The 57671-nt window shown below is 43.5% G+C and carries 55 protein-coding genes (2 of these 55 cut by a window edge); 15 read left to right on the top strand and 40 right to left on the bottom strand.

Features of this window, described 5'->3' with window-relative positions; genetic code table 11:
- The 27 genes from ACM0P2_RS05375 to ACM0P2_RS05245 all read right to left on the bottom strand — a co-directional run.
- A protein-coding gene (locus ACM0P2_RS05375; RefSeq protein WP_419227394.1) for a protein-glutamate methylesterase/protein-glutamine glutaminase crosses the window boundary here: on the bottom strand, positions 1-734 show its 5' portion. It extends 397 nt beyond the left edge of the window; the window shows 734 of its 1131 coding nt (coding positions 1-734); it begins with the start codon at positions 732-734; its stop codon lies beyond the left edge, outside the window.
- Positions 735-762: 28 nt separating this feature from the next.
- Positions 763-3009, bottom strand: coding sequence for a chemotaxis protein CheW (locus ACM0P2_RS05370; protein ID WP_419227393.1), 2247 nt, complete (start codon positions 3007-3009; stop codon positions 763-765).
- Between the two features lie 12 nt (positions 3010-3021).
- Entirely contained in the window at positions 3022-3777 is a 756-nt protein-coding gene (locus ACM0P2_RS05365; RefSeq protein WP_159119442.1) for a protein phosphatase CheZ, read from the bottom strand.
- A 34-nt stretch (positions 3778-3811) separates the two neighbouring features.
- Positions 3812-4195, bottom strand: coding sequence for a chemotaxis response regulator CheY (cheY, locus tag ACM0P2_RS05360; RefSeq protein WP_025254383.1), 384 nt, complete (start codon positions 4193-4195; stop codon positions 3812-3814).
- Between the two features lie 36 nt (positions 4196-4231).
- Positions 4232-4963 carry an RNA polymerase sigma factor FliA gene (locus ACM0P2_RS05355; RefSeq protein WP_105930188.1) on the bottom strand — a complete coding sequence of 244 codons (732 nt, stop codon included), beginning with the start codon at positions 4961-4963 and terminating at the stop codon, positions 4232-4234.
- Positions 4960-5826: a MinD/ParA family protein gene (locus ACM0P2_RS05350; RefSeq protein ID WP_105930189.1), complete on the bottom strand. Its 867-nt coding sequence runs from the start codon at positions 5824-5826 to the stop codon at positions 4960-4962. Before ACM0P2_RS05350 ends, ACM0P2_RS05355 begins: the two co-directional genes overlap by 4 nt.
- A gap of 5 nt (positions 5827-5831) precedes the next feature.
- Positions 5832-7262 (bottom strand): flagellar biosynthesis protein FlhF, encoded by a 1431-nt coding sequence (flhF, locus tag ACM0P2_RS05345; protein WP_419227392.1) that lies wholly within the window; start codon positions 7260-7262, stop codon positions 5832-5834.
- 29 nt (positions 7263-7291) lie between these two features.
- Positions 7292-9391, bottom strand: coding sequence for a flagellar biosynthesis protein FlhA (gene flhA / locus ACM0P2_RS05340; protein ID WP_105930191.1), 2100 nt, complete (start codon positions 9389-9391; stop codon positions 7292-7294).
- 151 nt (positions 9392-9542) lie between these two features.
- Complete coding sequence (flhB, locus tag ACM0P2_RS05335) at positions 9543-10667, bottom strand: flagellar biosynthesis protein FlhB (protein ID WP_159119440.1); 1125 nt, start codon at positions 10665-10667, stop codon at positions 9543-9545.
- A 6-nt stretch (positions 10668-10673) separates the two neighbouring features.
- A complete protein-coding gene (gene fliR / locus ACM0P2_RS05330) occupies positions 10674-11453 on the bottom strand; it encodes a flagellar biosynthetic protein FliR (protein WP_105930193.1) in 780 nt (259 codons plus the stop codon).
- Between the two features lie 12 nt (positions 11454-11465).
- Entirely contained in the window at positions 11466-11735 is a 270-nt protein-coding gene (fliQ, locus tag ACM0P2_RS05325; RefSeq protein WP_105930194.1) for a flagellar biosynthesis protein FliQ, read from the bottom strand.
- Between the two features lie 8 nt (positions 11736-11743).
- Complete coding sequence (gene fliP, locus ACM0P2_RS05320) at positions 11744-12499, bottom strand: flagellar type III secretion system pore protein FliP (protein WP_105930195.1); 756 nt, start codon at positions 12497-12499, stop codon at positions 11744-11746.
- Complete coding sequence (fliO, locus tag ACM0P2_RS05315; protein WP_105930196.1) at positions 12492-12944, bottom strand: flagellar biosynthetic protein FliO; 453 nt, start codon at positions 12942-12944, stop codon at positions 12492-12494. Before fliO ends, fliP begins: the two co-directional genes overlap by 8 nt.
- A gap of 28 nt (positions 12945-12972) precedes the next feature.
- Positions 12973-13380 carry a flagellar motor switch protein FliN gene (gene fliN, locus ACM0P2_RS05310; protein WP_014948639.1) on the bottom strand — a complete coding sequence of 136 codons (408 nt, stop codon included), beginning with the start codon at positions 13378-13380 and terminating at the stop codon, positions 12973-12975.
- A gap of 17 nt (positions 13381-13397) precedes the next feature.
- Positions 13398-14456, bottom strand: coding sequence for a flagellar motor switch protein FliM (gene fliM, locus ACM0P2_RS05305; protein WP_159119439.1), 1059 nt, complete (start codon positions 14454-14456; stop codon positions 13398-13400).
- Between the two features lie 27 nt (positions 14457-14483).
- Positions 14484-15020, bottom strand: a complete 537-nt coding sequence (gene fliL, locus ACM0P2_RS05300) for a flagellar basal body-associated protein FliL (RefSeq protein WP_105930198.1) — start codon at positions 15018-15020, stop codon at positions 14484-14486.
- 286 nt (positions 15021-15306) lie between these two features.
- Positions 15307-17601: a flagellar hook-length control protein FliK gene (locus ACM0P2_RS05295; protein WP_419227391.1), complete on the bottom strand. Its 2295-nt coding sequence runs from the start codon at positions 17599-17601 to the stop codon at positions 15307-15309.
- A 347-nt stretch (positions 17602-17948) separates the two neighbouring features.
- The gene (gene fliJ / locus ACM0P2_RS05290) at positions 17949-18395 is read right to left on the bottom strand and encodes a flagellar export protein FliJ (protein ID WP_105930269.1); all 447 of its coding nucleotides are present in this window, start codon (positions 18393-18395) and stop codon (positions 17949-17951) included.
- 72 nt (positions 18396-18467) lie between these two features.
- Positions 18468-19802 (bottom strand): flagellar protein export ATPase FliI, encoded by a 1335-nt coding sequence (gene fliI / locus ACM0P2_RS05285; RefSeq protein WP_105930200.1) that lies wholly within the window; start codon positions 19800-19802, stop codon positions 18468-18470.
- The gene (gene fliH / locus ACM0P2_RS05280; protein WP_159119437.1) at positions 19795-20577 is read right to left on the bottom strand and encodes a flagellar assembly protein FliH; all 783 of its coding nucleotides are present in this window, start codon (positions 20575-20577) and stop codon (positions 19795-19797) included. Before fliH ends, fliI begins: the two co-directional genes overlap by 8 nt.
- Before the next feature lie 53 nt (positions 20578-20630).
- Positions 20631-21671 carry a flagellar motor switch protein FliG gene (fliG, locus tag ACM0P2_RS05275; RefSeq protein ID WP_105930202.1) on the bottom strand — a complete coding sequence of 347 codons (1041 nt, stop codon included), beginning with the start codon at positions 21669-21671 and terminating at the stop codon, positions 20631-20633.
- Positions 21672-21683: 12 nt separating this feature from the next.
- On the bottom strand, positions 21684-23378 hold the full coding sequence (fliF, locus tag ACM0P2_RS05270) for a flagellar basal-body MS-ring/collar protein FliF (RefSeq protein WP_159119436.1): 1695 nt from the start codon (positions 23376-23378) through the stop codon (positions 21684-21686).
- Positions 23379-23390: 12 nt separating this feature from the next.
- Positions 23391-23729, bottom strand: a complete 339-nt coding sequence (gene fliE, locus ACM0P2_RS05265) for a flagellar hook-basal body complex protein FliE (protein ID WP_159119435.1) — start codon at positions 23727-23729, stop codon at positions 23391-23393.
- A 244-nt stretch (positions 23730-23973) separates the two neighbouring features.
- Positions 23974-25311, bottom strand: coding sequence for a sigma-54-dependent transcriptional regulator (locus ACM0P2_RS05260; protein WP_159119434.1), 1338 nt, complete (start codon positions 25309-25311; stop codon positions 23974-23976).
- 16 nt (positions 25312-25327) lie between these two features.
- Positions 25328-26470 (bottom strand): sensor histidine kinase, encoded by a 1143-nt coding sequence (locus tag ACM0P2_RS05255; RefSeq protein WP_159119433.1) that lies wholly within the window; start codon positions 26468-26470, stop codon positions 25328-25330.
- Between the two features lie 134 nt (positions 26471-26604).
- Complete coding sequence (locus tag ACM0P2_RS05250) at positions 26605-28068, bottom strand: sigma-54 dependent transcriptional regulator (protein WP_159119432.1); 1464 nt, start codon at positions 28066-28068, stop codon at positions 26605-26607.
- Between the two features lie 163 nt (positions 28069-28231).
- Positions 28232-29026 carry a flagellin gene (locus ACM0P2_RS05245; protein ID WP_105930208.1) on the bottom strand — a complete coding sequence of 265 codons (795 nt, stop codon included), beginning with the start codon at positions 29024-29026 and terminating at the stop codon, positions 28232-28234.
- A gap of 174 nt (positions 29027-29200) precedes the next feature.
- Here ACM0P2_RS05245 and ACM0P2_RS05240 point away from each other — a divergent pair, with 174 nt between their 5' ends.
- From ACM0P2_RS05240 to pseC, 9 genes are all read left to right on the top strand, one after another.
- Positions 29201-29656 carry an adenylyltransferase/cytidyltransferase family protein gene (locus ACM0P2_RS05240; protein WP_105930209.1) on the top strand — a complete coding sequence of 152 codons (456 nt, stop codon included), beginning with the start codon at positions 29201-29203 and terminating at the stop codon, positions 29654-29656.
- A gap of 46 nt (positions 29657-29702) precedes the next feature.
- Positions 29703-30407 (top strand): pseudaminic acid cytidylyltransferase, encoded by a 705-nt coding sequence (gene pseF / locus ACM0P2_RS05235; protein WP_105930210.1) that lies wholly within the window; start codon positions 29703-29705, stop codon positions 30405-30407.
- Positions 30408-30457: 50 nt separating this feature from the next.
- Positions 30458-31486 carry a UDP-2,4-diacetamido-2,4,6-trideoxy-beta-L-altropyranose hydrolase gene (gene pseG / locus ACM0P2_RS05230; RefSeq protein WP_236547141.1) on the top strand — a complete coding sequence of 343 codons (1029 nt, stop codon included), beginning with the start codon at positions 30458-30460 and terminating at the stop codon, positions 31484-31486.
- Between the two features lie 2 nt (positions 31487-31488).
- Complete coding sequence (gene pseI / locus ACM0P2_RS05225; RefSeq protein ID WP_159119431.1) at positions 31489-32538, top strand: pseudaminic acid synthase; 1050 nt, start codon at positions 31489-31491, stop codon at positions 32536-32538.
- 1 nt (position 32539) lies between these two features.
- The gene (locus tag ACM0P2_RS05220) at positions 32540-33448 is read left to right on the top strand and encodes a LicD family protein (protein WP_159119430.1); all 909 of its coding nucleotides are present in this window, start codon (positions 32540-32542) and stop codon (positions 33446-33448) included.
- A 27-nt stretch (positions 33449-33475) separates the two neighbouring features.
- Entirely contained in the window at positions 33476-34426 is a 951-nt protein-coding gene (locus ACM0P2_RS05215; RefSeq protein WP_159119429.1) for an ATP-grasp domain-containing protein, read from the top strand.
- Positions 34423-35079, top strand: a complete 657-nt coding sequence (locus ACM0P2_RS05210) for an HAD family hydrolase (protein ID WP_159119428.1) — start codon at positions 34423-34425, stop codon at positions 35077-35079. Before ACM0P2_RS05215 ends, ACM0P2_RS05210 begins: the two co-directional genes overlap by 4 nt.
- A gap of 210 nt (positions 35080-35289) precedes the next feature.
- Positions 35290-36288 (top strand): UDP-N-acetylglucosamine 4,6-dehydratase (inverting), encoded by a 999-nt coding sequence (gene pseB / locus ACM0P2_RS05205; protein ID WP_159119427.1) that lies wholly within the window; start codon positions 35290-35292, stop codon positions 36286-36288.
- Positions 36288-37448: a UDP-4-amino-4,6-dideoxy-N-acetyl-beta-L-altrosamine transaminase gene (gene pseC / locus ACM0P2_RS05200; protein WP_419227390.1), complete on the top strand. Its 1161-nt coding sequence runs from the start codon at positions 36288-36290 to the stop codon at positions 37446-37448. The genes pseB and pseC overlap by 1 nt, the downstream gene beginning before the upstream one ends.
- Before the next feature lie 68 nt (positions 37449-37516).
- Here pseC and ACM0P2_RS05195 read toward each other — a convergent pair whose 3' ends face one another.
- Positions 37517-38461: a class I SAM-dependent methyltransferase gene (locus ACM0P2_RS05195; RefSeq protein ID WP_159119425.1), complete on the bottom strand. Its 945-nt coding sequence runs from the start codon at positions 38459-38461 to the stop codon at positions 37517-37519.
- An 8-nt stretch (positions 38462-38469) separates the two neighbouring features.
- A complete protein-coding gene (locus tag ACM0P2_RS05190; RefSeq protein WP_173359444.1) occupies positions 38470-39555 on the bottom strand; it encodes a glycosyltransferase family 8 protein in 1086 nt (361 codons plus the stop codon).
- A gap of 304 nt (positions 39556-39859) precedes the next feature.
- Here ACM0P2_RS05190 and ACM0P2_RS05185 point away from each other — a divergent pair, with 304 nt between their 5' ends.
- Genes ACM0P2_RS05185 through ACM0P2_RS05160 form a run of 6 tightly spaced genes read left to right on the top strand, consistent with a single transcriptional unit; the run spans position 39860 to position 45342 of the window.
- The gene (locus ACM0P2_RS05185; protein WP_159119423.1) at positions 39860-40342 is read left to right on the top strand and encodes a hypothetical protein; all 483 of its coding nucleotides are present in this window, start codon (positions 39860-39862) and stop codon (positions 40340-40342) included.
- Positions 40332-41099 carry a hypothetical protein gene (locus tag ACM0P2_RS05180; protein ID WP_159119422.1) on the top strand — a complete coding sequence of 256 codons (768 nt, stop codon included), beginning with the start codon at positions 40332-40334 and terminating at the stop codon, positions 41097-41099. The genes ACM0P2_RS05185 and ACM0P2_RS05180 overlap by 11 nt, the downstream gene beginning before the upstream one ends.
- On the top strand, positions 41092-41631 hold the full coding sequence (locus ACM0P2_RS05175; RefSeq protein WP_159119421.1) for an adenylyl-sulfate kinase: 540 nt from the start codon (positions 41092-41094) through the stop codon (positions 41629-41631). The genes ACM0P2_RS05180 and ACM0P2_RS05175 overlap by 8 nt, the downstream gene beginning before the upstream one ends.
- Complete coding sequence (locus tag ACM0P2_RS05170; protein ID WP_159119420.1) at positions 41628-43985, top strand: PEP-utilizing enzyme; 2358 nt, start codon at positions 41628-41630, stop codon at positions 43983-43985. The genes ACM0P2_RS05175 and ACM0P2_RS05170 overlap by 4 nt, the downstream gene beginning before the upstream one ends.
- Positions 43982-44581, top strand: a complete 600-nt coding sequence (locus ACM0P2_RS05165) for a gamma-glutamyl-gamma-aminobutyrate hydrolase family protein (RefSeq protein ID WP_159119419.1) — start codon at positions 43982-43984, stop codon at positions 44579-44581. The genes ACM0P2_RS05170 and ACM0P2_RS05165 overlap by 4 nt, the downstream gene beginning before the upstream one ends.
- Positions 44578-45342, top strand: coding sequence for an NTP transferase domain-containing protein (locus ACM0P2_RS05160; protein WP_159119418.1), 765 nt, complete (start codon positions 44578-44580; stop codon positions 45340-45342). The genes ACM0P2_RS05165 and ACM0P2_RS05160 overlap by 4 nt, the downstream gene beginning before the upstream one ends.
- A 134-nt stretch (positions 45343-45476) precedes the next feature.
- Here ACM0P2_RS05160 and ACM0P2_RS05155 read toward each other — a convergent pair whose 3' ends face one another.
- From ACM0P2_RS05155 to ACM0P2_RS05105, 11 genes are all read right to left on the bottom strand, one after another.
- Positions 45477-46244 carry a cephalosporin hydroxylase family protein gene (locus tag ACM0P2_RS05155; protein WP_159119417.1) on the bottom strand — a complete coding sequence of 256 codons (768 nt, stop codon included), beginning with the start codon at positions 46242-46244 and terminating at the stop codon, positions 45477-45479.
- A gap of 1 nt (position 46245) precedes the next feature.
- Complete coding sequence (locus ACM0P2_RS05150) at positions 46246-47151, bottom strand: NAD-dependent epimerase/dehydratase family protein (protein ID WP_159119416.1); 906 nt, start codon at positions 47149-47151, stop codon at positions 46246-46248.
- Positions 47148-48371 carry a class I SAM-dependent methyltransferase gene (locus tag ACM0P2_RS05145; protein ID WP_159119415.1) on the bottom strand — a complete coding sequence of 408 codons (1224 nt, stop codon included), beginning with the start codon at positions 48369-48371 and terminating at the stop codon, positions 47148-47150. The genes ACM0P2_RS05150 and ACM0P2_RS05145 overlap by 4 nt, the downstream gene beginning before the upstream one ends.
- Complete coding sequence (locus ACM0P2_RS05140) at positions 48368-48925, bottom strand: dTDP-4-dehydrorhamnose 3,5-epimerase family protein (protein WP_159119490.1); 558 nt, start codon at positions 48923-48925, stop codon at positions 48368-48370. Before ACM0P2_RS05140 ends, ACM0P2_RS05145 begins: the two co-directional genes overlap by 4 nt.
- The gene (gene rfbG / locus ACM0P2_RS05135; protein ID WP_159119414.1) at positions 48916-49986 is read right to left on the bottom strand and encodes a CDP-glucose 4,6-dehydratase; all 1071 of its coding nucleotides are present in this window, start codon (positions 49984-49986) and stop codon (positions 48916-48918) included. Before rfbG ends, ACM0P2_RS05140 begins: the two co-directional genes overlap by 10 nt.
- A gap of 5 nt (positions 49987-49991) precedes the next feature.
- On the bottom strand, positions 49992-50759 hold the full coding sequence (rfbF, locus tag ACM0P2_RS05130) for a glucose-1-phosphate cytidylyltransferase (protein ID WP_159119413.1): 768 nt from the start codon (positions 50757-50759) through the stop codon (positions 49992-49994).
- A 98-nt stretch (positions 50760-50857) separates the two neighbouring features.
- A complete protein-coding gene (locus ACM0P2_RS05125) occupies positions 50858-52804 on the bottom strand; it encodes a nucleoside-diphosphate sugar epimerase/dehydratase (protein ID WP_419227389.1) in 1947 nt (648 codons plus the stop codon).
- A complete protein-coding gene (locus ACM0P2_RS05120; RefSeq protein WP_419227388.1) occupies positions 52801-54087 on the bottom strand; it encodes a glycosyltransferase family 2 protein in 1287 nt (428 codons plus the stop codon). The genes ACM0P2_RS05125 and ACM0P2_RS05120 overlap by 4 nt, the downstream gene beginning before the upstream one ends.
- Positions 54088-54095: 8 nt before the next feature.
- On the bottom strand, positions 54096-55664 hold the full coding sequence (locus ACM0P2_RS05115; protein WP_173359443.1) for a glycosyltransferase family 2 protein: 1569 nt from the start codon (positions 55662-55664) through the stop codon (positions 54096-54098).
- Between the two features lie 9 nt (positions 55665-55673).
- Complete coding sequence (locus tag ACM0P2_RS05110; protein WP_159119409.1) at positions 55674-56858, bottom strand: glycosyltransferase family 2 protein; 1185 nt, start codon at positions 56856-56858, stop codon at positions 55674-55676.
- Positions 56855-57671, bottom strand: partial view of a 6-hydroxymethylpterin diphosphokinase MptE-like protein gene (locus ACM0P2_RS05105; RefSeq protein ID WP_159119408.1) — the 3' portion only. The gene runs 2717 nt beyond the window's last position; only the last 817 of its 3534 coding nucleotides appear in the window; its start codon lies beyond the right edge, outside the window; the stop codon is at positions 56855-56857. The genes ACM0P2_RS05110 and ACM0P2_RS05105 overlap by 4 nt, the downstream gene beginning before the upstream one ends.

The following is a 57671-nucleotide window of genomic DNA, read 5'->3' as shown; positions in this document are numbered from 1 at the left end:
TCTTTCACGCTTATGTTGCAGTTTGAATTTAACCGTTGCGCAAACGCGGTGGTAAACGTACCAGGCATATGCTGGACAAGCAAAATAGGGTACGGAAAGTCTGCAGGTAAAGGCGCAAGCACTTTTTGAAGAGCAACAGGCCCGCCAGTAGATGCACCAATCGCTAAACATTTATAGCGTTTCCCCGTTGCCCTGACCGACGATACGGTGGGTTGCTTTGTAGCGTCCTTATGCCCGGACAATAATCCAGAGGTTTTAAAGAAAGCCTGTTTGGGCGCATTATCTGGGAACTGTCTTGTTTCCGTTGCTCTAAATAACGGACGCCTAAGACCAACGCCCCTGCGCGCTATCAACCTAACTTTGGTGCACAATAAATGAGATGCTTCTTTTCTATCTTGCGCAATATCTTCAAATTTCTTTGGCAAGAAATCGAGCGCCCCTGCTTCAAGGGCATCAAGCGTGGCTTGGGCGCCGTGATAGGTTAATGATGAAAACATAAGGATCGGCGTAGGCTTTTTATCCATGATAGCCTTCACCGCAGAAATGCCGTCCATTACCGGCATCTCCACATCCATAGTTATTACATCTGGTTTAAGCGCTTCTGCTTTTTCTAGTGCATCACGACCATTTCGCGCTTCCCCGACTACTTCAAGTTCTTTATCGCTGTCGAGTATTTCTCTTACCCGACGACGATAAAATGTCGAGTCGTCCACCACAAGGACTTTAAAGACCATGGATTACTATTCCTATTAATTCATCGCCTTACTTAATGGGTTTACGCGCATACCGTTTTAGAAGGCTCGGAACATCTAAAATAAGTGCAATTCCACCGTCTGAAGTTATGGTTGCTCCAGCCATGCCAGGTGTCCCCTGTAGCAAGGCATCAAGCGGCTTTATAACCACCTCTTCTTGACCTATTAGCGCGTCTACTACGAATCCAACTTGCTGTGTACCTATTTGTACAACAACCACGTGACCTTTATCTCTTTCAATATTTTTAGGGCCACGAATCAGCCATTCGCCGAGGAAGAACAACGGAATTGCTTTTGAACGAACTATCATTGTTAGCTGGCCATCGACCGTGTTGGTCTTCTTGATGTCCATGTTTATTATTTCGTTCACCGCGCCTAATGGTAACGCAAAGGTCTGTTTTCCTACAACAATCATTAGAGTAGGAAGGATAGCTAACGTTAAAGGGACTTTGATATCAAGTCGGGTACCTTTACCTAGCTGTGAATCGATATTGACCGTACCGTTGAGCTGGTTAATTTTAGTTTTAACCACGTCCATGCCCACACCTCGACCAGAAATATCGCTAATTTCTGTCTTGGTAGAAAAGCCCGGAGCAAAAATCAAGTTGAACGCTTCAACATCAGACATACGCGCTGCCGCATCAGCATCTAACACGCCACGACTAATGGCTATCTCCTTGAGCTTCTCGGGGTCCATGCCCTTGCCGTCGTCTTCAATGGTAAGAAGGATATGATCACCTTCTTGAGACGCTGACAGTTGGACGGTTCCCATTCTTGGCTTGCCCGCTGCCGCGCGATCATCAGGCATTTCAATGCCATGATCTACCGAGTTTCTAACCAAATGCACTAATGGATCGGCCAGTGCTTCAACCAGGTTTTTGTCTAAATCTGTTTCTTCACCAACAAGCTCAAGCGTAATTTCTTTCTTTAAGCTTCTTGCGAGATCTCGAACAACGCGAGGGAAGCGACCAAATACCTTTTTAATTGGCTGCATCCGCGTTTTCATTACCGCACCCTGTAGGTCGCCAGTAACTACATCAAGATTAGCAATCGCTTTAGACATGCTTTCATCGTTGCTATTAATACCAAGGCTAAGCAAACGATTTCGCACCAGAACAAGCTCACCCACCATGTTCATTATCTGATCAAGGCGTTTAGTATCAACCCGCACGGTTGTTTCGGCTTGAGGTGCAGAGGCAGCCGCTTTCTTATCATCCTTTTTAGGTGGAGCACTTGCTGCTTTTGCTGGCGCGCTGGGGGTAGATGGCGCTGGAGCACTTGGTGCAGGAGTTGGTTTTGGCGCTGCCTCTTTGGCTTTTTGAACAGCTTCAGTCGCTGCCTTGTCGACAGGTGGCTCTACCTGCTTAGGCGCTTCACCTAACTTGGTTGGTCCTTGACCTGAACCATGTAATTGGTCAAGAAGGGCTTCAAATTCGTCATCGGTAATTTCTTCGTCACCGCCTGTGCTTGAAGATGCTGGCGCTGCAGGCGCTTTAGTCTCTACAGCTGGCGCTTCGTTGGCGCTGAATTGACCTTTGCCATGTAAATCGTCTAACAGCGCTTCAAATTCTTCGTCGGTAATATCGTCGCTATCACTTATCGCAGAGGTTGTTGAAGCGGCCGGCTTTGACTCAGATGCAGAAGGCGCTTCAGTTGTAGCTGATGATGAGCGACCCGGTGCCGAAGAACCGTGAAGTTCATCGAGCAGCGCTTCGAACTCATCTTCAGTGATTTCGTCAATACCGCCACCGTTATCGCTTTTACTCTCTGCCTCTGCTGTAGGTTCTTCTATTACTAGCTCTGGCTCATCCGCAGCGGTTTCTTGTACAGGGGCGCTTAAAGAGTCGAATATGTTTTCGTCTGGCGTTTCAGGACGACTCAATTTATGCAGTGTATCAACTAACTGCGCGTCTGCAGGTTGCAGTGGCTCCTGAGCCTTCACTCGTTCAAACATTTCTACAACCACATCGGTGGCCTGCAGAATAATATCCATGAGTTCAGGGGTTAAAGTTCTTTGCCCGTTTCGCATCACATCGAATACGTTCTCTGCACCGTGGCAAATTTCGACGAGTTCTGTGAGAGAAAGGAAACCAGCGCCTCCTTTTACTGTATGGTACCCTCGGAATATTGCGTTCAGTAAATCCGCGTCTTCCGGGTTGTTTTCAAGATCAACGAGCTGTTCTTGTAATTGTTCAAGAATCTCTCCAGCTTCAACCAGAAAGTCCTGTAATATATCCTCGTCAACATCAAACGACATGCGCCCGCTCCCCTAAAAACCTAAGCTAGACAAAAGATCATCTACGTCATCTTGGCCTGAAACGACATCATCTCGTTTTTCGGCGTCAATAATTGGGCCTTCTGCCTCTACACCATCTATCTTATCGGCCTTAACACGAGATGGTTTAGTATGTTCTTCTCCATCGCGCTCGCCAAACATGGTAAGCATGTTGACTAAGCTGTCCTCCACCTCTTTTACAAGGTCAATAACGCGACGAATAACTTGCCCCGTCAAGTCCTGATAACCTTGGGCCATCAGCACTTCAGTAAGCAGTTGTGTTAGTTTAGCTGACTGAAGCGAACCTTCTTCTAATAATTCGTCTAAGTCTGCACACAACGCTTTGAATTCACCAAGCTCAATTTGGCGATTCATTAACTTTTTCCATTCTGGCATTACCTTATCGATGCGCATTGAAAGCATTTCTGCTATTGGCATGCTCGCTTCAACGGCATCCATAGTAGTATTAGCAGCTTTCTCAGTTTCTTCAATAACGTAAGTCAGGCGGGACTGAGCATCCGGAATATCGTCGGTTGCTAAGTTTTTAATGCGATCATCAATCTGAAAGTTATTTAACGCGTCATGAAGTTGACGCGTTAATTTTCCTACTTCAGCAAACAACTCAACGTTTTCTTTCATTGATGCTGCTTCAAGTAGGGCATTGGCTGAAGCGTTATCACCTTCTTCAAGATAAGTAACGAGTTGCTTGGCTTCTTCCAACGAAATTGGAACGTTTATATTCGTTGCCATCCAGTAAACCTCATTTATCTGGTGAGCGTCTGGATCAACCTAAACGTTCGAAAATTTTGTCTAATTTTTCTTTTAGCGTTGCTGCTGTAAAGGGTTTTACTACGTACCCGTTCACACCGGCTTGCGCTGCAGCAACGATTTGTTCTTTTTTAGCTTCAGCAGTAACCATAAGAACAGGTAAATGTTTAAGCTTGTCATCTGCTCGAATTGCGCGAAGCAAATCGATACCTTGCATGCCGGGCATGTTCCAGTCAGTAACAACGAAGTCAAAATCACCTTGCTGCAACATTGGCAGTGCAGTGCTTCCGTCATCCGCTTCTTGGATGTTGGCAAAACCTAAGTCTTTAAGAAGGTTTTTGATGATACGTCTCATGGTAGAAAAATCATCAACCACAAGAATTTTCATACTTTTGTCCAAAATAGCCTCCAATGAGGGGTTAATTGTTATTAATTTCTATTCTTCGTCAGCCTGCCACGACTTCATTCGTGATTTGAGTTTTAACATGGCCTGACTGTGAATTTGACTGACTCTTGACTCACTTACATCAAGAACCTCACCAATTTCTCGTAAATTCAATTCTTCATCATAGTACAAAGAAAGCACAATCGCTTCCCGTTCAGGTAGCGTTGTAATCGCTTGGGCAAGTGCTTTTTGAAAAGCGCCCTGCATCAAGTCTTCCAGCGGCGCATCACTGCCTCTACTCTGCTCAGTCGTGATTACGTCCTCCGACACACCCAAATCTTCTATTCCGACAAGTTTGCCGGCATTTACTTCATTGAGCATTTGGTGATAATCCTGCAAGCTTACGTTAAGCTTTTCAGCAATATCAGAATCTCTTGCATCCCTTCCGGTCTCACCTTCTACTTGGGATATAGCTTCCGAAATAGCACGTCCGTTACGATGGACTGAACGAGGGGTCCAGTCTCCTTTGCGTATTTCGTCTAGCATTGCACCGCGAATACGGATGCCTGCAAAGGTTTCAAAGCTAGCTCCCTTAGAGCCATCAAAATTTCGTGCAGCTTCCAAAAGCCCAATCATGCCTGATTGGATAAGGTCATCAACAAGAACACTTGCAGGCAACCTAGCCATCAAGTGATGCGCTATACGCTTAACCAATGGCGCATGTCTTTCGACTAACTGCGACTTATCGGTTTGTTGTTGATAAGCGGCTGCCTTGCTGTTCAACGCTGATTTCCTACTGCTTTTTCTGCAACAAGTTGTTCAATAAAAAATTCAAGATGTCCGCCTGGCTGAGCCGGGATGGGCCATGACAATGCTCTACTAGCAAGTTGTGTTATGGCCACTGCGGCTGGAGAGCCTGGATAGGCATCTACAATAGCCGTTTGTTTTCTTACGGCTTTACGAATATTTTCATCAAATGGAACCGTTGCCACTAATTCTAGTGCAACATCCAAAAAACGCCCTGTCACTTTACTTAATTTACTAAATAATTCTTGGCCTTCACGCACGTCGCGCACCATATTAGCCACTACCTTAAAACGAAAAACGCCATGTTCGCGATTTAAGATTTTTATTAGGGCGTAGGCATCGGTTAGTGAGGTAGGCTCGTCGCAAACCACGACCATGATATCTTGAGAAGCCTTCGAGAAGCTCAATACCATGTCTGAAATTCCAGCAGCAGTGTCGACAATCAGCACGTCTATCGGCGTTCTTAGCTCGCTAAAAGCGCGGATCAAACCTGCGTGTTGAGTTGGGGACAACTCTGCCATCGACTGCGTGCCAGAGGTGGCCGGCGCAATCTTGATCCCGTGCGGACCGGTGACGAGAACATCGTCAAGGGTACATTCACCTGAAAGCACATGAGATAAGTTTTTCTCTACGCGAAGTCCTAGCATAACATCAACGTTTGCCAGACCGAGGTCCGCGTCAAGTACCATGACTCGCTTACCCTGCTTCGCCATAGCGATAGCGGTATTGAGAGTAATATTTGTTTTACCAACGCCACCTTTGCCTCCGGTGACGGCGATAACCTTGATTAACCGTGATTGCTTCATTTTTCTTAAGCTACTCGCTTGATCGTCAATCATACTACTTATGCTGTTTTAATTGCGTTGTTACCACTAGTATGATTCAAACCGTACTTTTTATAAAGCTTTGCAGCAGCGGAAACTAAAGATTTCGCCTCTGCAATCTTAATGTCTTCTGGCACTTTCTGACCATCGGTGACATAGCTAACCGGTAGTTGGTACTCAACGGCAGCGCTCAATACCTCTCCCAAAGAGTAGCATTCATCTAACTTCGTGAAAATACAGCCACTTAATTCAATATCATCATACGCTTGGATGATTCTTTGAAGCGCTGGATATTGGGTATTGGCTTGCGCCACCAAATATTTTTTCACTTTAGGCATTTGACCGTTGTCAAATTGCTTAATTTGTTTAATTAATCGACTATCGCGCTGACTAAACCCTGCCGTATCGATTAATACTAGTCGCTTATGACGAAGTTGGAATAATAAATCGGCTAACTCTTCACTAGTCTGCGCTTTTCTTACCGTACAGCCAATAATTTTTCCGTATGTCGCTAGCTGCTCATAGGCAGCTATTCTATACGTATCTATGGTGATCATAGCGACTGACTCTGCACCATACTTTTGCGCATAACGGGCTGCCAATTTGGCAACTGTTGTTGTTTTACCTGTTCCGGTAGGACCAACCAACGCAACCGCACCTTGTGAACTAAGTATATCGTTCCCCGTCACATTTATGCGATTAGCCAATAGGTTAAGAAGATAAATCCACGCGTCACGTTCGTTATAGTGAGCTGGCGTGTAATTTATTAGCTGATTAGCGAGAGCATTGCTCAACCCCATATCAACTAAACGCGTGGTCAAGTACTGGTGAACTGGTTTTTGACGCTTATTTTTTGCTTCCATAAGGTCAGCAACTTGATATTGCAGAACGTCCCGTAGAGACGCAAGCTCTTCTTTTATTTGTGCAAGTTCTGCCGATTGTGTCATTGGCGCTTCGCCAATGCTTGAGGCTTGGTGGTCAGGAAAGGGTAAGTCATTAGCACGATGACCAGCACTCTGCTGACTTTCCACATCATCAATAAATGCATCAGAAAAATCCAAATGTGACGCTATCTCGTTGGCGTGCTTTGCATTAGCTGACATAGGTTGAGGGCGTTGCTGGATGTGGTTTTCAGCAACGTTAGATAATGTTCCTGGATTGGCTGTCGCAGCCGCAGCACCATGCTGTTTTTCTAATAAGGCTTTTAGGCTATCTGGACCGTCGTCGCCAATTATTTCACTCAAGCTTGGCGTAGCCTTTTGACCAGGCGCTTTTGAGGCAGCTTTAGGAACAGCGAGTTTTGCATCGGGCTCTTTATCATAAGCTGCAACAAGCTCTATACCATCAGCCACTTTGCGGTTTGACATGATAACGGCATCACTGCCTAACTCTGCTTTAACCTGGCTTAACGCCTCACGCATATCTTTGCCGAAGAAACGTCTAATTTTCATTGCAACCTCTCCAATCACCCAGCGTCAGATTATTGACCAACCGAACTGACTATTTTTATTTGTTTGTCATCAGGAACTTCTTGATAAGACAGTACATGAAGCCCAACAACCGAATATTTTAAGAAGCGAGAGAGTACCGGTCTCAGCATGCCAGATGTTAGAAGCACAGCAGGCTCACCTTCTAACTCTTGTTGCTGACTGGCTTGTTGCAGTGATTTTTGCAACTTATCTGCCAAGCCTGGTTCAATACCAGCACCGTCTTCGCCACCTGCTTGAAGTGACTGGTGCAACATCTGTTCCAACTCTGGCGCCAAGGTTATGACAGGTATTTCTTTCGCCCCTTGGGTTATCTCTTGAACAATAAGTCGTTTAAGTGCGATACGTACCGCAGATACAAGTACATCAGGGTCTTGACTGCGAGTACCATACTCACTTAGGGTTTGAACGATGGTTCGCATATCGCGAATAGGCACACCTTCAAATAGCAATGTTTGCAGCACTTTCACCACTGTACTAAGCGGAAGAATATCAGGTACCAAACCTTCAACAAGTTTAGGGTGCTGTTTGGCTAGCATATCAAGAAGCTGCTGGGCTTCCTCGTGCCCAAGTAACTGATAGGCGTTGTTGGTCAACAGCTGACTCAAGTGGGTTGCTACCACGGTCGCCGCATCCACAACCGTATAACCCAATGTCTGCGCATGCTCTCGTTTGTTTGGTTTAATCCATACTGCATCCAGGCCAAATGCTGGGTCCTTGGTTGCTCGTCCTTCTAGTTTACCGAAAACCTGTCCAGGATTAATGGCAAGCTCTTCGTCATGACTAATCACTGAATCACCAATAGTAACGCCTAGCATGGCAATGGTGTATGTATTGGGCTCTAGGTCTAAATTATCGCGAATATGAACGGGTGGAATAAGAAACCCAAGCTCTTGAGACAGCTTTTTACGCACCCCTTTAATACGCGTCAATAACTCACCACCTTGTGACTTATCAACGAGTGGAATAAGGCGATACCCTACTTCTAAACCAATAGTATCAACTTGTTGTACATCGTCCCAGCCCAACTCTTTCACTTCTGGCGCGACGGTTTCGCTCTTAGACACATTGTCGGGTACTGCAGGTGCAGCAGCCTTTTTCCGAGCTTGTACCGTTTGAAAATAAGCAAAGCCTGCAATCAAGAAAGAAAAACCAAGAAACGCTATGTGAGGCATTCCCGGAATGATCCCCATGACAAATAGCACGCCCGAAGCAATGTATAGCGCCTGATTATTTCCCAGCTGGCCGCGTATTTCTTTGCCCATTTCCTGAGATTCATTTTCACGAGTAACGATAATTGCGGTGGCAACTGAAAGCAGTAGTGAAGGAATTTGAGCGACCAGACCATCACCTATGGTCAAGATTGTGTAGATTTCTATTGCGTTTCCGAATGAAAGGCCATGCTGAATCATGCCAATAAATAGGCCGCCAACAATGTTGATTAGCATGATGAAAAGCCCGGCAACTGCGTCACCTTTCACAAACTTTGATGCACCGTCCATCGAGCCATAAAAGTCAGCTTCTGCAGTAATCTCTTCACGACGCTGGCGCGCTTGATCTTGGTCGATATAACCCGCATTCAAATCCGCATCAATTGCCATTTGCTTGCCTGGCATAGCGTCAAGAGTAAATCTTGCACTTACCTCAGAGATACGGCCAGCACCAGCGGTGACTACTTTAAAGTTGATAATAAGTAAAATAGCAAAAACAACGATACCTACGGCATAGTTGCCACCAATAACAACGGCGCCAAAGGCTTCAATTACTTTTCCCGCGGCATCTCCGCCCTCATGACCGTAAAGCAATACAACCCGCGTGGATGCCACGTTTAACGCAAGTCGAAGTACTGTTGCAATTAACAAAACAAGAGGGAAAATACCAAAATCAACAGGTTTTTGAGTGAGAACAGCAACCAATATGATGACGAGAGATAACGCAATATTAAAACTGAAAAGCACGTCCAGCAGGAAAGGCGGCATGGGTAAAATAACCATGCCCATGATTGCCAAAAGGACGATGGGCGCGCCTAGACCACTCGTAAAATTTTGCAGCTGATTTTTATCGAATCGCTGAAGATAACCGGATAACTGCATGGCTTGGTGTCTCTCTATCAGAAAATTGACGCTTTATATGAATCTGAAAGGGAGTTTTCAACTAACGTGCCAGCTTTATTACTAAACTGCTAATCGGCTAAAAATAGCGCTATCTTGATTATGGTAAGCTTTTTCCGGACGATGACTGTGATTATCGACGATATTCTGGCGGAATGGGCAAATCTCGCTTGAGCGGTTTAGGCCGCTTGCCTTTCCCTGCCCTATGCGCCTTCAATTGATACACATGAGCTAGCACCTGCGCTACCGCCATAAATAAAGCGTTGGGAATTTCATCGTCGACTTCTGTTGAATAGAAAATAGCGCGAGCTAGCATCGGAGAAGGGATTAAAGGTACATTATTTGCGGTAGCGATTTTTCTGATGTGCATTGCTAACTCATCTGCACCTTTAGCGACAACCACTGGCGCTCTTAAACCCTTTTCATCGTATTTAATAGCGACAGAAAAGTGAGTTGGGTTGGTAACAACCACGTCTGCTTGAGGCACTTCCTGCATCATTCGCTTGGTTGCAGCTTGATATTGCAGGCGACGAATACGCCCCTTAACCATAGGGTCGCCTTCTGCGTTCTTTCTTTCGTCTTTGACCTCTTGTTTGGTCATCTTCATTTCTTTGTTGTGCTTATACATTTGGTAAGGCACATCAATAAGTGCAATGGGGATCATTCCACACACTAAAATAAGAAAAGCCCACTTGAGCATGTCGAGCGCATGAAAGATATTGCCTGGATAGAGTTCCATATCAAGATGCAGCGCTTCATCTTCAAAGTACAACAACGCGCCAATTGCCATGCCGATAATAACGACAACCTTGGCAATAGATTTTAATAGTTCTACCAATCCATTGGTGCCGAACATGCGCTTGAACCCCTGAATCGGGCTCATTTTAGACCCTTTGGGTTTTGCTCCTTCCCATGTGAAATTGTAGCCGCCAAGGGCAATAGAACCATAAATTCCAGCTATCATTGCGACAACCATATATAGCAATACCGCAGGGCCTACCGCCGTAAAAGCCTCTCCCCATGCGCCAAACATATGGGTAATATCGTAGGTTTCGTCGCGAGAAAGAATAAACATTCGCTGAGTAAGTTTAAAAACAGATTCTGCAATCCAGCCACCGACGAATAGAAACATAACGGCGCTGACTATTAGCACCAGTGTCGTGGATAACTCCCGGGAACGAGCCAATTGCCCTTTTTTTCGGGCATCTTCGAGTTTTTTCCCCGTGGGGTCTTCTGTTTTTTCGCTTGAATCTGCCATTATTTCCTACGGACAAATATTCAATAATTCACACATAAACTGCTCAGCCCTAAACCATTGGGTTTCAAAGTGAGCAGTAAAGTTATCCAAGGTTATCCAAATAATGAGTAGACCCATTACTTGTGCTATGGAAAAACCAATACTGAAAATGTTTAATTGCGGCGCAGCTTTAGTCATTACACCGAAAGCCAAATTTACAATTAATAATGACACAATTGGCGCAAGTGACAGGGTGATAGCCGAGATAAACATCCAGCCTCCCCAGTGCGCGATATCGCGGAATTGTTCGCCCGTCCACCACGCTTCGCCTATTGGGAATGCCTCAAAACTCATTACGATCATTTGAATCATAGACAGGTGGCCGTCTAGCGTCCAGAACAAGAGCGTAGCAAGTATCAAATAAAACTGTCCCACCGCAGGTACGTTAATACCGTTGACTGGGTCGACAATAGACGCAAAGCCCAAACCGGTTTGCATCGCGATTATCTGCCCTGCCAGCACGAAGGTGTTAAGTACCATCATTGAAATAAAACCAATGGCTACACCTATCAGCAGTTGTTGGATAACAATTAAGAAGGTGCCCACATCCACCAAGTTTTCAATCGGTGACGGAGGAACGACGGGCATGATAATAAGCGTAAGCATGATGCCTAAAAGCGCCCTCACTTGGGGCGGAATAGACTTAGCACTCAATCCAATCATTGCCACGAATAACCCGCTAATCCGCATAAAGGGCAGCAGCATGTCAGCCAAAAATTGATTGATGGTGGCGAGTTCGACTTCCACTTTATTGACCTTCTATCCCACAACTTGCGGGATCATATCGACCATTCTAAAAGTGAAGTCCATGAGCTGTTGCACCAGCCAATTTCCTCCCCAGCTAAGGGCTAAAAGTGTAACAAGCAAACGAGGTAAGAAGCTCATTGTTTGTTCATTGATACTGGTTGCAGCCTGAAACACTGCTACCACTAGGCCAACAATCAAGCTTGGAACAATAACGGCGCATACCAAAACGATGACCATAAACATGGCTTCTCGCAGTATTTCTACAAAGACTTCTGGTGACATAAGGCCTCCTAGACGCCCATACCGAAACTGGTTGCCAGCGTACCGAAAATAAGATTCCAGCCGTCCACAAGCACGAAGAGCATAAGTTTAAATGGCAGGGACACAATCATCGGCGATAGCATCATCATACCCATGGCCATCAGGATAGAAGCAACAACCAAGTCGATAATTAGAAAGGGAATAAACAACATGAAACCAATCTGAAACGCGGTTTTAAGTTCGCTGGTCACAAAAGCTGGAATAAGGATAGTAAGCGGTACTTCGTCGGTATCAGCATACTTCCCTTCATCACCTGCAATGCGCACAAAGGTTTCCAGATCTTTCACTCGTGTCTGCGAGAGCATGAAAGCACGCATGGGTCCTTTGGCTTGTTCAAGTGCGTCTAAACTAGTGAGCTGTTCGTTGAGATAAGGCTGTAACGCGCGCTCATTAACCTCGTCAAATACTGGTGCCATAATAAACATGGAAAGAAACAGGCTAACCCCAATTAATATTTGGTTTGAAGGGGACTGTTGTAATCCAATTGCTTGGCGCAATATCGATAAAACCACGATGATACGAGTGAATGACGTCATCATCATGATAAATGCAGGAATTAGGCTTAGCGCTGTCATGATAAACAACGCTTGGAGTGTCATTGAATAATCTTGCGTACCGTCTTGATTAGTGGTGACGGTAACCGCTGAAATACCTTGTTGCGCAAACACTGGCTCTGCAAACGAGAGGAGTGATAGCGCAAGAACCAGCCAAGTTAGCTTACGCATCTTTTGTTCCTTCCTTCGTATCATTCTTTTCAATATTAGGGTTAAGTTTTCCCGCCATCGCCTCAACTAACTTTTGTTTGAACGCATCTGCGCCGTTTGGCTTCTCGCCACTTGTTCTGCCTAAGCCTTTAACAGGTATGTCCAGGTTTTTATCAAGCTTGCTCAAATGGGAAATGTTATGGCTGGTTATGCCGATAAGGTGCTGCTCATCGCCCACCTGTATCACCATTATTTTTTCTTTTGTACCTACAACCATACTAGCTGCCACTTTCATTTGATTGCTACCCATGGCAGTGACATTAAACCGACGCATAACATAAGCCAGCGCGAAAATAACACCAACAACAACTAACAAAGAAAGGAAAATTGACAGTACTGATGTGGGATTGGTAATGGATTGTGTCGACTGCGCGAGGGCTGGCTGACTAAACAAAAGGGGCAGCATTACGCAACCCCTTACTTTATAAGAAGTTTTATCTGAGCTTCTTGATTCTCTCAATTTGACTAATAACATCCGTTAATCGAATACCGAATTTGTCGTTGACCACTACTACTTCACCATGAGCAATCAACGTGCCATTAACTAATACATCTAGTGGCTCACCGGCAACACGATCCAGCTCCACCACAGAACCCTGGTTCAACTGTAGCAGATTTCGGATACTTATTTGACTACGACCGACTTCCATCGAAATAGTCACAGGAATATCGAGAATGGTATCTAACTTTTTCTTTTCTTCTTGCGTAATTGGCGCATCGTCAGTTAGCTCGTCAAGTTCGGCTACCTGCACATCTTCATTATCGCCAGCTTCTTGTTCCGCTTCAGATTCGGCTTGCTCAGCCATGGCCGCAGCCCAATCGTCCATACCGTCTTCACTCATGGGAACTCCCCTTTACCTTACAGGTCTTCTTCGAGTACTTGCAGTTCTGCGTCATTATCAATAATGCGCCCACCGCGGGTTAATAACTGTAGCTCAGACTTCACTGAAGTCGGTCTTGCAATCTTTTCTACTATTTTCAGCGCTAAATTGTCTCTGCTTCGACCTAACTTAGCCCTGAATGTGGGTAGATCTTCAATTAATACGGTGATGGTTTCTGGCATTTCCACAGGGATAATATCGCCAGGTTTAAACTCCATCACGTCGCGAAGAGGCACATCGACATCCAGCATATGGGTAGTGAGCGCCACCTTAACATCCATAATTTCGTCGCGAAGGGCTTTACTCCATCGCAAGTCCGTGTCTTCTTTGTCGCTTTGAACACCCGCATCAAGCAATTCGCGAATTGGCTCTAGCATTGAGTATGGCAACGATACATGGAAGTCTCCACCACCGCCGTCTAACTCAATGTGAAATGAGCTGATTACTACCACCTCAGTTGGACTCACAATGTTTGCCATTGCAGGGTTAACTTCTGAGTCTAGGTATTCAAACGACACGTCCATAACCGGCGCCCATGCCTCTTTATAATCTTCGAAGATTATTTTCAGCAGCATCTGAATAATTCGGCGCTCTGTCGGCGTAAATTCCCGACCTTCAATTTTCGCGTGATATCGACCATCACCGCCAAAGAAGTTGTCTACCAGAATGAATACCAACCGGGCTTCCATAGTGATAAGGCCAGTGCCCTTCAGGGGACGGAAACGCACCATGTTTAAGCTTGTTGGTACGAATAACGTATGAATATATTCGCCAAACTTAATCATTTGAATACCGTTAATCGATACTTCGGCAGAACGACGCATCATATTAAACAGGCTTACCCGCATGTGACGTGCAAAGCGCTCATTCACAATTTCAAGCGTAGGCATGCGCCCACGCACAATTCTGTCTTGCGAGGAGAAGTCGTACTCGAGCGTAGAAGCATCAGAGTCACCATCACTGACCTCATCCTCTTCTACATCATCTACCCCATGCAACAGGGCATCGATTTCATCTTGAGATAATAAATCACTCACGGTCTTCTACCTTACAAAGTCAATGCATTACTGCATGACAAAACCAGTAAACAATACGCGTTCGACAACGTCGTTACCCGTAATGTCTTTCAATGCTTTTTGCACTTCACTTACTGCCTGCTCGCGAAGCTCAATTTTCCCTGCTTCTGTGACCAGGTCATCCGCATTCGAAGTGCTAAAAGCCTGTAGCAACGTGCCCTCAATCAGGGGAATATGCGTTTTTGCCAGCTCTTCATTGTCAGAGCCACGCACTAAAAGCTGTACTTTTATTTGAACCAGTCTGTCTCTGCCAGAACCGGGAACGTTGAAAACGAAAGGTCGAGGCATGGCTACGTACAATGCGGTTCCCATCTCGGCATTTCCCGCAGCTGGCGCAGTTGCTGCTTGCGCGGCGGCCGCATCAGCTTCAGCTAACTGCTCTGCAGCGGGCTCATCACCACCTGCAAACAATAAGAAATAGGCAGCCGCCCCACCTCCAACAAGAACGACGGCGATGATGATAATCAGCATCATTTTGCCTTTCTTTTTACCGCCTTCTTCTACTTGTAACTCTTCATCAGCCATGTGCAACTCATCAGTAATTCTAGGAAAAAACGTATTATCAAGGTTCCGTCAAAAATGGCAATGCCATTCTGCGTGAATGCCTAGTCTATCGAGCTCTGTGCGCAAAATTTTGGATCACAAAGTTAAGTCAACGGCCCTTTATTCTCAAACAAGAATGCTTGGCACCGAAATCCATTTATCTCGATAAGTTCAAATAAACCCATCCACTGACGGTACAGTCAAACATAGCAGCACTGGTCTATTCTCACCATTCAACCTATTGCTAAAAATGCCGAGTTTTAGCTACTTAGGCATAAAAATCGATACCGCCTTTTGCTGCCCGAGTGACTGACTGCTCAATCACGCGCCCGTTCTCCATCTCATCTAACTCGTCATTACCGTTACGATTTCCGTCGCCACGGCCTTCATTCTCGTTACCTGCAAGTTGCTGGCCATTTTCGTTACCAGACGAATTATCTTTTCTCACTTGGGCATCCCCCAACTCTATGCCCTGTTCAGAGAGCATATCCCGTAGTTTAGGCATCGCCTCAGATAATGCCTCTTTTGCCTGCTGTGATTGGACGATAAAACTAACGCTCGCCGCGTCACCCGACACATTTACACGAACCTGCATACTGCCAAGTTCAGGTGGGTCTAAACGAATTTCAGCCATGGTATTTCTGGCATTAACCATCCAGCGAATTTTTTCATTTAACTGCTGCTGACCTTCAGGCTTATGAATATTGACGGCTTTATCAAAACCCTCAAACTGCTGCTGAGATTTTGACGCTTCGGCTCTAAGCTGGTTGTTCTCATGCATAACAGTGTCGGTTTGCCCAAGCATGCTGGCAAAAGCCTGTTGAGCACTTGCTTGGGTTTGGTTCATTAGATTAAGAAATTGAGTGGCTTGGCCATCAACTCGAGCCGTCATTGAAGCGATAACGTCGTTACTTACTGCAGCCTCTTTCGCTGCATCCGCTATGATAGCTGACAAATCAATACCAGGCTCTCTGCCTTGCTGCACTTGCTGCTGAAATTCGTTGATGCCAGCAATAATATTTGCTTTCACACTCTGTTGTTGTGAACCACTTGGCATGCCCGCCACTACGCGTTCAGCAAATGTTTCCGCTGCTTTCTGGGCGCTTTGTGGCGATAACTCACTTATAGCGGTTAGAAGGTCTTTTGGCACTGCCCCAACCAGTTCGTCATTGGCTGATTGCCCTTGGTCACTACTGGAGTTCGTTTTAAGACCTACGTCAGATGAAGTTGCATTATTAGCGTTCGTCACTTTAGCACTCACTTCTTCAGTTTTTACTGACACCGTTGCCGCTGTCAATTCAGCAAGTGATGCTTCTGCTTTTGCTTCTGAAGAAGCTTCGTCCAATGACAATTCCTGCATACTTTTAAGTTCATCAGAAAGCAGACTTAACACGAGGGATTCATCGGCTGAGTTTTTACCGCCGGTCAGCACTCGATCAAGCTTACTTGCGCCTTCCGCTTCCCCGCTACTATCTTGCACTCCATCGCCTGCGCTTTCTTTTTGCTGCATGAGCTGTGCAATTAACGCAGTAAGCCCCTTGTCGTCATCAGAGTTCATATCGGATTTAGCATTAGCGGAGGCATGTATAAGCGCATTATTAGCGTCTTCATTGCCACCACCTTGTCCGCCTTTGGCATCAGCCCCAAGTAAAAGCGATGTTAAAGCACTAAGCATTTGTTGTGCTTCGCTCGAAATAGACTCTAAGGTGATGTCACCTTCACTGCTGCCGTTATTAAGCTGAGATAGTAGATGTGCCATTATTGAAGGGGCGTCGCTGGCATTAACATCGTCGGGAAGTTTCCACAATTTGCCGCTTTCTTTCACAGAAAGGACGTTCACTGCCTCATCTACAACTGCGGAAATATCATTGTTGGCTTTAGGGTTCGATGCATCTGAAGATTGCTCGTTCTTGCCAAAACGATTTGCTACTGTTTCTACATAGGCAATCCAGTCTGGCTCTTCATTTTCATTTCCAGGCTTACCGTCTGGCGTACCTGGTGTGGTAATAACACCCGCTTCGGCGTCCTTTTTACCACCAGCTCCAATAACGAATTGTGCCTCGGTCACCGTTTTTTGCGCCGTGTTACCTTGCGCGTCATCGACTGCTAGGTTTACATCTCCCTCTTCATCAGTGGTTTGCTGTGTTTTGGCCGACTCTCTGTCTTCTGCAATCTCTTTTGAGCCTATTTCAACGCTTTTTTCTTTTGTATCCGCCGCTGAATCGGAAGGTATGTCCGTTTCATTCTTTTCAACGGGAAGATCAGTGTGACCTGCATCACGATCTTTATCGCTTTTCATCGTATTATTAGATGCTGGAGACGACGCATGGGTGTCGTTTGAGCAATTTGCTGCGCGAGATTGAGAACTCAAGGTCTCTTTGTCATTTAAAACAAAATCTGATTTGCTCGATTTTGCTTCTTCATAAAGTCGATTAAATGCTTGGTTATTTACACTGCTTACTTCTTGCTGGGTGCCAATACTTGTTCCAACGGCTTTAGCCGTACTAGAAGCAGAAAAGGGTAATGCGGCAATGTCTGTTTTTTGTGCGGCAACTTGTTGCATATTGTCCTACCGTCCTACATTTAAATCGTCTTTTACAAAGAAGACGTAACATGATGCGAGTAATGTGTTTGGCTTTATACAAACCATTTAAAACCTAGTTACTCGCAACCCCACTAATGCTTATTAAATAACAATCACTTAGTTCGATTCGGATACCCTATATGGCTATCGCTTGGCGTTAAATTCTATGCTCGCTCTCTATGAAATTCGTACTTTATTATGTGTGTACAATTTCAAAGAAACGCTGCTAAACCTTAATAACCACTGCACTGTAATTGCTGCGCATCGATATATTGTATGTTGGTTGTGCAAGGGTTGAGCCAAAGTGACCAAGGCTCTACCAATTATTAGAAAGGAGAGCGCTTAGCTCTGAAAAATCGTTGGGTAGCGAACTCGTCCATCATGGCCTGTTCGGCTTTGGCTTCTTTTTTCTGCTCTGCTATCTTCTTCTTATCTAACAGCAAAGTAACGGCTTTAACCTTTTGCTGTTGCTTTAACCACATTTGCTTGCGCTGGTCTGCGGCCATTTGCGCACGAGCAATCACTTGCATTTGCTGCTCACACGCTTTATCCAATTTCCCAACGAAAGATAAATGTTGCTGATAATACGTGGCGGTTACACCTGCCTGACCGGTTTGTTGTATACCTTTGACATAGTCGATACGGTATTGCTCAAGACTGGTTAACTTTTGCTTTTGCTGATTAACGTTTTGCTGAGCCTGCTGATAAAAGCGCGCTTCTCGCTGTTCTTTTTCACGCTCGAATTCGGCTAAACGCTCTAATTGTTTAGACATTGTAGAGCCCATAAGTTAGGGATTCTGAGCACATGCGCATTGCTCGCCAAGCGTATCTTATTGTAATGCCCATTACCCTTGTCCCAGTCCTTTAGCCAGAGCGGCCATGCCTTCTAAGCTTTCATCATAAGGAATGACTTGTTTCATTCCTTGCTGCAATAAGGCATTGATCGCAGGTTCCGCACGTATAGCTAAATCAATACGCGGGTCAGAGCCTTTAGCGTACGCCCCAATTGATATTAGGTCCTGATTTTGTTTGTAATTTGAATAAACTTGTCGAATACGACGGGCCATTAACTGATGCTCCTCACTGACCACCATCGGCATAACACGACTGATGGACGCTTCAATATCGATAGCAGGGTAATGACCACTATCGGCGAGGGTGCGTGACAAGACCACATGGCCATCTAAGATTGCCCTTGCTGCATCGGCAATGGGATCTTGCAAATCATCACCTTCGGTCAAAACAGTGTAGAAAGCCGTTATCGAACCCTGTCGCTCGCTGCCATTGCCCGCCCGTTCAACTAAAGCAGGAAGGCGAGCAAACACTGAAGGCGGGTATCCTTTGGTCGCTGGTGGCTCACCTACCGCAAGCGCAATCTCTCGCTGCGCCATGGCATAGCGGGTTAACGAATCAATCAGCAACAATACCTTCATGCCTTTGTCACGAAAATACTCTGCAATTGTCACCGCGGTCTCGCAGCCTTTTAATCGCATTAACGGCGACGTGTCGGCAGGCGCGGCTACGACCACCGCGCGCTGACGCTCTTCTTCGGTAAGTATTTCGTGAATAAATTCTTTAACTTCTCGACCACGCTCACCAACAAGACCAACGACCACTACATCGGCTTCACAGCCTCGGGTCATCATGCCTAACAGCACACTTTTACCCACGCCACTGCCAGCAAAAAGCCCCATGCGCTGGCCAACACCAACCGTATTCAATGCATTAATGGCGCGTACACCAACGTCCATAGGGGTATTAATTGGGCGACGAATGAGCGGGTTCATTGGAGGACGTGTGGTTGGCGCTCTGGCCTCAGCATCGATTTCGCCGAGCCCGTCAAGAGGCTGGCCATTACCGTCTACGACTCGCCCTAGCAACCCCATTCCTACTGGTAAGCCGCTTTGGCGATTTAACGGCATGACGCGACTTCCTGGCACAATGCCCCGGACAGCTTCAGTCGGCATAAGATAGGTAATGTCGTCACCAAAGCCAACGACTTCAGCCTCTATTTCACCCTCAATGGTTTGAACCAAACACTGACTTCCCACTGGCAACTGACAGCCAACGGCCTCAAGCGTGAGGCCAATACCTCTTACAAGTTTACCAGCAGCTACTACAGGTGGCGAGGTAACCTGCTTGGTTAACGATTCAAAATGATTGTGCCACGGGCTAGTCATCAGACAGCCCTTGGTTTAATAAAAATTTATCGATGACATCGCGGCAGCGACGTTCAATTGACACATCAACGGCATTTTGAGTGGTAGTGATGTCACACCCACCGCGTTCCATCGCCGGCGCTTCAACAAGGTTCCAGCCTTTATTAGCCACTTCTTCATCGCCGAAATGGGACTTTAACAGCTCAATGTCTTCAGGGTTCATATGAATCTGATAGCTGGCTTGATTGATAGGCAATGCTTTGATTCCCTCACTCAACGCTTGAAGAATGACTTGTTGATTGGTACTGACTTCTGTCTTTATTACAGCTTTAGCAAGGGTAACTGCTAGTTTAACGAGCTGGTCCCTTGTGGTGTCGTTAGCCTGAGAAAGCGGTTCATGCAATTTTTCAGCAAGCATTTGCCACACTTCTGCCTGCGTAGCCATCTGCTGACGTCCTTCGTCTAATCCCTGCTCCAGTCCCTCTGCATATCCTTGCTCTTTTCCTTCTGATAAACCAGCTTCGAGCCCTTCGCTTTTGCCTTCTTCAAAACCTTTTTCTTTGCCTTCCTGATACCCTTCATCATAAGCAGCTTGTCTGATAGCTTCGATTTCTTCAGCAGTAGGAGGTTTTATTTCCTCCTCGATTTCTGGGGGCTCGTATTTCCAATCTGAACGCTTATTAAGTGCGTTAGTGGGCTCGTTTTCCCTTGTTGAAGTAGGATCTTCTACAAAGGGTAAATCCCATTTTTTGGCCTCGTTAATCTCATTTTCGCTGAAACTTTTGTTACCGGTCATATGTTTACCTAGACGAGATGGTTCAGGGTGTTAAAAGCTATTCCAGTAGTTAACTACAGGAACTCTTCACCACCACCGCCACCTAGCATAATTTCACCTGAGTCAGAAAGTCGACGGGCGACAGAGAGAATTTCTTTTTGTGCCGTTTCAACTTCACTAATACGTACTGGGCCAAGCGCTTCCAAATCATCAGCAAGCATTTCAGCGGCGCGTTTAGACATGTTCCGCATAATTTTATCTTTAAGTTCTTCATCGGCGCCTTTAATCGCCTTAAGCAGCGCGTCTTGCTGAACTTCTCGCAGAATCGCTTGAATACCTTTGTCGTCCACATCGACCAAGTTGTCGAATACGAACATAAGGTCCTGAATCTGTTGACTCATTTCTTCGTCCTGCTCGCGGATAGCATCCATGAGCTGGCCTTCTATCGCCGTATCGAGATAGTTCATGATGTTCGCAGCTGACTTCAAGCCGCCCATTTTGGCTGCTTGCGTTCCGGCTTGACCTGCAAACTGTTTCTCCATGATCTCGTTAAGTTCTTGTAGCGCCGCTGGCTGAACTTCTTCGAGGTTAGCAATACGCATCAAGAGGTCTAATCTAACTTTTTCCGGGAACTGCGCCAAAATTTCCGCGCTCTGCTCCGGCTCTAAGTAAGATAATACAATAGTTTGAATCTGCGGGTGCTCGTTGCGAATTATGCTGGCCACCTGCTTAGAGTCCATCCATTTAAGTGAATCTAGACCTTTAGCGCCGCTACCCATGAGGATTTGGTCGATTAGATTCGCTGCTTTATCTTCACCTAAAGCTGCAGTAAGCGCTCGCTTCACAAAGTCTTGGCTCTGGAAGCCTATCGTGCTGTAATTCTGAATCTCTTCAATAAAGTGTTTGTGAACTGACGTAATTTTGGTTTGCGTCATGTCGTCCACTTTGGCCATTTCAGCACCTAGTTTTTGAACCTGTTTTGGCTCTAGGTGCTTTAAAATTTGTGCCGCGTCTTCTTCAGATAAGCTCAGCAGTAAGATAGCCGCTTTTTCGACACCTTCTAATTTACTGACGTCATACGACGGCTCTGAAACATTGGCAAGTTCTTCAGCCATAATCTTATCTCACTACTCGTCTTGCATTAACCAGCCCTTCACTACTTGGGCTGATAATTCAGGTTCATTAGCCACTAGGGCGCGCACTGCTTTAAGTACATCTTCATCTTTGTGGAGGTCTGGTAACATCAGCGAGCCGTCAGGCGCGAAGCCAACCTGCCCCTCATCGAAGTCTGACGTTAACATGCTAATGGTGTCATCACCTAAATCAAGACCTTCATCAGCATCAAACTCATCGGCCTCGTTAGACTCGTCAGGGTTGATTAGACGACGCAGCATTGGACGAATTACAAAGATGATAAGCACTATTATAACCAAGCCACCAACAACTAGCTTAAGAATTGGCAGAAATCCTGGTTGCTCCCAAAGCGGCACATCCTCAATTTCCCCTGCGTCCATGCGAGTAAACGGAACACTGACGACTTCTAGCGAGTCACCACGTGTGACATCGAAACCGATACCACCTTGTAAAAGTCTGCGAATATTTAAAAGTTCTTCCTGTTTGCGCGGCGTCGGTGTCATAGCGCCGTCTTCACCAGCGACTTGAGTATAGTCGACGGCAACGGACACACTTAGTCTTCTAATAACGCCGGTTTGCTTTTTGGTATGGCTAATTGTGGTATCAAGCTCGTAATTACGTGTTGACTCTTTTGCGGTACGACCTGGCATTGTTTGCTGAGTACCACCGCCTGCGTTCTCGGGAATAGTAGAGTCAAGTGGAGGTTGGTTTGATAGCGCGCCTGGTATGCCACCAACGCCGCCACCCACGCTATTCTCTTCCATTATCATTTCACTTCGAACCGCGGGAAGGTCTGGATTATAACTACGCTGTGTTTGTTCAATGGCGGTAAAGTCCATTGCCACATCGGCTTGAGCGGTATAGTTTCCGATACCAAGAACGGGTATCAAGATGGCGTCAATTTTTTCTAAGTACTCTTGCTCGCGCTGGCGCTCAATTTCATATTCTTTTCTTGCACGAGAACTCAGTGAGTCTTGTGAACCAGAGTTAAGCAAACGGCCGTTGCTGTCGGTGACCGTCACTTTTGAAGGCTCCATGTTTTGCACGGCAGACGCTACGATATCAACAACAGCGTCCACTTCCTCACCAGCAATCACTGCACCGCGCTTCGCCGTTAAAACAACCGTGGCCGACGCTTTCTTTTCTCTGCGCGCAAATACATTTTCTTTTGGCATCGCCAAGAGAACACGTGCTTTTTGAATACTGGCGATATCTTCGATAGTAGCGGCAATTTGTTGTTCTCGTGCGTGCTTCAGACGCTCCATTTCAACCCGCTGACTGACTCCAAATCCCATATCCTGCATGATGATATCGGTACCAGCATCAGATGTTTTTGTTAACCCTTGGCGGGTCATACCCAAACGTATATTTTGAAATTCATCGCTTTTTACGTAAACAATGTTTCCTTCAAGCTTGTATTCGATTTGGTTTGCGTCCATGTAATCCAGAGTTTCGATAAGCTCCTGGGTTTCCATTTTTGCAAGAGGACGATAATCTGGCTCTTGAGACCAAATAAGAATAAAAATAGCAATGGCCACACAGATAACGAGTACAACGACCAATGCCATTTGACGCATCATGTCAGCACTGCCCAACGTATCCATAAATCCAGATTTATTTTCCGGCTCGTTGTCTACCGTTTGATTTTGATCAGGAACCGTTAGGTTTGTACCTGTTGCTTCAGCCATAACCTACTCCACCTATACCGGCATGTTCATTATTGTTTTATAGGCTTCAAGTACTTTATTTCGTACTTGAACGGTCGCTTCAAAGGCAATGCCTGACTTTTCTTTCGTTAGCATTACCTGCGCTAAGCTAAGGCTAGGGTCCCCCATTTCAAAGCGTTGTTGTACGTCTTTGGACTCTAGCTGCATACTGTTCACGCCATCTACCGCATTTTTAAGCATGGTCGAGAAATCACTTGCAGAGCTATTGATCTCATTAAGCGACTGCTGCTGTTGAGGCTCATTAACTTGAAGACGAGTTTGTCCAATCATGTTTTGCATTTCTTGATACAAACTATTGGCTTTAACGTCCATACCTACTCCTAGTGTTTCTTTGATAACCGCCTAATTGATGGCGAAACGCATTATATAGAAGCGATTTTGCAAGGGCCTTGCCAACTTTTAAAACCCATTAAAATCATAAGGATAGAAAGCAAGAAAGGAGAAAAGCCAAATTAATGACGTTGTTTCAAGGAGCGGGAACAAAAAACCGCCGCCTTCTACACAACAGAGGCGACGGAAAGATAGTTAAAAGAACGATGGATGGAGCCGCTAGCCCTTACGCGGGTACTTCAATGCCGTCTTCACGCATTCGAGCAAGCTTATAGCGAAGGGTTCGGGGGCTAATACCTAGCTTTTCAGCCACGTCTTTTCGTTTACCGTTACACGATACAAGTGTATCAAGGATAATTTGATGCTCTTGATAACGAAGCTCAGAGCCTAGTTTGCTGTCTTCAACATGTTCTTGTACCGCCTCTAACGGTGCGGACATATCTTCATCAATCATAAGATCTGTGGCGTCTATTTCCTTATTTTCACACAAGATTAATGCACGCTGTACAACGTTTTCGAGCTCCCGCACGTTACCTGGCCAAGCATATTGAGACAGCTTATTACGCGCAGCAGCGCTCAAGCGTATTGTGCCTAACCCTTGCGAACTGGCGTGACGCTGGACTAAATGCTCAGCAAGAGGAACAATATCGCCTGGACGTTCACACAATGGTCGCCATTCAATCGGAAATACATTCAAGCGGTAGTATAAGTCCTCTCTGAACTCTCCCGCATCCACCGCCTTTCTTAAGTCTCTGTTGCTCGTGGCAATGACACGCACATTGAGTTTTACGGTTTTGCGGCCACCTAGTCGCTCAACTTCACGCTCTTGTAATACACGAAGGAGTTTAGCTTGCAGCGCCAAATCCATTTCGGTGATTTCATCAAGCAACAGCGTACCGTCTTGGGCTTGCTCAAACTTACCAGGGCACGCTTGAATAGCTCCGGTAAACGCGCCTTTTTCATAGCCAAACAGTGTAGCCTCAAGCATGTTTTCAGGAATTGCTGCACAGTTAATGGCAACAAAAGGAGCATCATTTCGCGGCGACTGATCATGAATATAACGAGATAACACTTCTTTACCGGAACCACTAGGCCCCATTACCATCACAGTAGCGTCTGACTTTGCCACCTTACGGGAAAGCTCTAATAGCTTGAGACTTGAAGGGTCAGCTACAATCGGCGTGCGCGATATTATTTTTTGCGCAGGTGCATATCGCCCTACCAAATTAAGAAGAACTTCTGGCGCAAAAGGCTTCGAGAGGTAATCGGTCGCACCATCTCTCATAGCCTGAACAGCATCGTCGATAGTGGCGTATGCAGTCATTAGCAACACAGGCATGTTAGGATATTTCGCTTTGATGTTTTTCAAAAGCGTAAGTCCGCTCATATCGCCCATTTGAATATCGCTCACCACCAAATCGACAGCGTGTGATGACAACATTAAAAGCGCCTGCTCTGCACAGTCAGCCTCTACCACATTATAGTTGCCAAGCAACAGCGTATCCAGGAGTGCCTCGCGTAAACCTGCGTCATCTTCAACAATTAAAATAGTAGTTTTAGACATGATTTTCTCCTATGACTTACGCAACGTGAGTCAACGAATTTGACGATTGGGTATGGACTTTAAAAGGTAAAGAAATACTAAAGCAGGCACCGCCCTGAGGCATGTCTAAAACACTAAGTGTACCGTTATGTGCATTCACCACCGATTTTACGACCGCCAAGCCCAAACCCGTACCGTGTGTTTTGGTTGTAAAAAACGGCTCAAATATTTTGTGTTTTAGCGAGTCAGGGACGCCAGGTCCCTTATCAACAATAGCGATATTTAAGCGTTCATTATTCATCGTTGCATTGACAACGATTCGCTCGCCTTTGCCAGTGACCTGACTGGCATTATGAATAAGATTTAAAACCGCGCCTTGAAGTGCAGTGAGATTTCCCGTTAACGTTGCTTCTTGATCAAATCCAGAAAAGAGGAGGGATTGCTGTGCTTGCGTTATCATTGATTGAGCGCTTCCTTCAACTGACGCTAAAAGGTCGCTCAAACTAATATTAGTGACCACCTGCTCTTCCCCCGATTTTGCGAAAAGCAGCATGTCGTTAACCTGACTCTCTAACTCTTTAAGTCGATCGCTCAGTTTATTTGCAAATTGTGTTTGCGCCTCTTCCCCTAAGCCTTTACGAGTTAGATTTGAAGCGTAAAGCATGGCAGCAGAAAGTGGAGTGCGTATTTGATGCGCAAGCGACGCAACCATTTTTCCAAGAGAAGATAAGCGCTGCATATGACTGACTCTCGCTTGTAGCTGTCGCGTTTCCGTCAAATCAGTAATTACGATAAGCTGCCCTGGTTCATTTTCAAGCGGCGTGATGGATAGCTTTACACGACGTCCATCGACCAATGAAACTTCATGGCCATCGTCGGCTCTCGGTTTGAAAGAACGTGTAATAATACGACGCCACACTTCCTCTTCTAGCGGCTCACCCAAAAGGGCCTTCGCCTGTTCGTTTGCCTGTCGAACCACGCCTTTGCCATCGAGAACAATTACGCCAGCCGGCATTACTTGAAGTAAATGCTCTAACCTGCTCGCCTGCAAACGCAATGAATCAATATCATCATAACTTGAGCTACAACCCTCGGCACGTGGCATCGCTGCCTCGACACTATCTAGTGTATAAGCTGACGTTGTGTAATCAGTAGAATGTGTGGTGCTGTCAAAAGCCATATAACCCTCGTCAAATTGCAGACGTTGTTCACTATGGCTTAGAGAAAGCAGGAGGCGTGCCAACTGCGAATTGATATATATTTCAAATATATACGAGGTTTTTTAGAGGAAAGCGTAACGTCAATTACCTGACATTACGCATCTTCGGTGCGTTGAATATCGTACTTCCGCATTTTTTCAACAAGGGTTGTTCGCCGCATTCCAAGTTTGTCGGCAGCTCGCGCTACTACCCACTCTTGGTTGTCTAGGGCTTGCCGTATAAGGTTCACTTCAAGCTCAGAAAGATACTCTTTGAGATTAACGCCTTCCTCAGGTAATTCAGAAGAAACCAGGCTATTAAAACTTTGATTATTTGACTGGTTGATATCCTCTTCAGGCTCTTGTGCAGCCGCTTCAGCAAACAACTCGTTAAATGCCTCACGCTCAAGAATCTCTTCGGGATAGTCAGGTTCGTAAGCTTGCACATCACCATACTGATATTTTTCAGGCAAATCAGCGATGTCCACAATTTGTCCGGGATAGAGAATTGTTAGTCGCTCTACTAAATTCGATAGCTCTCTAACGTTACCTGCCCAGTCATGCTCCATAAGAGACGCAATGGCTTGCTCAGTAAAACGCACGGACTCAACGCCATCGCCCTGAATACGACTGTTCAACTCTTGTAGCAACAGGGGAATATCGTCTTTTCTTTGTCTTAAGGCAGGGCTGTCAATTGGGAAAACATTAAGGCGGTAGTACAAGTCCTCGCGAAACTTATCTTCACTGATCATGGTTTCCAAATTACGGTGGGTCGCCGCGATTATGCGAACGTTGCACTGCAGAGGCTTGTTCCCCCCTACCCGTTCGTACGTGCGTTCTTGAAGAACACGCAGCAATTTCACCTGCATTTGAAGCGGCATATCGCCAATTTCATCAAGAAATAGCGTACCACCTTCCGCTAATTCGAAGCGCCCTTTTCGCGCGCTGATCGCGCCTGTGAAGGCCCCTTTCTCATGACCAAACAATTCACTTTCTAACAATTCACCAGGAATGGCACCGCAGTTAACAGGTATGAAAGGACCGTCTTTACGCTCTGATAAAAAGTGTACGTTACGGGCAACGACTTCCTTACCCGTACCAGATTCACCTAGGATCAATACTGTGGCATCAGTAGGGGCAACTTGCTCTACTAAGCGGCGAACAATTTGAATTTGCTCGCTTTTGCCGATAAGGCTTCTAAACAATCGCGTTTTTGTACCCGCGGTGCGAGACAAGCTGGGTTTACGTCTAGAATATTCTTGGCAGCGATGAATAGCCTGAGTTAAAACGGGGTACGTTAATGGGGTTGCTATAACGCTAACTAAATTATGAGCCGCTGTCGCTTGACTGTTATTTTCAACCAGTGCAACAAAAGGTATGTGTGGAAACTTCTCAACCAAGTTGCTTACGATGGTTGAAGAGACATGTTCAATAAGAACAGCGTCAGCACCGCTATCTAGCAAATAGCGTTCACATTCACTAAAGCCTCGTGATTGACACGACTCTCCCATGAACGTAACGATAGTTTCTAAGTTTTGAATAAGTTCCTGGTTGTCACTAACCAGCAAAATGTTCTTCATCAATTCCCCGAGGACGCTTTGTTATTATTTACAGTTTAGCGCATTTCTAAATTGTAACGACAAAAGATCGGAGCGCAACCGCTGATTTGGGAAATGTATCAATAAAAAAAGCAGGTTACCCTGCTTCTTTCGATTAATAATGGTGAATTTCGTTAAAAACCACCTAACTTAGTAAAGACAAAACCTGTCCTTCTTGCTGATTAGCCTGCGCTTGAACGGTAAGAGCAGCTTGCCCTAAAACATCGTTAGATGCGCGCTCTGATGCTGCTTGAGCAAAATCTAAGTCTTGGATTCGGCTTCTCGCTTCTGCAGTATTAATGTTCGACTGAGTAAGAGAACGCGCTGCACTTTCAAAGCGATTTTGCGTTGCGCCTAAATCGCCACGGGCGCTGCCCAGTGTTTCGATTGCTGCATCAGTTGCATCTAGTGCATCCTCAATACTTGTTCCCGCCGTTACATCGATCGCGAGCACATCACTTAGCTCTGAAGATATATCTCGCGTGTTCACGCTTATCGATTGCCCAGCACTTGCCCCTGATTGAAAATCAAGTGTACCGTTTTCAGATAATAACGGTTTGCCAGCGAAGTTGGTCTGCTCAATGGTTTGCGAAATATTTTCTTGCAGCTGCGTTATTTCAGATTGAATTGCACGACGATCGCCACTGCTTAACACTCCACTGCCCGACTGTAAGGTAAGCTCACGAATACGGTTAACGTCGTCATTTATGCTTCCGAGGCCGCCTTCTGCGACTTGCGCAAGGGAGATGCCGTCATAAACATTGTTTATTGCCTGACGGCTGCCCTCTACTTCAGAGGTGAGACGATCGATGATTTGCTGGGCTGAAGCATCATCTAGCGCGTTATTAACTTTCTTGCCGCTGGCAAGCTTCTCCATCAAAGACTCTTGTCGCTCTTGCACTTGACTGAGAATAGAAGACGTTGAGCTATTAACTTGCATGATACTTTCCTAAGTTTTATAACCCCTATAGTTTAGCAGAACACTGAATAAAATATAGTCAACCATTTGTATAATGATTAATACCTCTGACGTATAAATTATACGCTCATGTAACTGTTTGACTTGCCGATAAGTTTAGCGTGTACAATTCATTTATTTTCAGAGAATAATATTATGACAACTGTGGTGACCTACGGCACCTTCGACTTATTCCATATTGGGCATGTACGACTTTTAAAGCGATTACATAGCCTCGGTGATAGGCTTGTAGTTGGGTTATCCTCTGACGAATTTAATACCATCAAAGGTAAAAACGTCGTTATTCCTTATGCTGATAGAAAGGAAATATTGCTTTCTTGCCGTTATGTCGATGACGTATTTGAGGAGAACTGTTGGGAACAGAAACGGGAAGATTTAAAAAGAGAAAACGCTGATATCTTTGCAATGGGTGATGACTGGATTGGAAAGTTCGATGATCTGCAAGATATCGTTAAAGTTGTGTATCTGCCACGTACACAAGATGTCTCTACTACTGAACTTAAAACCGTTATCAGTGAAATTCAAAACGAAAAAATTCGCCAACTGAAAAGTCTAACAGAGCATTTAAATGCGTTAATGCAGCGGCTTTGAGTTCGTTATCAGATTTGAGCTAGCCTTTTTTGAACGGAACAAGTAAATGAACGTAGCTATAATCCCCGCAAGGGGCGGAAGCAAACGCATTCCTAAAAAAAATATAAAACCGTTTTGCGGTAAACCTATGGTTGCCCATGCAATAGAAAACGCGTTGGCAAGCCCTTATGTAGACAAAGTAGTGGTTTCAACAGATGATGAATCTATTGCGAACGTAGCAATAGATTATGGTGCTGAGGTGCCATTCATGAGACCTGCAGAATTGGCAGATGATTACACAGGCACTAGTCCCGTAGTTCGCCATGCTCTGAGCACTCTGTTAGAAAAAGGCTGGGATATAAATTATTGCGCCTGCGTTTATGCAACATCGCCTCTTCTGACCACATCATTAATTAATTCTTGCTATGAAATGCTAATGAACGCTGACAATACAGACTACGTCTTTACAGCGGCAAGATTCTCATTTCCAATTCAACGTGCGATATTACAAACCGAAAATGGCGGCGTAAAACCTTTTGACGATTTTGGGATTACTCAGCGCTCACAGGATTTACCACCAGCCTTTCATGATGCAGGACAGTTGTATTGGGGCCATCACAAAACCTGGCTTGATACTACCAAACGTATTTTTGGCGCAAACTCGAAAATGGTAGTAATGCCAGACCACTTAGTGCAAGACATTGATACACCTGAAGATTGGGTTAGAGCTGAACTGCTTTACAAGCTTTTACAGAGCGAAAACGTAGAGTGAGGATTGTTTTTAGGGTCGATGGTACGGCCCAAATAGGACTCGGCCACGTTATGCGTTGCTTAACCTTGGCCACACAATTACTTCCCTTACACAGCATAACATTCCTGTGTTGCGCGCTGCCTTTAACTCTACAACAACAGATTCAGCGTGCTGGAATTGCAATATTAACCACGCCATCGCTTGATGAAGGCGAACTGGAAGATAATGCTTCGGCGGTCTTAAATGAAGTAGAACAAGCCTCTCATGCAACTCACTGTATAGCGCTTCTTGATGACATGAACGATGAGTCTATCGACATGCTTATAGTCGACCACTATCAGCTATCAGCTTCGTTTAGTAAAGTGATGCGCAGTCGCTGCAAACATATTGTTGTCATTGACGATTTAGCAAACCGCCAACACGACTGTGACGTGATTTTGGACCAAAATCTCTTTGAGGACTTTGAATTCCGATACGATCAGCTTGTCCCTCCTCATTGCCAAAAACTCTTAGGACCCGAGTTCGCTATTTTAAGAAATGAGTTTTACCGCGCACCACCAATGCCTAGAAATGACAATCATATTCTAGTCTGCTTTGGCGGCAGCGACCCTGGGAATTTAACAGAGCGCGTCGTTGATGTTTTGATTGAATTAAAGTCTTTAACTTTTTCAGCCGATATTGTTGTCGGAGCGGCTTATTCCGGCGTTAGTACACTTAAAGCAAAAGTTGAACGCCTACCTAACGCGAAGCTTCATGTCACTTGCGGTCACATATCTGAGCTTATGAAAGCCGCCAATACAATGATTGGCGCTGGAGGTTCGATGCACTGGGAGCGCGCGGCATCGGGGGTAGCGGGCATAATTATCACATTGGCTGATAATCAAGTTGAAACGACGCGGTGCTTGCACGAACGGCATTGCTGTTTGTGGCTAGGAGCATGTGACGAGGTCACAAACGAAGATATTAGCAAGGCCGTTGAATTTGCGATAAATTCCCCGCAAGAAATGCGTAAACTGGCAAACAACGCGGTATCTTTGGTGAGCGCAAACAAAAATCCATCTTTTGTAATGGATACTATATTGAACATTGTTACGAGGTAGTCATGAAACCAATCACAATCGGTGATATTCAAATTGGTCCGGGTCTCGCTCCCTTTATCATCGCAGAAATGTCTGGAAATCATGGACAATCATTAGAAAAAGCCTACCGACTCATTGATGCAGCTGCAGAAGCTGGCGCACATGCCATAAAATTGCAAACCTATACGCCAGACACGATCACTTTGGATTGTCATGAAGGCGAATTTTTTATTGAAGACACAAATAGTCTTTGGAAAGGAAACTCTTTGTATAACCTCTACAAAGAGGCGATGACGCCTTGGGAATGGCATAAGGAGCTATTCGACTATGCCAAAGAGAAAGGCCTATTGGCATTTAGCACGCCCTTCGATTTAACCGCTGTCGACTTCCTAGAAACATTGAATTCTCCTTGTTACAAAGTAGCGTCTTTTGAAAATACTGACCACGCTATCCTAGCGGCTGTAGCAAAGACAGGGAAACCCGTTATTGTCTCTACAGGCATGGCTAGCCAGGCAGAAATAGCCGAGTCTGTTGAAGTACTTCGTTCCAATGGGTGTGATGACATCATATTACTTAAGTGCACCAGTAATTACCCAGCAAACCCGGTAGACGCCAACTTAAAGACAATTCCTCATTTGAGCGAACTTTTCGACTGTCACGTTGGACTTTCCGACCATACACCGGGGGTGGGGGTAGCTGTCGCTGCGGTGGCACTTGGCGCAACAGTCATTGAAAAGCATTTTGTTTTAGACAGAAACGGCGGAGAGGTTGACGCAGAATTTTCTCTTGAACCCCATGAAATTAAGCTGCTTGTTGAGGAAACGGCGCGGGCAGCGGTAGCAATTGGAAAGGTGAGTTATGGCGCCACCGAGCGAGAAAAGGCCTCGTTGGTACACCGACGCTCTTTATACATTGCCGAAGATATGAGAGCCGGCGATACATTAAATGCGGAGAATTTACGCTCTGTTCGTCCAGGACTTGGACTGCCTCCCAAATACCTTCCCCTTTTGCTTGGAAAGCAAATCAAGTGCGACGCACCAAAAGGTACCCCTATGAGTTGGGAGCTACTGTGAGATGAGAGCCATTCTGTTCGGTGCAAGTAAGGCCGGAGAAAACTACGTTTCTAATCACCCAGATATAGAAGTCGTGGCATTCACGGATAACGATAGTGCGAAACACGGAACTCGTTTTATGGGTTATCCCATCATTGCACCCGCAGATATCAATACTCACGATGTCGACAGCATAATTATCACCAGTCAGTGGGTTGATCAAATCTATTCCCAGCTTACCGAAGAAATGGGTATTAATGAGTCGAATATCATTGTACCGAGTAAGCAGTCGGTAAAAGCTGCCTTGCCTTTCGAAGACAATGAAACGTTAGCCTTTGCCCAGTCCGTAATGCGTACGCTAAATCGATACTTCGTTTCCCACAACATTTCAGCGTGTCTAGATTCTGGAACTTTATTAGGTGCTGTGAGAAATAAAGGGCTCATACCTTGGGATGACGATATAGATTTAGCTGTAGATAAAGACAATTACGAAAGGTTACAGGCATCGCTACCTGAGCTTTATAAATTATTAAACACAAACTATGACGTAAAATGGAATATCGTCATTATCACGGTCAACAACATAGACTGTTGCATCAACCTAGAGTTTAGTAATTTATCACACACCCAATTAGTTCCTTTTGATATAAGTATACAGCGCAGAGACTCGATAAATGGTTTATCTGAACTCTTGTCCTCGGGCGGGCTGTTTTTTGCCCCCGCTACACATTTCGACAGCTACGAGCCAATCGAGTTTTTAGGTGAAACCTTTCTTGCCCCATTCGATGCAGAAGGCTTTCTCACATTTATGTATGGACATTGGCAAACGCCCAAAAAGACGACACAAATTACGGAATACGAAAATAGAAGAGCATCGATGTCAGCACCTAGAACAGGTATAAGCGTGCAAAAACGTACGCTTTGTGAATGAGCGTGATAGCTAAGGTGTCAAATTAACGTGAACGTATTACTTTCAAGCGCTAGCAATAAAGTTCCACTATTAAAAGCGCTTCAATGCGCAGTTAAGCGTATCGATAATAAAGGCATAGTCACGGCGGGAGATTTAAGTAGCCAAGTACTCACACGACACTTTTGCGATGCATTTTGGCAAATGCCACCCACAACACAAGAAAACGCAGATGAGATTATTGCCCAGCTCAAGCATCGAAGAATTACTCATATTCTCCCAAGTAGAGACGGCGAACTGCTTTTTTGGGCAAGGCGAAAAAACAACTTAAAAAGCGCTAACATTCAAGTGCTTATTTCTGATGAAAGTGCAATTGAGCTTTGTTTAGATAAATTAAGATTCGGCCAATGCGGTATTCCTTTTATCATCCCTTCATTTGAAAGCATCGAAGAGGTGAAAACGGTTATTCAGGACACACAGCCATCGCGTTACGTGGTCAAAGAACGTTTTGGTGCGGGTAGTAAAGCGGTTGGTCTTAATCTAAACGAAAACGACGCAGTGCAGCACGCCAAAGGTCTATCCTCCCCTATTTTTCAATTATACAAAGCAGGTCAAGAAATTAGCGTAGACGCTTGGCTAACGAAGGATCATTTGGTTAAAGCGGCCGTGTGCCGTGTGCGAGACTTGGTTGTTAACGGTGAATCCCAAATTACTTATACTTTACCGAATTGCCCTTTTACAGCACAGGTGACACAAACACTTTCTAAACTAGCACTTTCTGGCCCCGTTGTATTACAGGGCATCATAATTGATGGAGCGCTTCACATCATTGAGTGTAATTCGCGATTTGGAGGCGCTTCAACTTTAGGTATCAAAGCAGGTGTTGATAGTCTTTATTGGAGCTTGTGCGAGAGTATAGGTGAAGATATCGATTCGTTGCCCGTGGACCTCGCATCCCATAAAATTACGCAGATCAGAGCTGCTACCGACTATTACCTATGATTTATATCTTCGACCTAGATGATACCCTTTATGATGAGCGCCAATATGTAGAGTCTGGTCTTGCAGCCGTTGCCTCATTTGTGGAAAAAAACTGGAATGTTGATAAGCGACGTGGCTTTCAAGAATTAGTTACTCTACTTGATCGAAATGGTCGTGGTCGAATTTTCAATGATTATCTAGCTAACCATGGTATAGCAGTCAATAAGAGAAATGTACGTGCCTGTGTTTCAGCATATCGCTTACACCAACCCACTTTGACTTTGCCCGACAATCACATAACGTTGCTAGAAAGTTTGCCCAAGCCACTTTACCTCGTAACCGACGGAAATAAAGTGGTACAAAGTAAGAAAGTGGAAGCACTCAACATAGCGCACTACTTTAAGCGCGTATTTGTCACTCACCGCTTTGGAGTGAAACATGCTAAACCTTCTACTTATTGTTTTGAAAAAATCAAACAAGCAGAACAGTGTCAGTGGCACGAAATGGTTTACATTGGTGACAATCCAGCGAAAGACTTCGTTAATTTAAATAAACTTGAAATGCCAACTGTTCGGGTGCTAACTGGTGTTCACAAAAAGGCACCTGCCAAACCTGGATTCGATGCACAGTTCACCATACAAAACCTAGATGAACTTCCAGCCCTCGGGCTTTGAGCCGTATTAGGCGGCATCTCAACATATTTAGTAAAAAAGAATCAGTGCTTAATCTACCTGCAATAAACAACACGTTCTACCTAAACACTAAGAAAACTACACCTTTAGGACTAATAATCCTCACCTAAGCGCATAGATTCTAAAGCTTTATGGCAAAAATGCCGACACATGATATATTGTGTTCATAACCATAAAAACAGCGGGCAAGCTATGTTCGATGGAAAATCGATTCTCATAACAGGTGGAACGGGTTCATTTGGCCATAAGTACACTGAGACTCTGTTAGCGAGATACAAACCAAAGCGCTTAATAATTTACTCACGCGACGAACTCAAACAGTTCGAAATGCAGCAAAAATTTCACGCGCCTTGCATGCGATATTTTATTGGCGATGTTCGTGACAGAGAACGTCTTAATCGCGCCATGCAAGGTGTTGACTTTGTTATACATGCAGCAGCTATGAAACAAGTCCCTGCCGCTGAGTACAACCCTACCGAATGTATTCGTACGAATATCGATGGTGCCGAAAATGTAATTAACGCTGCCATTGATAATAACGTTGAAAAAGTTATTGCGTTGTCTACAGATAAAGCCGCCAACCCGGTTAACTTATACGGTGCTACTAAATTAGCTTCAGATAAATTGTTCGTTGCAGCCAATAATATTGTGGGAGCCGGTGCATCTCGATTTTCCGTAGTGCGTTACGGCAATGTAGTGGGTTCTCGTGGCTCTGTGGTGCCTTTTTTCAATAAGTTGATAGCGGAAAACAGCGATCATATTCCTGTTACGCACAAAGACATGACCCGTTTTTGGATTACTCTTCAGCAGGGCGTCGACTTTGTACTTAAAAACTTTGAGCGCATGTTGGGTGGCGAGATTTTCGTACCTAAAATCCCATCTATTCGAATTACTGACCTCGCGACTGCAATGGCACCGGATATTCCAATAAAATATGTAGGCATTCGTCCAGGTGAAAAACTTCATGAAATGATGTGCCCTGGCGACATGTCGCTGCATACTTTTGAGTTCGATGACCACTTTGTTATTGCCCCAGCTATCAAGTTTTTCCACCGAAGCAACAATTTTACTAGCAATGCACTTAGCGAACAGGGAAAGCTTGTAGAGTCGGGTTTCGAGTACGTTTCAGACACAAACGAACATTTCCTGAGTATTGAGGAGATACAGAAGTTCAATGAGGAAGCACAATAGTGATTCCTTATGGGCGACAGCATCTTGATGAAGAAGATGTAAAAGCCGTTGTCGAAACCTTAACATCAAACTGGTTAACACAAGGCCCTGCAGTTCCTAAATTTGAAGCAGCTCTTGCTGATTACTGTGGCGCCGAATTTGGCGTTGCCGTGAATAGCGCAACTTCGGCACTTCATATTGCCTGTTTAGTGTTAGGTGTTGGCGAGGATGACCTTGTTTGGACGTCACCTAATTCATTCGTAGCATCTTCTAATTGCGCATTGTATTGCGGTGCTTCGGTTGACTTTGTAGATATTGACCTGCAAACAGGCAATATGTGTATGAAAGCGTTAAAGCAGAAGCTTGAGCATGCCCAAAACATCAATACACTGCCTAAGGTGGTTATTCCGGTTCACTTTGCTGGACAGCCATGCGATATGGAGAGCCTCCACGTATTGGCAAAGCAGTTTGGCTTTTATGTTATCGAAGATGCATCACACGCCATTGGTGCTAAATATAAAGGCGCGTTCATAGGCAGCGGGCAGTATGCTGACATTTGCGTTTTTAGCTTTCACCCAGTGAAGTTAATTACCACTATGGAAGGCGGTATGGCCCTCACAAATAATAGTGAATGGGCAGAGAAAATGCGCATGCTGCGCAGCCATGGCATAACAAACAATCCAGAAATGATGACAGAAGAAAGTCATGGACCTTGGTACTACCAACAAATTTCGTTAGGCTTTAATTATCGTATGACGGATGTAGAGGCCGCGCTAGGACTAAGCCAGCTGGATAAACTTGAAGTATTTCTGGAAAAAAGAAACGCACTAGCAGCACACTACGATAGATTATTTAGCGGATGTGAAACCATAACACCGTTGAAGCAAAACGCTGATGGCTATTCCAGCTATCATCTTTATGTGGTTCGCATAGATTCGCTTACTGATAAACAGCATGCCGACCTTGTGACGAATTTACGTGAACAAGGTATTTTTGCGCACGTGCATTATATTCCTATTCATATGCAGCCCTATTACAAGAACTTAGGCTTTAAACTTGGCGACTTTCCAAATGCGGAGACTTACTATCAGCAAGCGGTGACATTACCGCTTTTTCCGGAGTTAACATTTGAACAGGTTGAATTTGTTGTGAACATACTTGCTGAAGAGATAAAGCGCTAATTTAAAATCCGGTGTTCAGTCTTGTTTCATGTCAGACTGTGTGGGCCGTATTGATGGCAGCAAACATACTAGCATTTCCTTATTACCGAAATACAATCTAACGCTTTTATCCCCCAATCCATAATCTGCTGCTCTTCAACAATAAAGCCACTTTTTCTACAAATATGACGCATGTCTTCTGCGTTGAACTCGCTACGACAATGAGGATTTTTTCTCCAATTTTTGTCTGCTTTGAAATCTTCGTGTTCTCTAGCGTTTGAATGGTGTAGCACAGCGTAACCACCGATAGATAGGATGCGGGAAAACTCACTTAATATATAATCAACGCTCTTGTAATCGAAATGCACCATCGCATCCCAGCTGTAAATAAAACTCACGCTGCCACTATCTGCCGGGATTTTTTCAGGCTTACTTACGCGGCATTCCACATTTTCTTTCTCGTCAAACCTTGAGGCACAATGGCTGATTGCTTCTTGACTTGTGTCTACACAAATAAGTGACTCACAGTTACCGCTTAACAAGTCAGCAATTCGGCCTTTACCGCAAGCAAAATCCATTACTTGGGATAAATTGAAATTATATTTTTGCATCAAGGGCTCAAGATAGGTCTGAAACTGCACCTCATTATGCCCTTCTGCATCTTTATAATACTCGTTCCAATCGAAAGTATGGGGCTCATATTGCCCCTCTTCCATTACATGGTTAGCATTAAGTTTAACAACTCTGTTTGCGTTGACGCCCAGTTTTTTTAAGTGAAGCTCTATCTCATCGGCAAATTTTAAAGACGCTACAATAATTGGGTACGCTGGTAGCCGAAGCAATGCGTCTTCTCGAACAAATTTAATTGCTCCCTCTTGCTTTGCAGACGTTATTTTTTTGTCCGTAACGTAAATAGTGCCAAAGAACCTCGTTACTTCTAATTGCTGTATGAATAACTGACCGATATCACCAGCACCGTAGATTATAACACCCTCGCTTTTTGGAACATCACCGAATGGAAAAAGATAAAACATATAAATCCCTATATAACAGTTAACGCTTTATGGCGTAATGAGTTCGTAATGTCTTGTTTGTGAGGAAGCGTTGCAACAACTACTGCTTCGACCTGTTCAGTCATCAAATTTTCTGGAGAAACAATGGAAAAGGAAAAGCACTTTCCAGTTAAGTACGTATCAACAACTTGTTTAATAACAATGTGGGGAAGCTTTTGTTCTAGCGCTTTAATAATTCGTCTTCCACGCGCCCCAGCTCCCCAAATGGCAATTTGACCACTGGTAGTAAATGTTTCTTTTAGTTTTTCGAGGATGGCATGGTCTTCACTATCAAGAAACAATGACAACGTATTGTTCTCGAAAGGTATATCTTCAAAAAATCTCCTATATTGCTCTGTGTAAGGGTGTGCTGAAGAAAGATGCCATGGTTTTTCTTGACCAGTAAAATGTACCACCACGGGCGAAGTAACATCTGAATGCATTATTGTGTAAGTTTGCGCGTTAAACTTTGCGTCTAAATAGTGAGCCTGTTCATCAAGCACCTTATTTAAAACATCCTGGTCATTGTATTCCCATTGCTCTCTTGAACCATGAACAGACGTCAGATGTTGAAACGTATCATTTTCTCGCCACTTCGCTAGATCTATAAGCATTACGCCAGCATTAAAATAACTTTTTGAGGAAAGCGCTATTTTTTCCGGCCTGTTTTGAGACGTTAAGGAATGATCCTCGACAACACCAACCGTTTTGCCGTCAAGTGACTCATCCCAAAGTGTCTTTATGTCACCTGTGAAGAGAATATCAGCATCCAGATAAACGACCCTATCTAACTGTGGCAATATTTCAGCAAGTGCATAACGAATGAAAGTAATGCCATTTAAGCGCCCTTGGTAACGTTCACTAAGTTTGCCTTCCGTTATGTTTGCCTTGTAAGCAATAAAATTGATCGTTACCTTTTCACTTTCTAGCATTCTTAGACATCGTTTTACCTCCGAAGATAAATTGCCGACAATATTAAGGGATACACACGAGTCGGTATTTTTAATAAGGCTGGCAAGGCTCACCGCTAAATAAGGCGCAAAATTATCATCGATACAAAAAGCGACATTTATCATTTGTATGACCTCTAAATTAGCAGTAACAAGACGGAGTACGTCAAATTTGTGTTCTACATGTCAAACTACTGGGGAGTAAAAATTTATGTTCCTGATAGACAAACTAAAGCTATAGACAGTAAATAAAGCCTTACTTGTCGCTTCATAAACACATAGTAAACACATAAACTCTAATCGAAAAGAGTTGTATCGGCTCATTCTAATAAAACTATAGAAACCATTTCGTTAAGGGTTACTATAGTTTTGCCGATACAAGACTTAGAGCATTTGGAATGGCGCTGACTATGCGCGAATAACGAGTAATATGACACTTCAAACTTCAAATAGACACGAGCAAGACATACCTTCGGTCTCAATCGAAGACTCATTGGTTGCATATCAAGCTAAAATAAAAAGTGTGATGCAGAAAATTGAAGGCGATGATTATTCCATCAGAGCCGCACTGGAACAATACTTGAGTGCTCAACAAATGCAGTGGGTCTTGAGTGAACAAGCTATCCGAAGGCTAGAAAAGCGATTCGTACTTCGTAGCGACTTAGCGGTAAAAGGAGAGCCGCTTATGAAAAACCTTACTGCTGACCAAGCTATAGTCGTTGGTACTTTTTTACTTGAAGTACTGAACAGTGAATGCGAGAAAAACCAAGACTTAAATTCGCTCAATAGCGCAGTAAGACTTACTGATTACTTACTCTCTTTTCCTATTGTACACATTAGAAATAAGGCGCCACTGAAAAGAGTACTTGGCGACTTGTTGAATATTCTAGAGGCACTGTCTAATGAGCAGTAATACTGACATTGGTTTTATTTCAATGCCTGGAGCTAGAGCTCTAGCTTACATGGACGTGTTTTCTGAGCTAAATAAATTTCCATCATGTATTTTAAAACTGAGTAACCCACACCTGAATAAATCGTTAACGACACTAAAAGGTATTTCTCAGTCTTACATTTCAATGAAAAACGATGAAGAGACATTGTCGAAACATGCAAGCATTCCGTTGTATTCAATCAACGCCAGTGATATCAACGACGATATCGTTTTAGCGCTCATAAGAGAAACAGGGATCAAAACGTGGATTTTTAGTGGTGGAGGTATTGTAAAACCGCATTTTTTTAAAGCTGGCATCCGCTTTTTACATATACACCCAGGTCAATTACCGGAAGTTAGGGGAAGCACTTGCTTCTATTACTCACTGTTATGCGACAATACTTTGGCAGCAACAGCATTTTTTTTAACCGAAGAAATTGACGCCGGCGAGCCTATCTTCTGCCAACATTTCCATATCAACCTACCAAATGAGATCCTCAACGCAACTTATATGGATTATGTCATCGACCCGTGGATTAGAGCACAAACACTAAAACGTGTTTGGCAGTCTTGGCCCAACATATCCGATATTAAAAAAACCAGCAGTAAGCACAAAAGCAAAACGCCTAGCCCTCGAGCTTGTTATGTCATGCACCCACTTTTAAGAATGATGACAATAAACAAAGTAACCAACCGTTTCGACCCTCTCAGCCCAAAAGGATTATTCATAAATGAGTAATACAGCAAAAGGCCAAGTAATTTGGCTGACAGGTCTTTCTGGCGCAGGCAAGTCGACGTTAGCAGAAAAACTTATTACATTATTCAAAGCGCGAAACCTCACTCCTGTGGTCCTTGATGGCGATCAAGTTAGGGCTGCTATTCAAGATCCACATTGGCAATTTGACGAAGCTAGCAGGCTGCGTGGTTCTTATATTTATGCTCGTCTTGCATCGCTTTTCGCTTCTCAAGGCCACTTGGTTATTGTACCAACTATTAGTATGTTCGAAGAAGTAAGGCAATGGAATAGGCTGCATAATGCCGGATATTTCGAAGTGTATTTAAAAACGAGCCAAGATGTAAGGCGTAAGCGCGATCCAAAAAAACTTTATGCGTCACACAATCAAGGAAAAAACGCAAAAATGCCAGGATTGGATCTGAACGTTGAGCTTCCTACGTCTCCTGACCTCACTATCGTTAATGAAGGCGATATTACTACCGCAGATAGTGTCGCAAGACACATATTTGATGCATTCAGCGAGCAATGTTTATGAGTTACTCTGACAATATAGTTACGCTTTCACGTAGCGAGCTTTCGTTAGCTTCCTCTAAGGCAGAAGTGCTAAATAGTTTGTATGGCAGGCTAAAAAGCGCATCAGTACTCCCACTTAATTTTTTTACGTTTGCAGAGTGGAAACGCGGTGGTGATAAACATATTCATGCAGCTAAGCAATTAGGCGCAGAACTAATTGTTCGTTCTAGTTGTTTGAATGAAGACACCGACTGTAGTAGTCAAGCTGGTAAATACACTTCGTTACTACATGTTAAAAACACAACTGAAGCTTTAAGTCACGCAATAAGCAAAGTGTTCGCATCTTATGGCGATGCACAAAATGACGATCAAGTATTTATTCAGCCAATGCTTGATACACCTGACTTTGTTGGTGTTGCCTTTAATAGAGAACCGAATAGTAATGGAAACTACTATGTTATTAGTGCTGATACTACCGGTGATACACAATCGGTTACATCAGGCGCAGATTCAACGATACAGAATTGGTTCATAAGGCACGATGCAAAACCTGAGGAAAAATGGCTAGTTCAAGTGATAGCACTATTTGAAGAACTACACACGCTGTTTGGTACATGCCCTCTGGATATCGAATTTGCCATCAAGAAGAATAAGGTTTTTCTATTACAGGTACGGCCTCTTTTGTTAGCGCTAAAACAAGAAAGCCAAGAATCAAAAAGTAATACAAAACAATACGAGCTAGAGCTTTCCTGTATTGAGAAAAAGCTTAAACGTATGTCTACCCGCCACCCGTACCTTTGTGGCGAGCAAACGCTATTTGGCGTTATGCCAGATTGGAACCCTGCAGAAATTATTGGCGTAAAACCCAAACCACTCGCTCTTTCTCTCTATAAGGAATTAGTTACAGACCGCGTATGGGCGCAACAGCGGTTTAACTATGGTTACAGAAACGTGTATAACCATCCTCTTCTTTTAGTGTTAGGCGGTACGCCTTTCGTTGATATTAGAGCTAGTTTTAACTCTTTTATCCCTAACACCTTGGCAGAACCATTGGCTGAAAAGCTCGTTAATCATTACCTTAATACACTAAAAGCGTCACCGCACCTCCACGACAAAGTCGAGTTCAGCATTGTTTTATCCTGTTTCAATTTCGGACTAAAAGGCCAGCTTGATGAACTTAAGCAGTGCGGATTTAGTCAGTCTGAATGTAATGAAATACAACACGCACTAATTGTACTTACCGATAATGTGATTACCGATAAAAACAGTGTTTTTCATCAAGATATAGAGAAAATAGATGAACTTGAAAAAAGGCAGGATCAAATAATTCAGTCTGACTTGAATAAAATAGACAAAATATATTGGCTAATAGAAGACTGCAAAAACTATGGCACACTTCCATTTGCGGGACTTGCAAGAGCCGGTTTTATTGCCATTCAGCTCCTAAAGTCAATGTGCGAAAGCAAATTAATAACCCAATGCGATTACGATAGCTTCTTACACAGCGTAAAAACCGTTAGTTCTGCATTGCTCGATGATAGCAAAACAATGCAGCGTGACTTACTCATTAAAAAATACGGGCATTTACGACCTGGAACATATGACATTACCTCTAAACGTTATGACGAAGAGCCTGGCAGTTATTTTTCGACAACCAAAGGTTTCAGTGACAAATTAAATAAGTTCGCATTGTCATTAGAACAGCTAAATAACATTAATGAGGCGCTATCACGTAGCAACCTCTCTTGCGACGCCGTTACATTGTTCAACTTTATAAAAAACGCTATTGAAGCGCGTGAATACGGAAAATTTGTTTTCTCTCGAAGTTTAAGTCAAACACTGGTACTTATTGAGCAGCTAGGCAGTCAGGTGGGCTTTAGCCGTGACGACTTAGCATTCGCGGACATCAAAGAAATTTTGCGATTACAGTCAACGAGTCACAGCGCTACGGCAACATTAGCTAGCACAATTACTCTCGGCAAGGAGTATTATGAGATGTGCCAGAAGATAAAATTGCCGGCACTGATTCGACGCCCTTCTGATGCCCAGTTTTATCAAGTGCTTGCCGAAGAACCCAACTTCGTTACTTCTGGCTGCATCACGGCTCCGGTTTGTACCAATATTGATCCAAATTCGGTAGCAGGAAAAATTGTTTTTATTGAGGCTGCTGACCCCGGATTCGACTGGTTGTTTTCTTATGAAATAGCAGGGTTAGTTACACAGTTTGGCGGACTAAATTCACATATGGCTATTCGAGCACAAGAACTCAATGTACCTGCGGTTATAGGTGCAGGAGAGTGGTGGTTTAAGAAATGGAAAAATGCAGAAATGCTAAAAATTGACTGCCAATGTCAAAAGGTTCATATCATTTCATGAACACCATTTTTGTTACTCAGCGTGTAGATATTCTACAAGATCGAAATGAAACGCGAGACAGCTTAGATCAGAAGTGGGTATTGTTACTCATGCACTGCGGACTACTTCCAATTCTGATTCCCAATAATGTGCAAGCAGCAGAAGCACTATATAAGACAATATCACCGTCTGGACTTCTTCTCACTGGCGGCAACTCCTTGGTAACGTATGGAGGAGACGCACCGCTGAGAGATGCTACTGAAAAACGTCTTTTAGACATATTCATTACAGCGCAAAAACCTGTGTTAGGTGTGTGTCGTGGTATGCAAGTTATTCAAGATAAATACGGACAAGCACTAACGCCAATAACCGGACATATTGCTCAAAAGCAGCAAATTAAGCACAAAGGTATTTTACGCACTGTGAATAGTTATCACGAGCTAGGTACACGTAATAACAACACTTTATTAAGAATAGACGCGCAATCTCAAGATGGGGTGATCAAAGCGATATCACACCCGAACGCCCCTGTCGTCGGCATTATGTGGCACCCAGAAAGAGAAGAAGAATTCTGTGAGCATGACATCAAATTTATAAAAGAGTTTTTTAGCCAATGAAAGCAGTCATTCTGGTAGCTGGGCTCGGCAGTCGCCTTCGCCCCTACACAAACGCACTTCCAAAAGCACTGGTTCCTGTAAACGGCACTCCTTTGCTTGATTATCAACTTTCTTCATTAAGAAAGCGGGGCATCAATAATATTAGCTTAGTGACAGGTTATCTTCCCGATGCATTCGAGCAATATCAATTACCTTGCTTTTACAACGAACAGTACGCAAACAGCAATATGGTTTATTCATTAATGCGAGCACGTGTACTCTTTGACGGCAAAGAAGATCTATTAGTTTGTTACGGCGACATTGTATATAACCAAGATACCCTTAATCGTATTTTAGATACACAAGGCTCACTGGTTGTTTCGGCAGACTTAGATTGGCTTTCCTTATGGAAGCTTAGGATGGAAGACCCTTTCAGTGATGCTGAATCCTTCGTCATGGAGAAAGATAGTCATAAAATTGTTTCTTTAGGTCAAAGCATTACAACTGATGAAGATGCGCAGGCTCAATATATAGGTTTGTTAAAGGTATCTGCAGCATTTCAAAATGAGTGGCTTACTGCATTTGACCAAATGCCAGCATCAAAGTCTCAAAATTTATATATGACTGATTTTATTCAATCGCTAATAGATAATGGTCATGATGTTACTGCATCTCTTCATAGCGGTGGTTGGTTGGAAGTAGATAGTGTTGAAGATAAAGCCTGCTACGAGTCATCAAAAAAAATAAAAGCGTTCTTAGATAGCATCAAGCCTGGCGATTGACTGCTGGCGTGCCTAAACATAACGAAGATGTTGCTCTGACGATGTAAGACTGATTAAAGACAAAGCCGTCTTATTGCACTCCCTTAATCTCGCACAATAATAAGGGAGTGAACTGCCGTTTTTAGGCATTGACATTACTTAACACGTTTGATCCACGCTCCTGGCCAGTGCGTTATATTATCAGCAAGCTCACTTTCATTAAACGGCCATTCAGGCTGAACGATTTCAAAGCGGTCATCTCTTTTCACGAAATCCGCCGCTGCGCGAGTTGGATTATCTGTATCCCAGTTTGCTCCTCCTCTTGGCACGTCACTTAAATCCTGCATTATGCCATCTGTAGCAACAATGTAAGAACCAACAGAAACAAGTTCAGCATAGGCTTCAAGCTCGCTGAGTACGTGTTGATAGGTATGGTTAGAATCAAGTATGACCAGTACAGTCTCATCCTCTTTAACCATGCTCTTAATGTCTGCCACTACCTTTTCGTCGGTAGAGCTACCTTCAACAAGCTCTATTCGATGAAATAGAGAATGGGCTTCTATTGCCGCCCTGTTATGAGGACGAATTTCAATATCTATCCCAATTACACGTCCTTTATCTAAAGCCTGCATTAAACTTGCGTAAAACACTAACGAACCACCGTGTGCTACACCTGTTTCTACAATTACATCAGGCTGAAGCTGATAAATAACTTCCTGCATTCGTATCATGTCTTCTGGAAGTTGAATTACAGGACGACCAAACCAACTAAAGGTATAGACATACTTTTGGTTCCACCCTACTTTTACCCAATATTTCGAGAGCGTCTCAAATGCTTCTTTCGAATAAAGCGGCAACGTTTTGGTTGCATCACCATCTTGTGTACTTAGTGTCTTTTCTTCTGTATCGATCGTGATTTTCATTTTATATTCCTGCTGCAGGTGATTTATGTGCAGTAACCATTCTCTTTAGCCCAGAGGCTAAATCGTATTTAGGTTGCCAACCTATTTCCTTAAGAAGACCATTACGGCCGACAATCGGCAAATTCAGAGTATTTTCGTTAGCTATAGCTTTAATTTCAGATGCATCAAAACCAGTAACCCCTTGTAACATATTTAAAATATCTACAACAGAGTGTCCTATTTCATTACACACATTAAATGTGCCATTATTCCTCGTGGTCAATAAGCACAGCATGGCTTGCGCTATATCATCAATAAAAATGAAATCGCGTTTATCTAATGCATTTACCGAAAATACAGGTTCAGAGCCTTCTAAACAGCGCATTAGAGAGGGTATAAGTTTGGCACTTGGCATACCTGGCCCATAAGCAAAAAAAATTCTTGCCCATCGAAAGCCAACATCATGTTTTTTAGCCCATACGCCTGCAATATTATTTAATGAAAGCTTCGCAGTTCCATATAAAGTGTTGGGAGTGCCTTCATTATGAGCTTCACTCAATACTTCTTTTGAGTTTCCATATTCGGCACAGCTTCCCGTACTTACAATGATATTTCCACCTGCTGCATGGAATGCTCTGAACAATGTTAGTGAATAAGCCACCCAATCCATGTTCTCTGGCGCTTCCCAGAATTGATTAGGCTTTACAAACCACGCCAAATGAAGCAGGTGTGTGCACTCTACACTTTTTAGCACCTTGGTTAAGCTTGCTATGGTTTGGCTCGACAAATCAATCGAAATAAAGTTTTCCTCAGCAACGGTTTCTGGGCAAGAACGGCCAATGGCTACGAACGGAATACGTTGTTGAGTAAGCTTTTTTATAACCGCACCACCAATAAAGCCACTCGCACCTGTGACCAATACTTTCATATAACTCTCAATTCAGGTATTGCGGTTATAAATTTGCATGTTTTAGGCACTAGTGGTTTAACCACATCTTTGATTTCATGAGCGATGTTCCACGGTAGAATCAACACATAATCTGGAGAATACTCTTTGAGTCCACTAGGTGGGAGAATAGGAATGTGACTTGCTGGCATAAACTTTCCCTGCTTTGAATCAGCAGCGTCAAAAACTACCGGAATATCTGACACATCAACGCCCGCGTAATTAAGCAGCGTATTTCCCTTAGCCGCTGCACCATATGCAACAATCGTTTTATGACTTGCTTTTGCTTTCTTCAGGAACGCTTTCAAGTCTTGTGAAATTGCATCCACTGAATGCGCAAAATTCTGATAGGTACTATGAAGACCCATACCGAAATGTTGCTCTTCTTCAAGAACGTTGAAGACATTGTGGTTCACTTTTTTAATTTGGCCACTATGCTGAGCCCATACTCTCAAGCTACCTCCATGCGTCGATAACTTCTCTACATTGAAAACCTCTAATCCCGCTGATGCTAAAATATTACTGACAGCGGTAAGAGAGAGATAAGAAAAGTGCTCATGATATATAGTGTCAAATTGCTTGTATTTGATAAGGTTCAACAAGTGTGGAAACTCTAAACTCACGACCCCAGTCTTAGCGAGCATAGTGGCAATACCACTGACAAAATCGTTAATATCAGGCACATGGGCAAGTACATTATTTCCAATGATGACATTCGCTTTTGGATAGTCATTCAATAAACGACAAGCTTGTTCTAATCCAAAAAAGCACTCTTGTATATCAACGCCTTTGCTTCTTGCTATCTCTGCCGCTACAGAAGTAGGTTCAATACCCAAGCAAGGAATGCCTTTTCTTACAACATGCTGAAGAAGATAGCCATCGTTAGCGGCAAGCTCAACCACAAAACTTTCAGCATTTAGATTTTGGCTTTCCACAAGTTCATCAACAAAAAGCCTTGCATGCTCTACCCATGTAGATGACGTGGAGGAAAGGTAGGCATAATCGTCAGTGAAAAGTTCATCTGCCCGCGTAAAATCTTCTGTCTGAACCAGCCAACACTTGTCGCAAACTAGAATATTCAGTGGAAATGATACTTCCATCTCGAAGTCGGATTCACAGCTAAGATACGCATTTGACGGCGGCATTGAGCCTAAGTCGACAAATGGAAGCGATAGTGAATGGTTACAGTGGCGACACTTCACAATGACAAACCCTTAAAATATCCCGGCAATTTAGGCAGCCCGTTATCTCTGACAGATATTTCTGTTATCGGCAGCGGCCATTGAATGTTTAACTTAGGATCGTTTGGATGAACTCCACCTTCATAATTAGGTAAATAATCTGCAGTATGAAGATAAAGGAGTTGAGAGTCGTGCTCAAGAACCTGAAAACCGTGTGCGCACCCAGGAGGGATAATTAACGCGTTGTTTTTAGCAGCGCATAGTACTACTGTTGTATGCTGTAAGAATGTATCTGATGTTTTGCGCAAATCAACCACGACATCAGAAACTATCCCTCTAATACAACGCACGATTTTATATTCTCTTTGTGGCCCTAGTTGATAATGCAAGCCCCTGACGGTTCCTTTTAAAAAGTTCTCAGAATGATTCATTTGTCGAAATGAGAGATTTTCAATGTGTGGACAAAGTTGTTCGGCACAAAACCAGCGACTAAAACTACCTCGCGCATCACCGAGCCTTGGGCTTAGAATCTCTACTACACCCTTGATTGGCTTTTCATCGCATTTTAACTGCACGCCCAAACAACTCCTTTTCTGTGCGCATCTTGCTGATATTGCTTCAATTGCTCTTTAGAAGAGACATGGCCATTAGCATAATAGTTTTGATACCACAGTGCGGTATATCGAGCTGTATCACTGAAATCCCAAACAGGCTGCCAATAGAGTTGTGATTGTGCTTTTTCACAGTTCAATCTAAGCAATGTTGCTTCGTGCAAAGGTTTACCCTGCTGTATATTCCATGTCAATTCGGGCCAAAACGATTTCATGGTGGTCAAAATATCTTCAACGCTGTAATTATCTTGAAGCCGCGGTCCGAAGTTCCACGCGCCTTGCACGCTTCTATCATCTTCAACCATCTTTTGTGCCAAACACAAATATCCAGAGAGTGAGTCAAGCACATGTTGCCAAGGTCTTACCGCCTTTGGATATCGAATATCAAGAGGAGAACCGTTTATTGTTGATTTAACGATGTCAGGAATTAATCGGTCTTTGGCCCAATCCCCACCCCCAATCACGTTACCTGCCCTACAGCTGGCAACAATTGGAGCACCATCATTGAAAAAGCTTTTGCGAAAGCTTTCTACGACCAATTCACACGCCGCTTTCGATGAACTGTATGGGTCGCACGCCCCTAACGGCTCATTTTCATTAAATGGCGCGCCATTTTCTGGATTGTCATAAACTTTATCGGTAGTAATTACCACAATACCAAGCAAACTACTCAAACCGCGTGATGCATTAAGTAAGTTAACTGTTCCCATTACATTCGTGGCCCACGTCTGTACAGGTTCATTATAGGAGGCTCTGACAAGGGGCTGTGCGGCTAAATGAAATATGAGGTGCGGTGATATTCTCTCTATCACGCTACTTAACATTTTTTCATCTCTTACATCTGCATTTACATGGTCAGCTTGCAGTTCAAGCAAGCTCCAATGAGAAGGCGTGGTGTCTGGCTCCAAAGAATACCCAGTTACTTCCGCGCCTAATGCCTGTAACCATAGCGTTAGCCAACTTCCCTTAAAGCCAGTAGCACCTGTAATTAGAACGCGCTTACCCGCAAAGCAATTTTTAAACATAATGCTTACCACAGTTTCCACGGCGGATTAGGCTGTTTCCACATAGACTCTAGCTGGTTTTTGTCTCTCAATGTATCCATGGCCTGCCAAAAACCATGATGCCTATAAGCATTTAACTGCCCATTCATCGCTAATTCCATAAGAGGTTTATCTTCGAAGCTGTCTTCATCTGACGTTAAGTAATTAAACACTTGTGGCTCAAGTACGAAAAAACCACCGTTTATCCAAGCGCCATCACCAGCCGGTTTTTCTTTGAATCGATTAACCACATCACCTTGAATATCAAGAGCGCCATATCTGCCAGGAGGCTGAATTGCCGTAACGGTAGCCGTTTTTCCCGAAGCTCGATGTGCACTGATCGCTTGGGATATATTAATATCCGCAACACCGTCACCGTAGGTAAAACAGAAAGTCTCATCATCAAGATATTCTCGTACGCGCAACAATCGACCACCAGTCATGCTCGATTCGCCCGTATCCACTAGAGTGACACGCCAAGGCTCAGCATGCTTCTCATGCACTTCCATATTGTTCGAGCGCATATCGAATGTGACGTCAGAAGAGTGAAGAAAATAGTTAGCGAAATACTCTTTGATTACGTAACCTTTGTAGCCAAGACAAATCACAAAGTCATTAATTCCATAATGAGAGTATATTTTCATTATGTGCCACAGTATTGGCTTGCCACCAATTTCTATCATGGGCTTCGGGCGTAGATGTGACTCTTCACTTATTCGAGTACCCAAACCACCCGCCAAGATTACTGCTTTCATTATTAAGCCTTTGTGTATTTTGGTAATTTGTCATTTCTATGACACTGAAGTATATACAAAAATAAAGCAAGCATCAGGCCCATATTGACTCTATTACGCTAAAAAATTTTATACATTCGCTCTGTCGAGATACCTAATTGGCATAAGCTTAAATAGATTTCTTCAGCAAAAGCCAATGAACAAATAATAATAGGAACATCTAATTGAAGTAGCTCATTTGGTTGACTAATAATGTACTCTTCGAACTTACACCCATGTCGTGAAGGTGAAGAGTCGACAACGCCCACAATGTCATATGTTCCACCTACTCTTTGTTGCATTATAAATTGACTCGCGAGCTCACCAGAACCATACAATACTGCATTTGAAGCAGTACAAAGCTGTTGCCCATTATGACAAGATCTCACCGAGAGTTTTTGAGCGTACAGTGAAGGAATTGTGCGAGCCACATTTTTTCCGAACTGGTTAATAATCACTTTTTCAGTTTCAAGTAGCGGCGTTTCTAGACAGCTACACAACTGCTCGATCATTCCCAAAATAAAAGTGCCCTGTCGAGTCATCCAACTAGCTAGTTTTTCGCTATTGGCATCATTAAGTTCTGCAACATTTAAAACAACGTTGAGTGCTTTACGCAAATATAAAAGCGCTAAACCAGGATTCACATCGAATTCTTTCTCTGTTCGTCTTGATAGAGACTCAGCGGCTGTAATTGCGTAGTCCATTTTTTCGGGATATTTTTTCCAGGCAGCAAGCGCAAGCTTATTAAATGGTTGATACGACCTTTGATACTGTTCCAGACACTTGTCGACGGACTCCATAAGGTCTAGCTTATATTCCTGCCATACAGGTAGCCTAACGCCATTTAGAATAAAGTGGAGATTTTCAACGAGATAACCTACTGAGTTACCTGGATTACAGATTACAGTATTATGATATTGCGGTGTATTTTCCTCCTTTGTCCCCTCAATTATCGCGCTCAGTCTTTCCTTCAATTCATCTAAGCTAGAAATAGTTGTTTCTATAGCAGACTTTCCGCCGCCGGGTTTGAAAACCAGCATAGGTTGTCCGGTAACAAGAGGATAAAGGTGTGATTGATATTGCCTGTGGCAGACCATTGCCACACCTCTGCTGTAGTCGCCAATATAAGAAGGTGATTGGCTGAAGGTAAACCGCGGGTTGTTACTGAAGCCCTCAATGACAGATGCAATTTTTGGGTGAGAGAAATCTTCTGGAAAAGGTCTGAAAATAATCTCGTGTTCTGGAAAATGAGTTAACAGAAAAGTAACGGTCGGTGCTATGTGATCAACGACCCAAGTCGCCTCTAAAGCAAGGTTGGAGAGATGGTAAATAATCGCCGTGTTTTTTTTGCTGCACTGCCTGTAAACCTGATAAAACTTATCGAATTTTATTGAGCCAAAAGGAATGACTGTTAAAGCATCACTGCTTGCTTGTCGCAATGCTCTTGGAAAGTAACCTGAGAACGCTTGCTTGTTAACACACGTGACAGGCTGGGCTGAAAGAATATAATCAAACTCTAGACATCCACCGTATTCGTTTAGTGTTTTAGTCAGCTTTACATCGATACCGTGCTGACACCCGATGCGCTTAACATTTGTAGACCAATTAAAGCTAAGTTCGAAGTTCGATTCTTGTATAAAAACAATATCTAGCGCGTCTAACTGTTGAAAATCTTCCTCGAAACACAAGAGAAACGGAACATCAAGCCAGTTACTCTCTATTAGCCACTGTGGGTTACTTTTAACCTCATCAATATCGACAATAGCGAGAACTTCAATTTGCGCATACTCTTTGAGCGAACAGAACAACTCAAACATGTGATTCATTGCAGCATTGCGCTGAACCCAAAAGCCGCATTTAATCTTATTCTCAACGCGTGATAAGTGTTGTTTGTAATAGCAGAGCAAATCTGACATTGCGGTTTTAATATCCGCTGACTTTATTAAGCCAACCTTTTTTAGCAGTCCTGCTAAGATTTCATCAGTCAAACGGTCATGATCGGCAACATGCTTTTTATCTAGCATCATAATCCAAGCAATTCTAAAGAGAGATTAGTGTATTTTATGTAGAACTGCATTGCATCATCTAGATGCTGAGGGCCTGTGGATACTGGCTTTCGTGGCAGGGCAAGTTGCTTTTCCCAGTGGTAGCGAGCAAGCTCTTTTGGACTTATATCAGGTATATATATATCGCTTTTTGTAAGGCCCGAATGATAAATCTCTCGAGGACTCGGCTGACGGATTTTCTCATTTTTTTCAATAATGCTATCTGTGATAGCTTTCTCTTCGTCCGTGAGCAATGCATAAAAGTCATCCAAAATCTTTTTGAAGTTCGCAGGGTCTTCATCTCCCCATTCAGTGACTTGATCATACTCAATCATTGCCCAGCCCAAGGCTGCTGGAATGTTAAGCTTTACTTTGCTCAAATTACCTGTCGAATACATTGCTTTAATGCATGCGTAATCTGATGCAATAAATATGTTATGTCCAAGCCAGAAGCCGGGAACGACAAGTTGCGATATGTACTGCGAGAAGTCAGGCGTTGTTTCTTCTAGAAATTGCTTTGCCGCGGGAAGAGAGACTTTAGTTCTCTCACCATTTGAAATATTCTCTCCCGAGACTACCATCATAAGACTACGCCCCACATCCACACATTTATTGCTAAAATTTAGCGCACAAACCATAGAAGTAAAATCAGGACTCATTGGCACAAATATACGCCCGTAATGTTGTTTTATCTTTTCTACAATTTTTCGGTTAACTGCACCTGAATAAATTTTACCAAAACTAATTTTTTCCTGTGTGGAACGACCAAACAAAGGCTCGATAAAGTCAAATCGTCGCTTTAGCTCTTCAAGTGCACTATAAACAGATGGCATTACCGGCTTTATCAGGGGGTGATAAGTACCCCGCTGACCTTCACCATCTAACATCGCAAAATGCTCATACTGCCAAGATAAAATATCAGGGGTATTAAATTCATCAGCTAATTCCTGCAAAACCGTCGTTGCTCGTGGATGAAAAAGAAATTTTTCATTGATAACAGTGATGTACTGACCTTGTGCTTTTTCAATCGCAAAATCCCAATTATCAGGCATTGATAAAGGTTCAGTCGGTCTAAAATATTTAAATTTTTTATCTTTGAGAAATGGAGCAACAACGTCTTTACAGGGCTTATTAATGCTATTATCAGAGACAATTACTTCATAATCATCAGTTTGCTGCGCATATAGATATTCAAGGCACTTTTTAAGCAGCTGAGGCCTATCTCTAGTGGGTAATACATAGCTCAGAAAAGGCCTGTCATTCATAATCTTTCCTACTTTTTCAACTTGATAACATGACTCACAGAGGAGGGTAGTTGTGCTGCAATTTCATCAACAAAACTCAATGAGGCAATGACTACCACTGCATTGTCTTTAAAAAGACACTTATCTAGGGCGACCACTTTACACCCCATTATCTCTTTGATAAATAACGCATTTCTATCTATTATCAATTCGATGCTTATTGATGGCTCAAGCTTTTTTAAAAACGTTAAAACGTTGCGTCCCAATTCCCCGCCACCGTAGATGTAAACAGGATTTTCTCGATAAGGATATAACTCCCACCCCAGCATTGCGATTTCATCAGACGAAGATTTCTGCATATGCTGCGTTGACGTTACAAACTCAGAGAGAGCCACTAAAGGTTCGGGGAGAACACTTTCATATAAGGCAAATAGCTGCTGTCGACTCTCATACCGCAACATCTTTTTACTTAAGCTAAATGGTGTATTTCGATACCATAAAAGCGGTAAGGGTATGTTGACGATATTTTTGCCTGTAAATGAAAGCTTCAAGATGAGTTGCCAATCCTCCTCTCCTGCAAACTCTCCACACTGAAAACCCTTGGCTTGTTCAAAAGCAACTTTGCGGTACAGTGCGCTAATGCCTCCTACACAGTTGTATAACAACGCTGATGACCAGTCTTTGGCATCATGGAATTGAATTAGCATGCCCTTTTCGTTTGCGAAATCAGGGATACCGTCGCCATCAAAAAAACAAAAAGCAACGGTAACAACATCAGCATTTTCTCTTGATAGCGTGTCGCAGCAGAGGCGAAGTGCGTCTGGTGCGAGAATGTCATCATCATCAAGAAAAAATATATAGTCGCGGTTTGTATTTGCAGCGCCTTTATTTCTTGCGTTGGAGGCACCAAGGGGAGTTTTACTATCAATGATTTTAATGTGTAGATTAGAAAATCGCGGGTCTTTCACCAAATCTGCTAACTGTTCCCTTTCTAGTTGGCTACTCGCATCATTCACAATAACAACTTCAAGTCCGGTACCTTGCTGCGCTACAGACAAAAGAGTTAAAGGTAAATAATCTATGCGATTATGAAAGGGGATGATAACCGAAACATCATCTATATTTATTTGCGAACGTTCATTTTTCAGCTGCGTTCTTTTTCTTTCTTGATGCTTTTCAAGATAACTTAGCAGCAAACCATTTTTGTCGAGAAACCGTTTTGCGTTAGCATAATCCTGCTGAACTGAATGACAACCAAACCAGCGAATATTCCAGTACATACAGCGTTCAACGGTTTGATGCAAAACATTAGCAAAGTACCCAAGTCCAGCGTAACGAGAGAAATATATTGTATCGAAAGATGGATTTTTATAGAGCCATAACGCTATCTCAGAAGGTGCCTTGAGGCTACTATCCCTGTGAGTGAACTGGCCCTGTTCTATAACTAAGAACTCGATATTATCAACTTTTTTAGAGGGTGCCCAAACCAGTCCTTCATCATCAAACAAAATGACTTGCGCGTTCTCTAATGAGCTCACCAAAGACTCGACCTGTTCAAGCTCCTGTTTCCATCCAACTATAAGAATGCTTTTGTTCATCAGTCTTCTCTATACTCGTAACACCAATCCTTCGAAACCACAGTTTTCAAGTATCGCTTGCATTGACTGTTGATAGCTTAAAGAGCAAACAACAACGGCACTCGCAGCATTGAAACTATTGAGATTTAAAGGCAAAACTTCTATTCCCTTAAATATTTGTCCAGCTTTAAAGGTATCTATGACGATGGGCTTAACATTCATTGTAAGTGATGTTTCGACAGCACGCTCGGCTATATCATTAGCGCCAAATATATACAGTTCTGTAATTAAAGAGTTGTCCAGAGCAGCAATCTGACTGCACAAATACTCAATCCTCTTGAATTTATGCCTGTTCGAAAAAATAAAGTTCAATGAAGAATTAATATTACTTTGGGCACCTTTATTTAAACCCACAGCACTCCTCAATGATTTCAATAGCGTAAACTTTTCTCTTAACTCTTTCGCATAACTTTTCTTATTGTGCCAACGCGTTGTTTGAACATGTTTTCTAAATTTATTCAGAGGGATACAAGTGAAAGCAATGTCATGCGACAACAGTATTCTATTGTAAAGCGCCCAATCTGCGCAGTATTTGAAGTCGCATTCGCGGAGGTTCTTTTTCAAAACTGAAGCGTTAAACAATACTGCACTTACGTTAGGTATTACATTGCGATAAACCATGTAATCTCTAACAAAGTCTCTTCCCTTCATGCAGAAGTCTTGCTTCCACAGTCCATCGTCAGAATAGTGATGAGAGGAGTAGTCATACCTAGCGATAATTTGACTACTTTCATCAATTATTTCGCTGTCGCAGTAAGCCATGCCGACTGAGGGGTTGTCCTTTAAAATAGAAAGAAGTGTGGTAAGCAATTCAGGCTCAGCTTCGTCATCGCTCTCGGCTATCCAAATAAAATCGCCTTTAGCTAATGTAACCCCTTTTATCCATTGTTTTATAGGTAATCCTGAATTCGAATTGCTGACGTATAAGCCAACAACTTTCTCACAGGCTGAAGCAAATGCGGTAAGCACTTCCTCGCTTTTATCAGGACTACCATCATCTAGTAATATAATTTCAATATTACTATGCGTTTGGTTGATGATAGTGCCGAGCCTTTTCTCAAGGTACTTTTCGTGCCTATAATTCGGTACAATCACAGATACCAATGGCGTGCTGTTCATTGTTGCCGTTACAGCGGCCTTGTCAGAAAAGTTCATTGCTCACTTCCAAAGCCCCACCACAAAATATTGTTTTCAATTTGTTGGTGTGCTTCACGTTTGCTCACCCCTTCAAAAAACATCGACTCAACCTTTGGCTTGCCAACACATACAACACCTCTATTACCCAATTTATCGACTATGTAGTCATTATATTGAGCGTTATCCTTTGGAATCATAATGTAATTTGGATAATCGATATAGCTGACATGATCTGGGAACATACTTAACACATGTTCTGCATAATCCCTTAAACCATCTGAAACTTCTTTACTTTCACCCACAAAATAAAGCTTTGGCAGAATGACTAGTGCAATCTTTTTCTGAATCCAAGCCTTTACAGTCCAAGATGCTTTATTAATTGAATGATAGAAAACAGTTTCACCATTAAGGTACGCATCAACGTCATATTTAAAGTCAAACACTGGATGATGATATAAAATCGTATTTTGTTTACAGAAGAAATCTGCTAACGCTTTCTGGGATGTATCTTTATCAATTTGTACAACGACATGTGCCCCAGACATACTTTCTTTAGTAGGGTAATTTTTTTCGTCACAGAGTAATGCGGTCTCATTATTGTTAGTGTTGAGCTCGAACCACTGTTTGTCTATTTCAGAAACCGCATCTAAATATTGTTTTATGAATTTATTATCGTTCTCACTCAGATTAGATCGTGCGGTAAATTGTTGGCTTTGTTCTTTTATAAAAATAGCCTCACGCTCTGGCACAAAACTAGAGACGTTATCGAATATGTGATTCCCTTGCAGGATCGCACCTCGAATCATTTCTAGTGTTTCAAGCCATGTTTCC

The sequence above is a fragment of the Alteromonas sp. OM2203 genome (genome assembly GCF_048517045.1).
Classification (GTDB): domain Bacteria; phylum Pseudomonadota; class Gammaproteobacteria; order Enterobacterales; family Alteromonadaceae; genus Alteromonas; species Alteromonas gracilis.
The sequence above is the reverse complement of the archived record's forward strand: the minus strand, read 5'-3'. Positions and strand labels throughout refer to the sequence as shown.

Coding starts and splice junctions, on each gene's coding strand:
- ACM0P2_RS05370 (WP_419227393.1), bottom strand. CDS start 3,009: ATGTCGTTTGATGTTGACGAGGATATATTACAGGACTTTCTGGTTGAA.
- ACM0P2_RS05365 (WP_159119442.1), bottom strand. CDS start 3,777: ATGGCAACGAATATAAACGTTCCAATTTCGTTGGAAGAAGCCAAGCAA.
- ACM0P2_RS05350 (WP_105930189.1), bottom strand. CDS start 5,826: ATGATTGACGATCAAGCGAGTAGCTTAAGAAAAATGAAGCAATCACGG.
- flhF (WP_419227392.1), bottom strand. CDS start 7,262: ATGAAAATTAGACGTTTCTTCGGCAAAGATATGCGTGAGGCGTTAAGC.
- flhA (WP_105930191.1), bottom strand. CDS start 9,391: ATGCAGTTATCCGGTTATCTTCAGCGATTCGATAAAAATCAGCTGCAA.
- flhB (WP_159119440.1), bottom strand. CDS start 10,667: ATGGCAGATTCAAGCGAAAAAACAGAAGACCCCACGGGGAAAAAACTC.
- fliQ (WP_105930194.1), bottom strand. CDS start 11,735: ATGTCACCAGAAGTCTTTGTAGAAATACTGCGAGAAGCCATGTTTATG.
- fliP (WP_105930195.1), bottom strand. CDS start 12,499: ATGCGTAAGCTAACTTGGCTGGTTCTTGCGCTATCACTCCTCTCGTTT.
- fliO (WP_105930196.1), bottom strand. CDS start 12,944: ATGCTGCCCCTTTTGTTTAGTCAGCCAGCCCTCGCGCAGTCGACACAA.
- fliN (WP_014948639.1), bottom strand. CDS start 13,380: ATGAGTGAAGACGGTATGGACGATTGGGCTGCGGCCATGGCTGAGCAA.
- fliL (WP_105930198.1), bottom strand. CDS start 15,020: ATGGCTGATGAAGAGTTACAAGTAGAAGAAGGCGGTAAAAAGAAAGGC.
- ACM0P2_RS05295 (WP_419227391.1), bottom strand. CDS start 17,601: ATGCAACAAGTTGCCGCACAAAAAACAGACATTGCCGCATTACCCTTT.
- fliJ (WP_105930269.1), bottom strand. CDS start 18,395: ATGTCTAAACAATTAGAGCGTTTAGCCGAATTCGAGCGTGAAAAAGAA.
- fliI (WP_105930200.1), bottom strand. CDS start 19,802: ATGACTAGCCCGTGGCACAATCATTTTGAATCGTTAACCAAGCAGGTT.
- fliH (WP_159119437.1), bottom strand. CDS start 20,577: ATGACCGGTAACAAAAGTTTCAGCGAAAATGAGATTAACGAGGCCAAA.
- fliG (WP_105930202.1), bottom strand. CDS start 21,671: ATGGCTGAAGAACTTGCCAATGTTTCAGAGCCGTCGTATGACGTCAGT.
- fliF (WP_159119436.1), bottom strand. CDS start 23,378: ATGGCTGAAGCAACAGGTACAAACCTAACGGTTCCTGATCAAAATCAA.
- fliE (WP_159119435.1), bottom strand. CDS start 23,729: ATGGACGTTAAAGCCAATAGTTTGTATCAAGAAATGCAAAACATGATT.
- ACM0P2_RS05260 (WP_159119434.1), bottom strand. CDS start 25,311: ATGTCTAAAACTACTATTTTAATTGTTGAAGATGACGCAGGTTTACGC.
- ACM0P2_RS05255 (WP_159119433.1), bottom strand. CDS start 26,470: ATGGCTTTTGACAGCACCACACATTCTACTGATTACACAACGTCAGCT.
- ACM0P2_RS05250 (WP_159119432.1), bottom strand. CDS start 28,068: ATGAAGAACATTTTGCTGGTTAGTGACAACCAGGAACTTATTCAAAAC.
- ACM0P2_RS05245 (WP_105930208.1), bottom strand. CDS start 29,026: ATGCAAGTTAATAGCTCAACGTCTTCTATTCTCAGTCAAGTGCAAGAG.
- ACM0P2_RS05240 (WP_105930209.1), top strand. CDS start 29,201: ATGACAACTGTGGTGACCTACGGCACCTTCGACTTATTCCATATTGGG.
- pseF (WP_105930210.1), top strand. CDS start 29,703: ATGAACGTAGCTATAATCCCCGCAAGGGGCGGAAGCAAACGCATTCCT.
- pseG (WP_236547141.1), top strand. CDS start 30,458: ATGCGTTGCTTAACCTTGGCCACACAATTACTTCCCTTACACAGCATA.
- pseI (WP_159119431.1), top strand. CDS start 31,489: ATGAAACCAATCACAATCGGTGATATTCAAATTGGTCCGGGTCTCGCT.
- ACM0P2_RS05220 (WP_159119430.1), top strand. CDS start 32,540: ATGAGAGCCATTCTGTTCGGTGCAAGTAAGGCCGGAGAAAACTACGTT.
- ACM0P2_RS05210 (WP_159119428.1), top strand. CDS start 34,423: ATGATTTATATCTTCGACCTAGATGATACCCTTTATGATGAGCGCCAA.
- pseB (WP_159119427.1), top strand. CDS start 35,290: ATGTTCGATGGAAAATCGATTCTCATAACAGGTGGAACGGGTTCATTT.
- ACM0P2_RS05195 (WP_159119425.1), bottom strand. CDS start 38,461: ATGTTTTATCTTTTTCCATTCGGTGATGTTCCAAAAAGCGAGGGTGTT.
- ACM0P2_RS05190 (WP_173359444.1), bottom strand. CDS start 39,555: ATGATAAATGTCGCTTTTTGTATCGATGATAATTTTGCGCCTTATTTA.
- ACM0P2_RS05185 (WP_159119423.1), top strand. CDS start 39,860: ATGACACTTCAAACTTCAAATAGACACGAGCAAGACATACCTTCGGTC.
- ACM0P2_RS05180 (WP_159119422.1), top strand. CDS start 40,332: ATGAGCAGTAATACTGACATTGGTTTTATTTCAATGCCTGGAGCTAGA.
- ACM0P2_RS05175 (WP_159119421.1), top strand. CDS start 41,092: ATGAGTAATACAGCAAAAGGCCAAGTAATTTGGCTGACAGGTCTTTCT.
- ACM0P2_RS05170 (WP_159119420.1), top strand. CDS start 41,628: ATGAGTTACTCTGACAATATAGTTACGCTTTCACGTAGCGAGCTTTCG.
- ACM0P2_RS05165 (WP_159119419.1), top strand. CDS start 43,982: ATGAACACCATTTTTGTTACTCAGCGTGTAGATATTCTACAAGATCGA.
- ACM0P2_RS05160 (WP_159119418.1), top strand. CDS start 44,578: ATGAAAGCAGTCATTCTGGTAGCTGGGCTCGGCAGTCGCCTTCGCCCC.
- ACM0P2_RS05155 (WP_159119417.1), bottom strand. CDS start 46,244: ATGAAAATCACGATCGATACAGAAGAAAAGACACTAAGTACACAAGAT.
- ACM0P2_RS05150 (WP_159119416.1), bottom strand. CDS start 47,151: ATGAAAGTATTGGTCACAGGTGCGAGTGGCTTTATTGGTGGTGCGGTT.
- rfbG (WP_159119414.1), bottom strand. CDS start 49,986: ATGTTTAAAAATTGCTTTGCGGGTAAGCGCGTTCTAATTACAGGTGCT.
- rfbF (WP_159119413.1), bottom strand. CDS start 50,759: ATGAAAGCAGTAATCTTGGCGGGTGGTTTGGGTACTCGAATAAGTGAA.
- ACM0P2_RS05125 (WP_419227389.1), bottom strand. CDS start 52,804: ATGATGCTAGATAAAAAGCATGTTGCCGATCATGACCGTTTGACTGAT.
- ACM0P2_RS05120 (WP_419227388.1), bottom strand. CDS start 54,087: ATGAATGACAGGCCTTTTCTGAGCTATGTATTACCCACTAGAGATAGG.
- ACM0P2_RS05115 (WP_173359443.1), bottom strand. CDS start 55,664: ATGAACAAAAGCATTCTTATAGTTGGATGGAAACAGGAGCTTGAACAG.
- ACM0P2_RS05110 (WP_159119409.1), bottom strand. CDS start 56,858: ATGAACTTTTCTGACAAGGCCGCTGTAACGGCAACAATGAACAGCACG.